Below are 57,671 nucleotides of genomic sequence, written 5' to 3' on the forward strand. Positions count from 1 at the left end.
ATCGGCGTCGTCTCCGCGGACGAGGACAAGTTCCGCTGGCCCGGACCGGCCCTGCTGCTGGTGACGCTCGCCACCATCCTGCTCGTCTCGTGCGTGCAGTGGGGCTTCCGCGCACGCCCTTACCTTTACTCGATGGCCGATGTCGAGCAGCAGCACGGCGGCGCCCTAACGGTCGAGCAGCACGAGCGCTATGTGCACCAGCACGCGCTCGACATCGCCCGCTGGCAGCGCACCACCGCCCTGGCCGATGCGAGCTACACCGCAGGCCTCATCGCGCTCGGCCTGGGCGTCGCGCTGGTCCTCGCCCCGCCCACCGGCGGCACGCACGTCGGGTGGCGCTGGACGGCCTTCGCCGCCGTGCTCCTCGCCGTCGCGATGGAGGCTGCCTGGACACTCCTGGAGCGCGGCGACCTCGCCCTGAGGGCCTGGCAGCGGCGTCGACGCCTGCGCCAGGCCCGTGCAGCCAATACGTCCAACGGATAGAAGCGAACTGCTGATGAGTGATCCCCGTGACCAGGAGGAGCCGGACACTCCCCCCAACCCGACTCCTGATGTGGGGCATGGAGTGCCGGAACTCGTCCTGGAATGGAACGGACGGACCTGGACGCTGGATTCGTCCAGGTCGTACACGCTCGGACGTGATCCGCAGGGAGACATCGTGTTCGATGACGCCAGGGTGTCCTGGCGTCACGCCACGATCAGCTGGGGCGGTCGCAGTTGGGTCATCGAGGACCTCGGCAGCACGAACGGCACCTTCGTGCAGGGCCGACGGATTCACCAGAGGGAGATAGGCCCCGGCTCCGCCGTCCATCTGGGCAACGCAACGGAAGGCCCGCTGCTGAACATCCAGGGCTGGGACCAGGCAGAGGCCGCGGCCGGGTTTGGGCCGGCTGGACCTCCTGAGTGGGCTGAGCAGGCCGTTCCCCAGGGTCCCCCACCCAAGCTCGAAGCCACGTCCAGCGGCCACTACTGCGTGCCTGCGAGCGCGCCAGCACCCACTCCACCGCCACAGCGCCTGAGCCCGCCGCCGGCACATGCACAGCCCCTGAGCCCGCCACCGGCACTGAGCCCGGGCCCCGTCTACGGCGCGCCACCGCCACCGCTGGGAACTCGTTCGCGTGTGGGAGGTGCCGGAGAGGCAGATGCCTGCCCCGGGTGCGGCGTGGTCTACCCGCGGATGTGGCAGCGGCTGCGCGGGGCACGTGGCCGCCACGAGGCCGGCTGCCGGCTCGTATCCGTCCCCCTGCGCCATGTTGCCGGCCTGGACATCGCTGATGCCCTGCTACTCCTGGGTGACGGGGAGTCACAGGCCGGCCGGGACGAAACACACTGACCTCGGCGCCAAACTCACCACAGCGAGTCCTGAGGTTTCCGGCCCCCCGGGGGTGTTGCAGCCCGTCGACGCAGCAACCTCCCAGCGCCCCCAGCCCTGGGGTCCCACGCGTTGGCGGTGGCGAAGGGCGTGATGTCATCATCGGCAGGCAAGCCAAGCGGCGACGGAGTTCTTCCCGCATCTCAGCCCACGGACCACGTGCTGACGGCAGCCGGAGACCCTGCCGTGTACGCGCATCTCCTGTCTGCTGTGCCGGTGATCTGAGTGGATGAGCGGGAGCGTGCCCGGCCCGCTGGCCGAGGCTCTACTTCACTCTCTTGGTGCCAGTGATCAGTTTGGTGACGTATTTCTCGCCATCGGCGTACGCGAGGTCGTGGGTGTAGTTCTCGGAGACGTACTGGCGCCGCCCGGTTTCCCTGTCGGTGACCACCACGCGGAACCCCAGGGCGCTGCAGCCACGCCTGAACGGGACCCCGACGCCCATCAGGCCCTCTGCAATGTCGATGGCGAATCGTTCGCGGCTGACCGAGCCGTCCATCGGGGGCTCCGGACGGCGACCGGATCCGATATGGAATGGTCCGATTCGCATGGTGTGGCGCATGATGCCTCCCCGCGGGTACACGTGGAGTTTACGCCTGATCAGGCGTGGGGCTGCTTGCTGACATGTGTCGTCATGCAACACAGCCGCGGTTCGACCGGGGACCATGCATGCCATGCCGGGCCGCCTGAACCTCGTCGGTGATCACCCGCACGCCGTCCCGGGCGGCATCATCCGGTGCCGCCTGCTCCAGGCGCTGCAGCATCGCCTCAACGTCCGGGCAGTCGGGCACCGCGAGCACAATGAGTTCCATGATCTTCCTCTGGGCCGCTACGGCTTCGCCTTGGTACTGGCCACGGTAGATTTCCTCGCCGGACGGAGAACCGCGAGCACGGTCACCGAACCGTGGAGCTGTCGTGCATAGCGTGGCAACACGAGGAAGGTCTCAACCGAGGCACGACGAGGAGCATGGCCATGCTGCGGGCTGTAGGGAACGGCACGGTAATCGCGGAAACCCCGCGCTCCGTGATGGTCGAGGGCAATCACTCTTTCCCGGCCGAGGCGGCGCACCGCCAGTACTTCACCGAGAGTCGCACTCGGTCGTTGTGCTTCTGGAAGGGCCCGGTACTGCACCGTCACCGTCGACGGGCGGACCAACCCGAACGCGGCCTCGTACCACCCGCACCCGAGCCCCTCGCGCGCCGGATCACGAACCGTGTCGCGTTCTGGCAGGGCGTGAGGGTCGAGAGCGAGCCGGAGAACACGCCGTGACCGGCCGTCGTCCGGCCCGGGCGGGGGCCTGGGCGGTGGGGGCCGCAGCCGTTGCCGCCGGTGGCTATGCCGGGCTGGTTTCCGGCGCGCTGCCCGTCGACCTGGGCGTGGGCCGGCGTATCAGGCGGCTCGGGCCGCAGACCGTGGATATCGCGGCTCCCCAGGAGGTCGTGTTCGAGGTGATCGCCCAGCCGTATCTGGGGCGGGCCACCCGTGCCATGCAGGAGAAGGTCCAGGTGCTGGAGCGCGGCAGCGACATGGTGCTCGCTGCCCACTACACGCCCCTGGGCGGCCGGTGGACGGCCGTCACGGTCGAGACGGTCCGCTTCACCCGGCCCGAGCGCATCGACTTCCGTCTGGTGCGGGGGCCGGTACCGCATGTTGTCGAAGCGTTCGTCCTCACCATGCGCGCGTCGGGTACGCGCCTGGTGTACGAGGGGGAGCTGGGCACCGACCTGTGGGCGGTCGGGCAACGCTGGGGGCAGCTGGTGGCCAGGCGCTGGGAGGACACGGTCGCGGCCTCGCTGACGTCGGTCAAGGAGGAGGCCGAACGGCGCGCGGCCCGCCGGTGAGACCACGGCCGACCTCGCGTCCCGAGGGGGCATACCGTCGAGGGAGGAGGTCCGCGCCGAGCAGCAGGTTGAGCGCCCACGGTGGCGTCGACGATCTCGTGCCATACCAGCACCGGCTGCGGGTACGTCCTCACCTCGCCGCGGTGCTCCAGGCCGAAGACCGGGTCGTCGTCGGCGAGGACGTCCGCGTCGCGAGCCAGGACGAACCGGGGCCGGTCGAGGGAGGGGATTCCGTCCTTGCCCGGCCCCGCCGGGGACCGCTGCACCGGCCAGCGCCTCCAGCGACGGATCCTGTGCGGGCTGGACAGTGGGGACCGATTCGGGCGGGCGGTCCGAGACGGCCTGCCAGCCGATGACGCCCCCGCCCACGAGCAGGACGACGACTGCCCGGTCACGCCGGCGCCCTTGATGACCTGCCGCCGGTCCCGCCGGGGCTGCCACTGACCGTCCACCCTGCATCACCTGTAACACGGTTCCCACACTCCCGATGGTCCAGCGCAGCGGATGCCCGTTCGGTGAGCGCGCTTACCGTTCTCGGCTCCCACCCCGGCCTACCGTTCAGAGCATGGTGCTGCGGGTCGTGCTGGGTGCGGTGTACACGGCGATGGCGGTCGGCCAGCTCGCCTCCTTCGGGCACATGTCCGGGATTCTGGCCGCATACAGGCTGGTGACCGGCGGTGCCGCGACCGCGCTGGCCGTGGCACTCATAGCGGGCGAGCTGGTGTGCGGGGGCTGGTTCCTGGCCCGCCCGCGGTCGCGGGCGATCGTGCCGGTGTGGGTGTTCACGGCCGTCGCGGTGGTGTGGGCATTGCTGGCCGTGCAGGCGTACGCGCGCGGGCTCGCGGTGGCCAACTGCGGCTGCTTCGGGATCTACCTGCCCCAGCGGCTGAGCTGGTTCGTACTCGTCCAGGACGCACTCCTGCTGCTCTACTCGGGGCTGCTTCTGCGCGGGGCCCGCACTGCCCTGCCGCAACTGCCGAGTGCCCGGACGTGAGGGAGGAGGCCGATGCCTGATGCCCGGATCCCGCAAACCCTTCGGCTGCGCGGCATGCCGGCCGCAATCGGCAGACCGCTGCTGATAGTGCTGTCCTGCGCGGGCCCACTGCTCGTCGCCGGCGGCACGGCCGTCGCCGTCGGCGCTGAGCGGCGCAATCCCGTTGATCGCCGTCGGTGCGGTGATGGGACTCGCCGCTGTCGCCCGCACCCCGCGCTACCGGTCCCGCCGTGGAGCCGGGCCGGAGGCCTGCTGCCCGTCCGTCACCCCACCATCCGACGCGGCCGGCCGAGGCAGACGCCGCAGCAGGACGCAGCACCGCCCGGGACGGGCGTGTGACCCAGACCGCTATGCGAGTGGAGGAGCCCCGGATGACCCAAGCACCCGCGCCCCGGCGCAAAGTGGACCGCGACGAGGTGTTCGTGGAGTTCACCAAGTCGATCTGCCCGATGTGCAAGACGCCCGTCGACGCACAGGTCAACATCCGTGGGAACAAGGTGTTCCTGCGGAAACGCTGTCGCGAGCACGGTGAGTTCGAGGCTCTTGTCTACGGGGACGCGGAGGAGTACCTGTCGTCCTCTCGGTTCAACAAGCCCGGCACCATCCCGCTGGTCTTCCAGACCGAGGTCAAGGACGGCTGCCCGAGCGACTGCGGGCTGTGCCCCGAGCACAAGCAGCACGCCTGCCTCGGCATCATCGAGGTCAACACCGGCTGCAATCTCGACTGCCCGATCTGCTTCGCCGACTCCGGCCACCAACCCGACGGCTACTCCGTCACCCACGCCCAGTGCGAGCGGATGCTCGACGCCTTCGTGGCCTCCGAGGGCGAGGCGGAGGTGGTGATGTTCTCCGGCGGAGAGCCCACCATCCACAAGCACATCCTCGACTTCATCGATCTCGCCCAGCAGCGCCCCATCAAGAACGTCAATCTCAACACCAACGGCATCCGCCTCGCCTCTGACAAGCGGTTCGTCGCCGAGCTCCGCAAACGCAACCAGATCCCCGGCAGGTCGGTGAACATCTATCTCCAGTTCGACGGCTTCGACGAGCGCACCCACCGCGAGATCCGGGGCCGCGACCTGCGCACTTTCAAGCAGCGGGCGCTGGACAACTGCGCCGAGGCCGGGCTGACCGTCACCCTCGTCGCCGCCGTCGAGCGCGGCCTGAACGAGCACGAACTCGGCGACATCATCGAGTACGGCATCGACCACCCCGCCGTGCGCTCCGTGGCCTTCCAACCCGTCACCCACTCCGGCCGCCACGTGGAGTTCGATCCGCTGAACCGGCTCACCAACCCCGACGTCATCCGGCTCATCAACGCCCAGCGCCCGCAATGGTTCCAGAAGGGCGACTTCTTCCCCGTCCCCTGCTGCTTCCCCACCTGCCGCTCCATCACCTACCTCCTGGTCGACGGTGAGGCAGGCAACCGAACCGTTGTGCCCATCCCACGTCTGCTGCAGGTCGAGGACTACCTCGACTACGTCACCAACCGCGTCATGCCCGATACGGGCATCCGCGAGGCACTGGAGAAACTCTGGTCCGCCTCCGCATTCATGGGCACGGAGACGACCGAAGAGAAACTGCGCGCCACCGCCGAGGCCCTGGACTGCGCTGGGGGCACCTCCCGTGCCGGAGGCTACGGGGGAGCCTGCGGCATCGACCTCCCGCAGGCGGTGAAGGACCTCAACGACAAGGCGTTCATGATCGTGGTCCAGGACTTCCAAGACCCCTACACCCTCAACGTCAAACAGCTGATGAAGTGCTGCGTCGAGGAGATCACCCCCGACGGACGCCTCATCCCCTTCTGCGCCTACAACTCCGTCGGCTACCGCGAACAGGTCCGCGCCCGGATGTCAGGCGTACCCGTCGCCCAGGTCGTACCCAACGCCCTGCCCCTCGCCGGCCGCCTCGCCACGACTCCGTACGGATCCAAGACCGCACACGCCGCGACCGGACAGGAGCCCACCCCATGACACAGCCGCCCGCCGGTGAGGAGATGAAGGCGTGCTGTGCCGCCGCGTACTCCTCCGACGTCGTCACTCTGCTGCTGGGCGACTCCTACCACCCCGGCGGCACCGCCCTCACCCGCCGCCTCGCGGACGCCCTCACCCTCGGCCCGGGTGAGCGTGTGCTCGATGTCGCCTCCGGCCGGGGCACCACCGCCCTGCTCCTCGCCGACACCTACGACGCCCACGTGGACGGGGTGGACTACTCCGCCGCCAACGCCGCCCTCGCACAAGGCGCAGCCCAAGCGGCCGGGCTGGCCGGAAAGGCCCGCTTCACCACCGGAGACGCCGAACAACTCCCATACCCGGACGGTGTCTTCGGCGCGGTGGTGTGCGAGTGCGCGCTGTGTACCTTCCCCGACAAAGCGCAGGCCGCAGCCGAATTCGCTCGCGTCCTGCGACCTGGCGGCCGACTCGGCATCACCGACGTCACCGCCGCCCCCGGCCGGCTTCCGCCCGAACTCACCACCCTGGGCGCCCGGATCGCCTGTATCGCCGACGCCCAGCCGCTTCAGGAGTACGCGCGCATCCTGTCCGGTGCCGGCCTGCGCACCGTCACGACGGAACGCCACGACCAGGCGATGCTGCGCATGATCGACCAGATCGAGGCCCGCCTGAACCTGCTGCGCATGACAGCCCGGGACAAGCTCACCACCGCCGGCGTCGACCTCGACGCCGCCCCGGGGGTCCTCGGCGCAGCCCGTTCAGCAGTCGCCGACGGTGCTCTCGGCTACGCCCTGCTCATCGCAGCAAGGGACCAGTGACAGCCGATCGGGACTACCGCCCGGTAGGTAAGCGCGCTGCCTGCCCTGTGCGGCGTCATCAGTCGCGGGTGCGATTGCCTACGCCGCAGCCGCGATCTCTCTGGCACCGGGCCTGGCAGGCGGGCCGGTGCTCGCGGTCCTCGATGGCCCGCTCGACGCCGAGTGCCATGGCCGATCACCGCACGCAACGGCCGTCATGCAGCCATCATCAGCAGCATGGTCGCCATGGAACCGCCCATGCCGACGTGCCCTGCGAGGGCGGCGTTGGGCGCGGACAGTCCCACGCGGCTCCTGCGGGGCCGACCGTGCCGGGCGCGCTTCCCGCCTGCCGTTGGCACCGGGCGGCTGCCGCCTCGCAAACGGGCCCGCACAGCCGACACCGCGGACACCAGGAAGTACAGAGCGAGCAGGCCGAAGACCGACCGCCATGCCATGACGGCACCTGACGACTCGGCGACTCCCGCTATGGCGTGAGCGCCCATCCCTTCCATCCCCGGCATGTGGTGAAGGGATCCGGTATGGGATCCATGCATGGACCCCATACCGTGCATGCCGTGCGCGGAGGAGGCGGCCAAGGCGAGCGCCGGGCCGGAGGTGGCTCCCGACATGGCTCCGGGCATGGCCAGGGTCATCAGCACCATGGCAGCGCTACCGATGACGTGATGGGCCCCGTGGTGGAGTTGCTTCCAACCGCCCTGGACCGCGCGGTACACGGACAGAGCAACTCCGCCCAGTCCGAATGCCGCGAACACCGCGGCCCACCACACGCCCTGCTCCCCGTACACGCCGGCGGTCGGGGGTGCGGACATGACGGCCATTCCTGCGGCCATGGTTCCCTCGGCGGCCGCCTCGTAGCGCTCCAGGCCGCCCACCGACACCAGCCGGACCAGACTTCCAGCAGCCACTGCGGCGGCTACGACCGCCAACGTCCAGCCCAGCACCAGACCCATCGCCTTGCCACCTCTCGAAAGAACCTCGGCTTTCTCGATCTCGGCGACTCCGCGGCGTCACCGCACGCCGATACCGCTCCGGACGGCGTGGGCGGCGCGGCGGGCTGCGTCACGAGACCCCGGCCTTGCCGACTTCCGCTGTGCCGCTCAGTACGTACGAGATGCGGGGTTGACTCATGCGGATCCCGTTCCGCGGAGGCGACCGCTTGGTGGACCGCCGCGGACCCTGGTGCTCGCTCCCGGAGGGCAGCGTCCGCCACCCGTGGCGGCGGCCTGCTGGCGGGACCCGGTGGGTGGGGTTAACGTACTGGCGTGACGCGTACATATTAAGGATATTTCCGGCAGCTTCGCCCGACAGAGAGGCCCCTTCCATGCGCGCCGTCACCTATGACGCCTACGCCGCCGACGACTCCCGTCTGGCGGTCGGCGAGGTCCCCGACCCCAAGGTCGGACCCGGGACTGTGCTCATCGAGGTGCGCGCGGCCGGGGTCAATCCGGTGGACTGGAAGGTGATGGCCGGAGCGCTCGACGGGCTGATGGACACGGTGTTCCCGGTCATCCCCGGCTGGGACGTCGCCGGGGTCGTCACGGCACTCGGCCCGGACACACCGGAGTTCGCGGTCGGTGACGAGGTCATGGCCTACGCCCGCAAGGACGTGGTGCAGGCGGGCACCTTCGCCCAGTACGTCACCGTGTCGGCCCAGGCCACCGCCCACAAGCCCGCCATCCTGGACTGGCCGCAGGCCGGTGGGCTTCCGCTGGCGGGGATGACCGCGCTGCGCAGCCTCGACCGGCTCGAAGTGGGAGCGGGCGACGTCCTGCTGGTCCACGGTGCGGCCGGTGGGGTGGGCTCCTTCGGGGTGCAGATCGGCGTCGCCCGTGGAGCCCGGGTCATCGGCACCGCCTCCGAGCGCAACCACGACTTCGTACGCGGCCTGGGCGCCGAACCCGTCGCATACGGGGACGGGCTGGCCGACCGGGTGAAGGAGCTGGCGCCCGCGGGGGTGGTTGCGGTGGCGGACTTCGTCGGCGGGCAGGTGGAGACGACCCTGGCGGTGCTGGGCCCCAAGGGACGCCACATCTCGATCGCCGACCCCGCCGTCGAGGAGCACGGCGGCCACTGGATCTGGGTCCGGCCCGACGGCGCCGAGCTCGCCGAACTGGCCGCCCTCGCCGAACGCGGCGCGCTCACGGTCGAGATCGCCGGCACCTACCCGCTGGATCAGGTCGGCACCGCCTTCGACGCCAGCCGCGCCGGCCACACCCGCGGCAAGCTCGTGATCACGCCCTGACCCACGCCGTCAGCCGCGGGCAGGCTGAGGGTGACAACGCGGTGAACGACAACTGGAGGACTGGGCCGCCCGAATGGTGATGTCGCGAAATCGGGCAGGGTTGCCGGAGGTGGCCGCGTCGAACGCCGAGTCAACAGCGACGCCACTGGGCGGGTAGGGGAGCAGGTGCCGGCACGGGAGTTGATGCCCGGACTGCTGGCCGACCTGCCGCGCAGGAGTCCACTCGTGGCCGCCTTCCCGCCTGACTGCCCTTGGCTCGAAAATCACGCCTACTGCGGTCGCTGTTGCACTAATTTTTATGCCGCAGCACCGACTGTCACGAGACGGCCAAGCGCCCCACACCATCCACGACAGGAGGAAGATGCGTCCAACAGCACGCTGGGGGAACCATGAACACCCGCACGACCACAGCGATCGTAAGCCTCGCCGCCGCCCTCCTGCTCACCGCCTGCAGCGGCCTGACCCATCCCGCCACACCCGACGCCGAGGCCGCGCCTGAGGAGACCGTCGCCGCCACAGCGAGCTCGTCTCCGTCTCCCAGTCCGGCGGCAGGGTTCAAGGTCGGCGAGGAAGCCCGCAACGGCGGCGCAGTCGTCAAGATCAGCAGAATCCATGAGGTCGACGGGATCACCATGGACGGAGGCACGAAGAGGGCAGGTGCCGAAGAGAAGTATGTGGGCCTGGAGGTCGTCGTCTTCAACGACACGAAGGCCAGTATGGACCTCACGTGCTCGCTGCCCATCGCCAACAGCCTGATCGACGACCAGGGCCGCCGTTACGACGCCATCGGCGACCTGTACGAGATTCCGGGGAACCCGGAGTGCAACGAGCAGCTTCGGCCCGGCTCCAAGGACGAGATGGTGTTCGCCTACCGCGTGCCGAAGGGCGCGACAATCACGGCTTGGGAGTTTTCCGAGTCCGGCCTCGAGTCCGACCGGGAACCGACCACCATCCACCTCAGCGGACCCTCCCCGACGTAGCCCGATCCAGGCGCATGCTCGACCTGGCCTCCACGTTGTCGACATCCCGGCGGTACGGGCCGGGCGCCCCGGCCCCGTCATGAGTCCTGCCGAACTGTCCTGACGTGCGGTTCCTGCAGAGGGGACCCAGGTCGAGCGACCCGTTCGTCCGAGACCTTCCGGTGGAAGTCCGGTGCTCGCCCGGAGTGTCGGCCTCGCGGCAGGATCACCGCGGCGCGAGCCGAGCGGGAGCGGGCAGCAGAGGGCGGTCATCAGGCGTCACGAGGGCTGTCATCAGGCGCCAGGCCGGGAGACACCCATCCCGAGCCGTCTCACTCCACCGGCACGGCCGTCCGTTCCATTCTCCGCTCGGCTGCCCTCGCGACCGGGGGGACCAGTAGGCCCGCCGCCCCGAAGAGCACCGCCAGGGCGATCCAGCCCGAGGCGCCGTGCTCGATGACGCCGATGGTGAGCAGGGCCGGGCCGACCAGATACTGCGCGCTCACGCCCAGCCCGAAGATCGCCAGGTACTCCCCCTGCCGTTCGGCCGGTGCGAGTTGGTAGGAGAGGCCCCAGCCGGCCGCCGACTGGAACAGCTCGCCGGAGGTCAGCAGAACCACCCCGAGGACGAGGACGGCGGCGGCCCAGACAGCGGGCAGCTCTCCCGCGGTCGCAAGGACCAGGCTGCAGGCGGCCAGTGAGACAGCGGCCCACCGCATGGCGCGGATCGCACCGTCCAGTGAGTCGGCGCCACGGCTCACCCGCACCTGGAGCAGCACCGCCATGACCGTGTTGATCACGAGCAGCGGGCCCACGATGGCCCGGGGCGCCTCGGTGTGGAGGGTCGCCCACAGAGGGAGGGCCACGCTCAGCAGTGACATATGGAGCACCATCACCGCGTTCAGTCCGGCGACGGCCAGATAGCTTCCCTCGCGCAGCGAGCGCGGCCACAGGGTACGGGCCGGCCTGCTCGTGGTCGCGTCGTTCGCGAGCAGGGGCACCCGGAGCAGCAACAGCCCGGCGAGCAGGAAGCTGACCGCGTCGCCGAGGATGATGGACAGATAGGCCGCCCGGGTGTCGAAGGTGAGGGCCACCGTGGTCAGCAGCGCGCCGAGGGTGAACCCGACGTTGTAGACCGAGCGGAACACCGCGATCAGCCGCATCCGCAGGTCCTTGCCCGCATGGCGCTCGATGAACATCTGAGCGATGGGCTGGACGGCCTGGGCCGGTATTCCCACGGTGCAGGCGACCAGGAGGAACATCGGAAAGCTGTGCACCAGTGCGTACGCCGCGAATCCCGCCGCCTGCCACAGATGCAGCAGGACCGAGACCGCTCGCGGCCCGATCCGGTCCGCGAGCATGCCCAGCGGCGGCAGGGCGAGGAAGCCGCAGAGCCCGGCCACCGTCAGTCCGATACCGACCTGGGAGGTGCTCAGCCCCGCGCTGCGGGTGAAGAAGACGGCCGACCCGGACAGGAACAGCCCCGTCCCGGTCGAGTCCACCAGGCTCGAGACGATCAGCGGACGGCTGTGCCCGGGCAGGCCCAGGCGCTTCATCAGCACGGTCGGTCCTCCGTCGGTCCGGCCGTGCCGAGGGCACGGTGCCCGCCGCGGATCTGCCAGGCCCCGCGGTAGGAGTCGCCGTCGTAGACCACTTCGGCGGGTGCGGGGCGGCTGAGGAACGCCGTCAGGCTGGCGGTGGGCCCGTAGGCGCCGACATTCGGTACGACCAGCTGGTCGCCGACGGCGGGCATCTCCATCTCGGTGCCGACGGTGAGCCGGTCCAGGGGCGTGCACGAGGGGCCCACCACGTCCACCGGGGTCGCCGCGACGCCGTCGTGCCCCGGTCCCGTCAGCGGTCTGAAGGCCGCCCGCGGACGCAGCGTACGGCCGAGGCCCGACATCCCGCCGAGGGCGTTGATGCCGGCGTCCGTGACCACGACACAGCGGCCGTCCGCGCGCGGTTTGACATCGACCACGGTGGTCACGAGTGCCCCGGCGGAGGCGCACAGCCGGCGGCCGGACTCGAACCACAGCTCCGCCGTCCCGGACAGACCGCCGCCGGACAGGGCGGAGGAGAGCGGGGACACGAGATCCGCCAGGGGGACTCCCTCCCCTTCGGCCGCGTACGGCCAGGGAAAGCCCCCACCGAGGTCCGCGACCTCGACATCGACCCCCGCCTCGGTGGCGACGCGGGCGATCACGGCCGAGGCGAAGGTGAAGCCCTCCAGCAGCGCCGTGACATCGGGGACCTGCGAGCCGAGGTAGACATGGAAGCCCCGCAGCCGCAGATGTGCACTGCCGCGGGCCGTCTTGCAGGCCTGTACGGCCTCGGTCTCCTCGAAGCCGAACTGCCGTCCGTCCGCCATGGACAGGCCGGCCGGCGGACGCATCGTCGGCTGGAGCCGCAGCAGCAGCTCGACCGTCCGGCCGGCGGACTCCGCGAGCCGGTCCAGACGCGCCATCTCGACGGAGGATTCGCAGGAGAAGCGGACGATACCGCGGGTGAGCGCGTGCCGTATTTCCGCCTCGGTCTTCCCGGGGCCGGTGCACAGGACCCGCTCCGGCGGAACCCCGGATTCCAGGGCGACATCGATTTCCCCGACGGAGGAGACCTCCGCCCAGCACCCCTCAGCCGCGATCGTCCGCACCAACTCCGGAAGCGGATTGGCCTTCAGGGAGTACAGCAGCCTCGATTTTTCCGGAATGGCATTTCTCAACTCCTTCACACGTTCCCGCACTTCCTGCAGGTCGTAGACGTACAGCGGGGTGCCGTGCCGCAGCACGGCGTCCTCGAGCTGGTCGGATGTCAACATTGAGGGTGCGAAGCTCCCGTCGTGCCATGGCGAACCGGTTCATGACGGACCGATATTCAGCGCGCTTGATGCACCGTGCTACCATAACTCGCCCTGTACGAGGGGCCGTTGGACAATCCCTTTGGATGTGGTGAACCGGTCGTGCCCACCGCCCTATCCCTCCTGCTGGCAGAGTTGAAATGTCCCGAGGGCAGCGATTCCCGTTTCTCACTGTCCGCCGCGGAGCGCCGACTTCATGAGGCGATTGCCCGGTTCGCCCGGACGACGGTGGCGCCGGGCGCGACGGAACGAATCCGGAACCGCGTCTTCGACCCCGGGGTCTGGACCGCGGCCGCCGAGTTCGGTCTGACCGGAATGGGAGTGGAGAGCGATTCGGAAAGGGGATTCCGCCCTTCCGCGGCCTTCCCTCTCGTTCTCGCCCTGGAGGCATTGCAGTTCGCCGGCGAGGACAGCGGCTTCACTCTCGCCCTGGCGGCCCATACCGCCCTGTGCGAGATGCCGATCGCCGCCTTCGGTACCGTGGAGCAGCGGCGGCGCCATCTGCCGGGCCTGGTCTCGGGCGACCGCATCGGGGCGCTGGCCGTATCCGAGCCGGGGCACGGCTCCGACGCGACCCGGGTCACGACCGAGGCCTCGGCGACGGACGACGGCGGTTATCTCCTCAGCGGAGTCAAGTCGTATGTCTCGAACGGTTCGCTGGCCGATGTCGTCATCGTGCTGGCCCGCACCGCTCCCGGGGATCTCGGGTTCGGGCTGACCGCCCTGCTGGTGGAGCCGCGGACCATGGCCGGGGTGACCAGCAGGGACCTCCCGCTGTCCGGCTACCGCTCCTGCCCCGTCTCCCAGCTGGAGTTCGACACGGTACGCGTGCCCGCCTCCCATGTGCTCGGCCGCCCCGGCGCCGGCTTCCACACCGTCGCCCGCCGCGTGTTCGCCTGGGAGCAGTCGGTGATGCTGGGTCCGGAGATCGGCGAGATGCAGCGCTGTCTGGACGCCTGTGTGGAGTTCGCGGCGCAGCGGGGAACCCCGGACGGGCCGCTGGCCGGGCTGGGGCAGACCCAGCGCCGGCTGGCCTCCATGAAGACCCGGCTCGAGACGGCGCGGATGGCTGTGCACCGGTCCGCCTGGGAACAGGACGCGGGCGTACGGGGGTCGGCCTGGGGGCCGTTGACCAAGAAAATTGTGGCGGAGAATGCCCTGGACAACGCAACCGACGCCATGCAGATCTTCGGCGCCGCAGGGGGGCTGGAGGACGGGCCCATCGCCCGGACCCTCCATGACGCCCGGCTGGCGGGCATCGCAGGTGGGAGCATCGAGCTGCAGGAACAGGCGCTCACGGCCGCCCTCGTCAAGGAACACGCCCGGAGCACATCTGCGCCACGGCCGCAAGGCGCGTGATCCCGCCTTTGTTGGAAATAGGCGGGAAATCGTCGATCTGCTTCGCTAGGCTCTCTTCTCAGGAACACTCAAACTGGTGTTCCAAGGGGGACCTGACGGGGGGTCACCATCACCCGTTCGGCCATGCCCTCACTGTTCTCACACTTCGACGGAGCTCCGAGCGAGCGCATCCGAGAGAATACCGGAGGCAGCAAGGTGGCATTCAAGACCATCGAAACCAACGGGACAGGGACCGGTCACCTCAAGGCAGTCGAAATTGGTGTCACGGCCCGATGTAACTTCCGTTGTTCCTACTGCGGGGCCTACGACCTGACGGAGAAGAAGCTCCTCTCGCCCACCGACGTCTTCGGCGTCCTGGACAACCTGCCGGACCTGGAGCGTGTGAAGCTCTCCGGCGGTGAGGTCCTGCTCCAGTTCGACTCATGCGTCGAGATCATCCGTTACGCCACCGCGCGCGGCCTGGAGACCCAGGTCAACACCAATGGAACGCTCCTCGACGAGGACCGTTTCGCTCAGCTCGAGGACGCGGGCCTCGGCGTCATGCACTTCTCGCTCAACCACACGGACGCGGCCCGCCACTCGGCGTTCTACGGGGTCAAGGAACGGTTCTTCGACAAGATCGTCGAGGCCATCGAGCGGGCCGTCGCCTCCCCGTCGATCGAGGCGGTCGTCGAGACGATCCTCTTCGACGAGACACGCGACGCCATGACCGACATCCACAGGTTCGTCGCGGACCGCGGCGTGACGCTGCACGAGATCCAGATGGAGATCCCGAGCATGCACGAGGGGTACTCGAGTACCCTGCCGCGCGAGGAGATCCTCCAGGTCATCGGCGACGTGGTGCGTAACCGGGACCCCAGGACCACGCTGTACTTCAGCTGCCTGTCCGCGTACTTCGGCGCGTCCGGCGAGGCGTGGAAGACACTGCGTCCGCTCTTCTCCGACCCCGGCGTCATCAACTCCACCTGCATCGAGGGCAAGGCTCAGCTCCACGTCCACTCCAACGGTGACGTGATGATCTGCGAGCTCGGCTGCCCCGAGGTGATCGGCAACGTCTTCCAGGACAATCTGCTCACGCTCTTCAACGAGAACACCCGGCTGCAGGAGTTCATTCACAAGAAGCACGACGAGCAGACCTTCTCCTGCTTCCGTATGCAGGAGGACGCGTCGAAGAAGAAGGAACCCGTTCTGCTCCCGATGCCGAGGTTCTGAGCGACCGCGACCACACAGCGCAATGTCTTCTCTCATACCTTTCGGAGCCGACACCTTCCGTATGGGTGATGACGCCGATCCCGCCGCGAGGCAGGCCCCCTCCCACGATGTGGAACTGGGGGGCTTCGGCATCGCGGCGGGGTGCGTCACGGCTGCCGAGTACTTCGAATTCATCAAAGGCGCGGGGGACGGCTTCGACGAGTCCTGGTGCGACTACATCGACCCGTGTTTCATCATCCGGGTGGGGACCGGGTTCGAACTGCGCCCGGGGACGGACGACTTCCCCATGGTCCAGCTGGACTTCTGGGGATGCGCGGCGTACTGCAACTGGCTCTCGGTCACGGAGGGGCTCACCCCTGTCTACGACCTGGCCGCGGGCACGGGTGACATCGGCCGGGACGGCTACCGGCTGCCCACCGAGGCGGAGTGGGAGTACGCCTGTGTCACGGGTCTGGCCGAGGACGGTCCCGTGCCGGGCACGGTCAACCACCTCGGCGCCGAGCTGGCCGAGGGGCTGCGGCGGGCGGGCGAGGACCGCAAGGGCGGCTTCTGCGTCCCCGAGTGGACGCCCGGCCCGGTGGAGGTGACGGCCGTCCCGCCGGACCGTAACGGCCTGCACGCGATGCTGGGCAATGTCCGCGAGTGGTGCCACGACATCTACTCCCACTACGACGCCGCCCCGAAGCGCCATCCCACGGGGGGCGGGCGCGGGCACTACCGCGTGGTCCGCGGCGGCTCCTTCCTGGACGGGCACGAGATGTGCGGTCCGCGGGTCCGCGCGGCGTCGCACGAAAGGAACAAGTGCATGCAGTACGGCTTCCGTGTGGCAAGGAGCCTGATATGACGGTGGACGGCCGGACCGCCACCCGGCCGGTGATCCCGCGGTTCGTCACCATCCCCGCGGGCCCCGGCCTGCAGGGGGATCCCTTCGGGGAGGGCGATCCGGACGAACACCCCGTGGCCGAGCGGGAGCTGGCGGCGTTCTCCATCGCGGCCACGCCCACGACCACCTCCGAGTACCTCGCCTATCTGACCGACACCGGCCTCGACCGTGAGCCGAGGCCGGATCTGCACGCCTTTCCCGAGCGTTCCGCCACCGGTCTGCGGACCGGGCCGGACGGTCGTGTCGTCTGCCCGTCGGGCGCCGGGAACCACCCCGTCGTCTTTGTCACCTGGCACGGCGCGCGGGCGTACTGCGCCTGGCTGACGGAGCGGCTGGGCGCACCGGTCAGACTCCCCCGGGAGGCCGAGTGGCAGCGCGCCGCCGCTGGTCCCGACGGCCACCGCTTCGCGCTGGGTGAGGAGTTCGACCGGTCGCAGTATGTGAACGACAGGGCCGTACCCGCGCCGACGGGCGAGCGCCGGGCCTCACCGTTCGGCCTCCATGACATCACCGGCAATGTGTTCGAGTGGTGCGAGGACCGGTACCACGTGCCGCCGGGAGCGGCCGACCCGGAGTACGTGCTGGAGACCTCCCGGCTGATCAAGGGCGGGGCCTTCATTCTCCGGGGGCCCCGCAATTTCCGCGCCGCCAAACGCTTCTCGGCCGACGAGAAGAGCTGTCTTGACTGCGTGGGATTCCGCGTACTGTCCGACGACCCGGCCGTCGGGGCGGCCGTATGAGAGGGAATCAGGTGCAGAGCATCCGTACCGACATCATCGACATCCTGGTCCGCCACCTCCCCTATGCCAAGGACGTGGACGACTGGGCCGACGCCGAGCTCGCGGCGCTGGGGCTCGACTCGATGACGGCGATCGATCTGGTCCTGGACATCGAGCAGGCCATGGATGTGGTCTTCACGGACGAGACGCTGGTGGCCGAAACCTTCGCCACCGCCACCTCGCTCCAGGACGTGGTGGCTCAGCTCGAGGCCGCCCGATGACCGACGGCGACGACCGGCTCGTGGCGCGCGCCCGGGACGTCGCGTCCCGGCAGCTGGCTCCCCGGGCCGACGAGGTGGACACCGCCGGCGCCTTCCCGTCGGCCAACATCCGGGCCCTGCACGAGGCCGGGCTGATGGGGGCGCTGCTGCCGGCCTGGGCCGGCGGGCAGGACGCCTCGCTCACCACCTTCGCCCGTGTCGCGGCCGCCCTGGGCGGAGCGTGCACCTCGACCGCCATGCTCTGGGCGATGCACGGCCAGCAGGTGGCCAGCCTGGTCGACCACGCGGCCGACGCCCATGGGGACTGGCTCAAGCTGGCCGGGGACACGGGGTGTCCGATCGGATCGGTGACCACCGACCGGCAGTGCGGCGCCGACCTGCTGTCGACCGGTCCGGCCCTGGAAGCGGAGGGCGACCGGTTCCGGCTGGTCCGTGAGGCGCCCGTGGTCACCGGGGGGCGGCATGCCGGCTTCTACCTGGTGACCATGCGTGCCGATCCCGACAGCCCGCCGAACCGCACCCGGCTGGTCCTGGTGGCCCATGACGACGGGGTGATCGAGGAGACGGGGACCTGGGACGCGCTGGGTATGCGGGGCACCCACAGCGTTCCCATGCGCTTCGACGTGACGGTCGGCGCCTCCCGCGTCCTCGCGACCGACTTCGGCGTCATCACCCGCGTCAGCATGGTTCCGGTCGGTCACATCGGCTGGGCCTCGGTCTGGTACGGGGCCGCCGAGGGGGCGTTCGACCGCGTACGGCGCGCGATCCGGGAGGGGCGCATCGCCAAGGGCGGCCGACGCTCCGAGCTGCTCTTCGCGCGGCTCGCCGAGGTCCGTCTCCGCCTCGACCTGCTGGAGTCCGTGATCCTGCGGGCCGCCGAGGAGGCGGACCGTGCGCGTGCCCGGTTCCGGGCGGACGGGCAACCGGTCGGTCCCGATCCGGTCCTGGTGAACAATGTGAAACTGGCCGGGTCCCAGCTGGCGTTCGAGGCGGTGGACTCTCTCGTCGACATCGCCGGGATGGCAGAGGGGTACCGGCGCGGTGGGGCTCTCGGGCTGGAGCGGACCCTCCGCGATCTGCGCTCGGCCCGGCTGATGTTCCACGACGACCGGCTCAAGACCGTCAACGGGCGGCTCGTCCTCGCGCCGTCGCTCCATCTCACGGGGTCCCGTGACCCCGCCCCGGACCGTACGGCCGGCGAGGTGGCGCCCGAGTGAAGAGATCCGTCACCGGGCTGCTGCAGCACGCCCGGGAGAAGTACGCCGACAAGACCGCCCTCCGGTCGGGCACCAGCACGCTGACCTTCGCCGAACTCCACCGGGCCGCCCACCGCGGCGCGGCCGCCCTCGCTGCCAGGGGCGTCGCACCCGGCGACCGTGTCGCCGTCTGTCTGCGCCCCGGCCTGGACCAGGCGGTCGCGCTCCTGGCGGCCTGCTGCGCGGAGGCCGTCGCGATGCCGGTGCTGTCCAGACTGCGGCCCGCCGCTATCGCGTACACACTGGCCGACGCCGAGGCGGCGGTGCTCGTCACCGAGGAGGCACGGGTGGCCGAGCTCGCCCAGGCCCGCACGGGGACCGTGGTGATCAGCCCGGAGCAGCTGCGCGCGGCGGCGCCCCGGCAGGTCCGCCCCGGCCCGTCCGTCCAGGAGGGCGACGAGCTTGCCCTGCTGCTGTACACCTCGGGATCCACCGGCCGGCCCAAGGGCATCATGGTCACGCACGAGAACGTGGTCGCCGGGGCGGAGATCGTCTCCGGCTATCTGGGGACGACGAGCGAGGACCGTATCGGCGGACTGCTCACGCTCAACTTCGACTACGGCCTGAACCAGTTGTGGCAGTGCCTGCTGACCGGTGCCGAACTCCATCTGCACGAGTTCGTCATGCCCCGCACCGCGTTCTCGATGCTCGCAAGCGGCGGCATCACCGCGCTTCCGCTGATGCCCGCGCTGGTCGACCGGCTGTTCTCGGCCCGTGGCGGGGGCGTTCCGCCGGGCGTGGACCTGTCGGCCGTACGGTACGTCACCACGAGCGGCGGAGCCGTCTCCCACTGGGCGCTGGACCGCCTCCGCGAGGCCTTCCCCCGGGCGGAGCTGTTCCTGATGTACGGGCTCACCGAGGCGTTCCGGTCCAGCTTCCTCCACCCCTCCGAGCGGACACGGCAGCCGGCCTCGGTCGGCCGCGCGATGCCCGGCGTGGAGCTGTACGTCCTGGACGCCGAGGGTCGGCGGGAGTGCGCCCCGGGTGAAACCGGCGTGGTGGTGCACCGCGGCGCCTGTGTGACCAAGGGCTACTGGCGGTCCCCCGAGCGCACGGAGCGGGTGTTCCGCCGGCTCGACATGTTCCCGGGCGAGACCGTCGTCTGGTCGGGCGACCTGGCCACCAAGGACGAGGAGGGCTGTCTGTACATCGTCGGGCGGGAGGACTTCCAGCTGAAGCGGGACGGATTCCGCATCAGCCCGGAGGACGTCGAGGCCACGCTCAACGACCACCCGGCGGTGGCCCAGTCCCTGGTCATGGGGCTGCCCGACGGCGACCGGGGGGACCGTCTCGTCGCGGCCTGGACCTCCCGCGAGGGGTACGGCCCCGGGGACGGGCCGGAGCGTGCCTGGATGGCGCGGCGGCTGCCCGAGCACATGATGCCGACCGAGCTGCGTCACTGGGACGCACTGCCGGCGACGGACAGCGGGGGGAAGTTCGACCGCCTCGCGGCGCTCTCCCGCTTCACCTCGGGTGACGGTGCACTCGACGGCACTGCTCCGGCCGGCGGCGAAGGAGCTGCCGGTGAAGGAGCAGTCGACGGCGCCCTTCCGGCTGCCGCCGAAAGAGCTGTCGGCGAAGGACCTGTCGGCGAAGGAGCAGTCGCGGCCCCCGGCGGCGACGCGGACGCGGGACTCATCGGCCCCGTCTTCTCCAGGGCCCGGTCCGAGCCCCACCGGCCGGCGCTGCGCCACGGTTCCACGGTCACCACGTACGGTGAACTCGCCCGTCTGGCGCTGACGATCGCGGGCGCCGTGGAGGCGAGCGCGGGGCCGGGGGCCCGGGTCGCGATCGAGGCGCGGCGCACCCCCGGGACCGTGGCCGCGATCCTCGGCGTGCTGGCCGCAGGCGCCGCGTACGTACCGCTGAATCCCCAGGAGCCCCGGGTCCGCCGGGAGGTGATCCTCGATCAGGCCGGGGTCCGGTATCTGATCGAGAACGGGACCGTCGTACCGCGCGGCACCGACGCGGACGCACCGGCCTCCCCGGAGGTGCCGACGCCCGGTCCGCTGCCCGCGCCCCGGGCTGTCCGGGACGACGCCGTGGCCTATGTCCTGTCCACCTCGGGTTCCACGGGCGTGCCCAAGAGCGTCCCTCTCACGCAGGCCAACGCCCGCGCGTTCGTGGAGTGGGCCGAGGGCGCCTTCGCCCTGGGTCCCGGCCGCCGTATCGGGGTCTACTCCCCGCTCTTCTTCGACCTGTCCGTCTTCGATCTCTTCGCCGGACTGCGCACCGGGGCGGAGCTGATCCTCGTACCGGACGAGGCCGTCCGCTTCCCCCGGACAGCGCTCCAGTGCCTGCGGGAGTCCGGGGCCGAGGTGCTGTACACCGTGCCGTCCGCCCTGCGGTCACTGCTCGCCGCGGCGCGGGGCGAGGAGCTGGCGGGCCTGCGGCAGCTCCTGCTGGCCGGGGAGCCGTTCCCCGCCTCGGACCTGGACCGGATCCGGGCGGTCGCGCCCGACGCCGTCCTGCACAATCTGTACGGCCCCATCGAAACCAACGTCGTCAGCTGCTTCACCGTCCCCTCCGACTGGAAGCCGGGCGAGCCCGTCCCGATCGGGCGGCCCGTCCCGGGCGCCGTCCTGGCGCTCCTCGACGACGCCGGGCGGATCCGCACCGACCCCGGCGCCGAGGGGGAGCTCCTCATCAGCGGACGCCCGGTCTTCCCGGGCTATCTGCCGTCCCGGCCGGCCCCGCCCGACCCGTTCCTGCACCGCGACGGCCGCCGCTGGTACCGGACCGACGACCTGGCCGGCATCGGCCCCGACGGCGTCTTCCGCTTCACCGGCCGCCGGGGCAGCCGGGTCAAGAACCATGGCTTCCTCGTCGACCTGACCGAGGTGGAGACCGTGCTGACCGGCCATGAGGAGGTCGGGGGGGCGGCGGTCGTCACAGCGGGGACGGACGGCGACGGACCGGTCTCGATGCATGCGTTCGTCGAACCGGCGGCGGGGTCCGCCCTGGACGAACGCGCGCTGCGGGCGTGGTGCGGGGAGAGACTGCCCCGCTACATGTGGCCGCACCGGTTCCATCTGCTGCCCCGCCTGCCGCTCGGCCCCACCGGCAAGACCGACCGCGTCCGTCTGACCGGACTGCTGAAAGAGGAGAACACCTGATGGACCCTCTGCTCGCTGAGGTGATCGGCTGTGTGGAGCGGGTGCTGCAGGCCTACGGGGAGATCGGTCCGGAGACATCTCTGCTGGACCGGGAGGACTTCGACTCGATCGCCATCGCCGACCTGATCAGCGAGGTGGAGACGGCCCTCGGCACGGAGCTGGCCCCGGAGCTGATCGTGCCGGAGACCTTCGCCACGCCGGAGTCGCTCCGTACGGCCATGGCCGGCTGCGGCGCGGCCGCCACCCGGGCCGTGCTCGGTGCGTCCTCCGGGACGGAGAGGACGGAACGCCCGTGACCAGCGTGAACCTCGAGTCGGCACCCGGGGCCTACCGGGCTTCGCTGTCCTGTGTCGACGCCAACCTCGAAGTGCTGCTCGGCCACCACGGGGTACCGGACGTCCTCACCGTCCTCGGCGGCCTCTGCGTTCTGGACACCGAGCCCGGCGGCACCGTCACCACCCGGCCCACCCCCGTCGACCGCTGGGTGCGCCACTGCACGGGTCTGGAGCTGCGGCAGTCGGAGGCTCCGGATGTGGAGACGGTGTTCCGGCTCGCCCGGTCGGCGGTCGACGAGCGGGCGCCGGTCCTGGTGACGGTGGACGCCCACTCGGTGCCGTGGAGCCCGTACCAGGGCCGGGAGCACCATGAGCACGCCTTCGTCATCGACGGGTACGAGGCCCCGGACGACGGCGGTGACGGCATCCCCCGGCGCGTCCATGTCGTCGACGCCTACACCAATGCCACCCGCCACGGCGCCGCCGACCCGCAGGAACTGTGGATGGACACCGAGCGGCTGCGCACCACTCTGACGGCACACGGCGACGCGTTCGGGGTGGCACGCCTCGAGGGCGAACGGCAGTGCGTGGCGGACTCCGCCATCCGCGCGCTGGAAACCGTGTGGCTGAACACCCGGGCCCATGAGCGCACCGTGGAAGCCGGCCGGGACAGCAGGGGGCTGGCCTGCCACGACTGGGAGCAGGAGACCGCGGAAGGGCTGCAGTGGCTCTCCCTGGCGACCTGGCTGGCGACCCGGAACCGGGGTCTGCACGCGCAGTGGTGGGACCGTATGCACGCTTCCCGGGCACCGGGGAAGCCCGGCCCCGTCGCGGAGGCCGGTCATGAGGCGGCGCACAGCTGGCAACAGGCCCAGAAAGCCGTGTACCTGGCATGGCGGAGAGTGGAGGCGGGAAGGGCCTGCCCGCCGACACTGAAGACGTCACTCACGGTCGCCGCCGACGCGGAGGAACGCTGGTTCGCGGCAATGTACACATGGCTCCGAACCTTGGGAGAGACTCCAGCGTGAATTCCGAAGCGCACGGCATCACCGCCGCAAACACGGACGAACTCGGTACGGCGGGGCTACGGCTCGCCGATACCTTCGTGGTCGCCAACCCCTACCCGTACTACGAGGCGCTGCGTGCGCGGGGGCGCGTGCACTGGAATGACGAACTGTTCGGCGGCGCCTGGCTCTTCCTCGGCTTCGACGACGTCAAGGAACTCCTGCGGGACTCGGACAGCATGTCCAACGCCCGCTACCGGGCCATCGTCGACCAGTTGGAGGACGAGGAGGCCAAGGGGGTGCAGCGGCTGCTGGAGCTGCACTCCCGCTGGATGATCTTCTTCGATCCGCCCAAGCACACCCGGCTGCGCAAGATCATGGCGCGGGGTTTCTCGCGGGGTGTCCTGGAGTCGATGCGCCGCTCCCTGACCGTCGGCATCCAGGCGCATGTCGACGAGCTGCGCCAGCAGCGGCAGCTGGACTTCATCGGCGGCTTCGCCCAGCGCATCCCCCTGCTCGCCATCGCCTCCCTGCTGGGGGTGGACTCCTCCGACCAGGCCGACTTCATCCGCTGGACCCATGACATCGCGGTCTACATGGGCAGCGAGGTGCCGGACGCGGAGCTGATCGCCAACGCACAGAACAGCATGGTCGAGTTCCAGTCGTATTTCGACGCGATCGTGCGGGACCGTCAGCGCCGCCCGCTCGAGGACGACCTGCTGAGCCTGCTCGTCGTGGCCGGACCGGACGAGGAACTCCTTTCGCCGGAGGACCTGTTCGCCCAGTCGACGCTCCTGCTGTTCGCGGCCTTCGAAACCACCAAGAACCTCATCAGCAGCGGCATTCTGAGCCTGCTCCGGAACCCGCGGACCGCCCGGATGGTCGCCGACGTGCCGGACCGGGTACCGGACGTGGTCTCCGAAGTGCTCCGGTGCGAGAGCCCGGTGCAGTTCGCGCGCAGGATCGTGGCGCGGGACTTCGAGTTCGGGGGTCACCAGCTGCGCAAGGGCGAGGTCGCGGCGATGCTCATCGGAGCGGCCAACCGGGACCCGCTGATGTTCGACGCTCCCGACGAATTCCGCATCGACCGCAGTCCCCAGGCGTATCTCTCCTTCGGCGCGGGGCGCCATCTGTGCCTGGGGCAGCATCTCGCCCGTATGGAGGCGGAGTTGGCACTGGGCAGGCTCTTCGGGCAGCTTCCCGGACTGCTCGGCGAGCCGGGGCTAACCTACTCCTGGAACATCAACCCGGGGTTCCGGGGCCTGGCGGAACTGAGCGTCTCTCTCTGACCGTGCAGCCACCGTGCAGCCGGACGTACCGTGCCCCGCCCTCCCCCTCGCGCACAGGAAGATCGATGACTCCAGACCCCACCCGTCAGCGCAGGTTGACTGTCTCCATGTCGCCGGAGATCGCCGAACGGTACCCCGAATGCCGTACGGTGCTGATCCTGGTCCAAGGGCTCAAGAACTCCGAGCCGTGGCAGGAGACGGACGAGGCTCTGGAAGCGCTGGAGTCGGAGGTGCGCGAGGGCACTCGGCACATCCCCGGCCAGGACGAGCCGCCCATCGCGGTCTGGCGCGATCTGCTGCGCAGCTTCGGGACCAACCCGCGCAAGGCCAGGCCCAGCGTGGACGCCCTCAGCCGCCGTCTCGTCAAGTCGGGCCGGGTGCCGCGGGTCTCGCCCCTGGTGGACACCTGCAATCTCGTCTCGCTGACGTATCTGCTGCCCACCGGTGGCTTCGATCTGCGGGCTGTCGAACAGGACATCACCCTGCGGTCCAGCCGCCCCGGTGATGTCCACATCCCGCTGGGGCAGCCCGAGGAGCGGGAGCAGCCCGTGGAGGGCGAGGTGGTGTACGCCGACGGGAACCGCGTCCTGACGCGTCACTGGAACCATCGCGACGCGGACAGCACCAAGATCACTTCCGCCACGCGCGACGCCGTGCTCCTCCTGGAGGGCATCTCTCCCGTGGTCACTCCTGAGATCCTCGGCCGGGCACAGCGGGAACTCGCGGAGCGCGTGACGCCCCATGCCGACTCGGTGACCCTGCATACCGTCGAGCCGCCCGCGGAGACCGTCCTCAGCTGGACGGAGACGGGCTGACCGGGGGGCGTAGCACCACCGCGCGGCGGAGGTGCGGTGCCGTCGGCGTACGCGATGCCGCCACGGGTGCGGCGGCCGGAGCGGACGCGGCTGCTCCGCGGATCCGGGGTGACCGCCGCGGATCCGGGTACCGGCCGCGGATCCCGTTCACCGCCCGCGGATCCCCGGTTACCGCCCGCGGAGGTGCGACGTCCGACCGGGTCATCCCGGTCGGGCATCACCGTGGCCCGGCTTCCGCCCCGGTGACGACGACGCCACCGCCGCGGCCGGGGCCGCTCAGTCCGCTGTCAGCTCGATGCCGACCGTCGCCCGGATCTCGTCATAGAACGGCACCAGCCGTTCGCGGTCGAGGCCGGCGGTGAGGACGTTGAGCGCGAAGAACTCCTTGTCCTCGACATCCACACGGTCACCGACCGCGCAGAACGGCAGGATGTCCACCACCGCGGGGTGCGAACGCAGGGCGTCCAGCCCCACCAGCGCCGCCACCGTGCCGCTTCCGGACGGGAAGACGGTGTACGTGGCCAACTGCCCCTCGATGACGGGCTCCGCGCGGTCCGGTACCGGCAGTCGCGTCTGGAGCGCCACCATTTCGGCGAGGAGGTCGACTCCCACCAGGTCCTGCACCGCGCGCACCAGGATCTGACCGCCCGGCCGTCCCGCGTTGACCTCGATGAGGAGGGGCCCCTCAGCCGTGAACAGCACCTCCACATGCGCGAGCGTATTGTCCACGCCCAGCGCTCGCAGGCACTCCTCCGTGTAGTTCCACAGCCGCTCCTCGCGAGCGGCGTCACCACGGAGGAAGGGTGTGGCGAACGCACACTCCAGAAAGCCTTCCGGCTCCACGATGAACTTGTCGAAGGCGGCGATCCTGCGGACACGCCCGTCGCGCACCACCACGTCGAGGGAGTACTCGTCCCCCTCGACGTACTGTTCGAGCAGATAGCGCGGCCGCCCGGCCCCGCCCTCGGTCTCCCGGCGATGCAGCGCGGGCCAGCTGTCCACGAGCCGGGCCTCCGCGTCGCGGAACGCACCCTCGAGCTCGGCCACATTCCGCACCTTGCGTACGAAGTGGCTGGCGGTGCCGTCCACCGGCTTGAAGACGGCGGGGAATCCGACGGTCCGCGCCGCCTCGGCCACCTCCGGCGCACCGGCGATCGGTGCCGAGCGGATCGACGGCACGCCATGGTCGGCCAGTGCCCTCCGGGTCGCGGCCTTGTCGCGGGCCCGGGCGAGGCCTTCGAGATCGGGATGGGGCAGGCCGAGCCGCGCGGCGGCCCGTGCGGCAGGCAGACACAGCCCGTCGAAACAGGAGAAGAGTCCGGCCGGCCGCCCGCCGCCGGCGGCCTTCACGGCGGCCTGCGCGAGGCTCTCCACGCTGCCGATGTCGGGCAGCACCACGATCTCGTCGTACAGCTCGCGCCAGGCCGTCTCCCGCTCATCCGTCGCCGAGCCGGTGATCAGCACGGGGCGTCCCCGGCGGGCGCGGATCTGCCGGGCGAGCGGGACGATCGCGCCGAGCACTCCGTCGCTGACGACGGCAACGGTCCGCCCCCCGAGGCCGGTCGCGTCCTCGCGCGGATCCGGTATGGCTGCGGTCACTGCCTCACTCCTCCACCTGGAAGACGGTCCGTGCGATGTCGGCGGCGATCTCGCAGTGCAGACCGGCCGCGAGGGTGTGCGGCTCCGCCGCCGGCCAGTGCAGCACCACATATCCCTCGCGCTGCTCGTAGCACTCGGGATCTCCCGAGCGGTCTCCGGGAGCGGCGAAGATGTCGTAGGCGACCACGGGGGCATCGGTCGCGGGGAAGGGTGCCACCTCGCGGATGCGCCCGGCCCGGGCCTTCAGCACGGCCAGCGCGGCGGTCCCGGCCGGGGGCTGCGGGGCGGGGATGGTGTCGAGGTCGTCGAGGTACGAGCGGATGTGCAGTTCGTACGGCGCGACGCCGTGGACGCGCTCCACCAGATCGAGGATGCCGTCGCCACCGGTCCGGGCCGCGATCTCGATCACTTCCATGCGCCCCGCACCGTCGAGCCGGATCTCGACATGGGCGATGCCCCGGTCGATGCCCACGGCCGCGCAGGCGCGGAGCGCCAGTTTCCGGATCTCCTGGTCGCCGGCGTGCACACTCGGGACCCGGTGTCCCATCTCGGCGAAATAAGGAGCGGGCCCGAGGGATTTGTCGGTGACCGCGAGGACACGGCGCTCCTGCCCGTGATTCATCACCTCCACGGAGACCTCATAGGGGAGATCGCAGTATTCCTCCGCCTGAAGAGAGTGGTTGGTGATGGAGAAGTCCGCATAGTTCTCGGCGAACGTCCGCATCACATACGCGCACCGGTCCTCGATCCGGCTCTCATCGGTGATCAGAGTGACACCCATGCTGCCGCCGAAACCGGAAGGCTTGATCACACAGGGAAGGCCCACCTGGGCGATGGCCGCGCGGAGACCCTCCGCGTCATGGAAGGGGACATGACGCGGCGTGGGAATTCCATGCTCCTGCAGGCGCGATTTCATCAGGTCCTTGTTGACCGATGAATGCCGCACCGCGTCGGCGGAGAGGAACGGCAGACCGTAGTACTCGGCCACGGCGAGCCCCGCGCCCAGCGAGGGATCGACAAAGGGGACCACCGCGGCGGGCGTCAGCCCGGTGCGTTTCTCGAACTCCACGACGGCCGCGAGCGCTGATGCGGGATCGAATGGATCGCCGTGCAGCACATGGTCGAAGTAGCGGCGCCCCCGCGGCGGCCGGCTCGTCGACAATGTGGCCACCGGACCGGGATGGACCCGTAGCGCGGCTGCGACGGCCCGCTCCCGGAGGGCCATGTCCGCACCGAGGAGGATTACGTATCGTTTATCGGGGTGTGAGGGCACAGCCATCAAGTCTCCCTGTATACATCAGCCGAGAGCAGGCAACCACACTAGCCGAATGGTTCACCAGGGGTAGTTCGCAAGGGGCGACTGATGAAGGAGAACGGATCCGCCCAGGTCAGGACCTGGGAATTGCGGATAGCCGGGCGGGAAACCGTGGTGGCGCTGGCCGGGCGGAACGGCCCGGTGGACGAGCGGCTTCTGGATGAGCGTGAGTGGGTACGGGCGCGGTCGATGCCACCGGCACGACGAAAGGAATTCTCCGCCGGGCGGGGACTGTTGCGCCGCATCCTGTCCGGGGTGCTCGGGGCGCCTCCGCGGTCGTTCGAGATCGCCGTCGCCCGGGGCGGCTCACTGCAACTCACCGGAGTTCACAGCGCAGTTGGCATCAGTGTCTCACACACCCGCGGTGCGGTCGCCGCAGCTGTCTGCCTGGACGGAAGAGTGGGCGTGGATGTGCAGCGCACCCTGGTGACCGACGCGAGAAAACTCCGCGGCTGGTCGCGCTTCCCCGCCTATCAAGGCGCCCTGGAAGCACCGGAAACGGAACGCGACATCTGGTTCTCCCGCACATGGGCAGCCCAGGAAGCATGCGTTAAGTGCATAGGAAGCGGAATCTCATCCCGGCCCTGGCTGATTCCCTTGGACCCGGCCGAGGGAACGGGGGTGTGGGGGAACGTCACATGGCGTCTCCTCCATACGGGTCGGCTGGCCCTCGCCGTGGCCGTTTGCGAGCCGCAGGCCACCCCGGCCCCGGAGTTCGATTCGATGGACACTTGAGCGCTCCACCAGCTACGGTCTTGGCATCTGCGATGCGTCCAACAGGTCCCGGCTCATGTCTGTGCGGCGGGCCCACGGGGAGGGAAGACGCGTGAAGAAGCTCGCCATCGGCCTCGTCCAGCAGAGCGCATGGGATCTACCCGTCGATTCGATGCCTCTCGCCGCGGGCTATTTGAAGGCGATCCTCGACAGCGACGCCGATCTGGCCACCGAGGTCGATGTCACCATCCACAATCTGCGCGGCGGATGGTCGCTCTCCCATATGGCCAAGACCATTTTTGCGGACGGCACCCCGGATATTCTGGCCTTCTCGGTACTGGGCTGGAACTACCGGAACTTCTCCTGTCTGGCCGACCTTTACAAGCAGCTCAACCCCAACGGGCTCGTGGTGTTCGGCGGCAACCACGTGAGCCACCAGGCGGACAAGGTGTTCCATGAATGCCCGGCCCCCGATGTGGTGGTGAACGGGGAGGGCGAGATCACCTTCCGGGAACTGGTCGCCGCCACGCTCAGGAACCCCGGGGAGCCGGATTTCTCCGATGTACTCGGTGTGTCGTACCGCCTGCCCGGCGGATCCCATCGTACGACCGGCGACCGTGACCGTCTCGACAGCCTCGACGTCCTGCCGTCACCTTTTCTCTCCGGTGCCATACCGATGCAGGACCATACGGGCACCTTTCCCTACGAGTTCGCCCTCATGGAGACCAACCGGGGCTGCCCCTACAAATGTTCCTTCTGTTACTGGGGTGGCGCCGTCGGCCAGCGTGTCCGGTCGTTCTCCCGGGAGCGGCTGGCCGAGGAGCTGGATTTCCTGGCCTTCCACAAGGCCTCGACCATATTTCTCTGCGATGCGAACTTCGGCATGCTGGAAGCGGACGAGGAGTTCGTGGAGGACCTCCTCGACTGCCACGCCAAGCACGGCTTCCCCTCCTCCCTGGAAGCCAACTGGGCCAAGAACAAGTCCGAGCGGTTCCATCGCATCGTCAAGCTGCTCAGGGACCATGGGTTCAAGAGTTCGTTCACCCTTGCCCTCCAGACCCTGACCGACGAGGCCCTGACCATCATGGGCCGCCGCAATATGAAGCTGAACCAGTGGGAGGATCTGGCCGACTGGCTCGCCGCCGAGGACATGGAGTGCTTCGTCGAACTGATCTGGGGAGCCCCCGGCGAGACCCCGGACACCTTCCTCACCGGTTACGACAAGATCGCCGAGCGGGTTCCCCGGATCGCCGTCTATCCCCTGTTACTTCTGCCGAACACCTCGTACACGGAGAACCGGGAAGTACACGGCTTTGTGACCTTGAAGGGCCAGTCGGACGACTTCGACTACGTGCTGGCGAACCGCACATCGACGCTGCCCGAGAACCTGGCCATGCAGCGGTTCATGTATCTGGCCAGACTGCTCGGCGAGAACCAGTACTTCAAGACACTGTGGCGCCCGGCCCGGATCCTGGCCGGGGTGAGCCAGTCCGCGCTGATCAAAAGCCTGTTGGAGTGGATCGAGGCAGGCGAACACCCGTCGGTGGTCGCGTTCCGCGACAGCATTCCCGTGATCGCGGAGTCTCCCGCCGTCGCCCGTGGGCACCGGCTGCTCTACAGCGACAGGGAGCTCGACTCCGAGATCGAGCGCTGGTGGGTGGAGACCGTGGTGCCGCGCTTCCCGGAGCCCTGGCGTGCCTTCGGCGCCCAGTTGTACCGCTTCGCCCGCTGGATGCGCCCCGTCTACCAGCCGCCCGAGGTCTCCGCCCCGCCGGCGGGTCTCCGTATCGAGCGGGACGACTATGTGAGCGAACCGGTCCCCTTCGACTGGCCGGTCGCCACGCTGATAGACGAGCTGAAGGACGATGTGTCGCCGGCCCCGCGTCCCGCCCCGGTGGCGTATGTCTTCCGTGGGAAGCGCGGTTTCTACCAGCATCTGGACAACCACGAGGTGGGCGCTCACTACTTCATGCGCCCCGAGGCGGTCCCGCCGGCGTGACGGGCGGACCGACGATCGACGATACGGATTCACGGGCCGGCGCGAGGCGGACGGGACGGACCGGTTCCGACCGGTCCGCTGCGCAGGCTGGTAACGGTACGCGTGCCGTGATGTTTCGCACGTGACGGGGCCGGGCCGGAACCCTTTGATCCAGGCGATGCGGAGGTCTCAGTATTCGAGAACCTTTCCGAATTGGTTGATCATGATCTCCCGGCCCGCGACAGTGGAGACATGTGCTCGCGGTCAGCGAGCGAGTCGGGCACGCACCAGCCCGGAAAAAAGCAGACGCCAATCAACGGGGGATTCATGGCGTTGTCGCATCGTGCTGAGCTGACACCTCAGATGATCCAGTACTCGGAGAAGTTCGACGACCGCGGGGACATCCGCTGGATGCCCTACCTGATGTATTTCCACCCGGCCGGGCACCGCTCCGACGTCGTGAACACGGACCGGCTCGGCTTCCGGATCTCGCACGGGGCGGACGATCACGCCTCCGCCGGCGGTCGGCTGCCGCAGGGTCCGGTACGGCTGCTCGTCGGCAGTTCCACCGCCTTCGGCATCGGCGCCACGAACGACGCCGCCACGCTCCCGTCCCGTCTGTGGTCCCGGCACGCGCCGTCGCTGCCCTGGCTCAACTTCGCCGGACGCAGCCACAATTCGACCCAGGAACTGCTGCTGTTCCTGCTCTATCGGCACCTCCTGCCGCAGGTCGAGGAGATCGTCATCTTCTCCGGCTTCAACGACCTGGGACTCGCCAGACTCCCCGCGTCGCAGCAGGGCGACCACGGAGCCTTCTTCAACTGCGGCCAGTTCTTTGCCCAGATGGACGAGGACCGGGAGCGGCAGCGCAAGGAGAAGTCACGCTTCGGGGGGCTCGGCAGGCGCCGCCCGGAGCCCTCCGCCGCCGTCTCCGTGCCCGAGGACTCCGTCCCGCGCTCGCTCGACGAACAGATCGCCCATGCCGTTGATCTGACGACACGTCACCTGGACAGCTGGCGCCCGCTGGCCGAGGCGAGCGGGGCGCGCCTGTCGTACGTGCTGCAGCCACTCGCCACCTGGGTACGGGAGGAACACGCCCCCCAGGAGGAGCTCCTCTTCCGCGAGCTGGACGCGATCTCCAATTTCGGGGAGGTCTACGGCGACATCGCCACCATGGAATCCGGCCGGAGGTACTCCGACGGGCTCCGCCGGGGATGCGAGAAACTCGGAGTGCCTTTCCATGACATGAATCCGGTGCTGGCCGACGCGGTGGGCCGGCAGGACTGGCTGTTCGTCGACCGGATTCACTTCACCGACCCCGGCCACGATCTCGTCGCCGCACTGCTGGCCGACATGCTCGGCCTCTCCTGATCCCTTCGATTTCTCCTCGTCGTAGCCCGGATTCATTTTTCCTTCCGAACAAGGGGAAAGGCGACCCCATGTCGTTCCTGCGCAAGATTGTCAACAAACTGTTCCGGCGCAAGCCCAAGCCCCGGAATGACGCGTCCATCTACCCGATGTTCTGAGCGCCACCACCGACATGCGAGATATTGCGAACGTGCCGGAAGGTTCCGGCTCCCGGTCCGTTTTTGTGCGAGCCAGTGATCCCGAGGCGTCCTTCCCGGGGGCGCGGTTCCTGGAGGAAGTCCGTACGGAGCTGCGCCGCTTGGCGGGAGATGCCCCGCCACCGGTCGAGGAGCTGCGGGAGCAGGCCTCGGCATGGGCGGACGAAGAGCGCCGGCGCCACCGGGAGCTGTTCGCCCGGGCCGGTTCCGACGCGGCCCGGGCGGTGCTGGTGCGGCGGGCCGTACTCGGCTGCGCGCCGCTGGCCGTGGTGTCGGGCGCCTGGCTGCAGTGGCTGAGCGGCCCGGCGAACGCCGACGACCCCGCCGCACTCCGGATCCTCTCCCTCTACGCCTCCGACCTCGGCGTGGGCCACCCACGGGCCTCCCGTGGCAGCGCCTACCTGTCCCTGCTCCGCCATCTCCAGCTGGCCGCCAACGCCGCACCCCCGGCGCGCCTGGGGAGTGAACCGCGGATCGGCGACGGAGCCTTTTACATCCCGGGGCTGTTGCTGGCCATGAGCCGTCGCCCCGATGACTTCACCCCCGAGATTCTCGGCGCCGACCTGTGTCTGCGCACCGTCGGACTGCTGCCGGCCCTCGCCGCCGTCAGAGAGACCCTTCCGGCGGCCACGGACTGGACCGCGGTCGATCCGGGGTCCGCACGCCAGGAGGGCGAGCCGTCCGGTGCCGAACTGTGCCGTGCCGCGGTGCGGGAGCTGCCGGCCGCGGCACACGACGGGACCCCGGACCGGCTGCTGCTGGGCTTCGCCTGGGCCCTTGCCGCCCTGCGGCGCTGGAGCGTCGTGCTGTACGACGAACTCGGCGCCTCGCGCGACCCCGCCTACGAAATGGGCGAGTTGATGCGGCTGCGGGCCCGGGAAGGCGCGGTCTACCACCATGGCTTCGAGCTCGGGGGCCGTCCCCTGTCCGCATGGCTGCAGGAGTGCCGGACCGACCCCGCTCCCCTGCTGAAGGCGCTGGCGGGGAGCCGTCTGGTCAAGCCGGGGCGCTCGCAGACCAGTGCCCTGGTGGGCAGCCTCGTCGGTGAGGACGGTCCGATGTTCCGGGTGTTCGCGCCGGAGGATCTGGCCGTCATCCGCCGCTGGATCGACTCCCTCCCGGCCGCCCCGTCGCCGCGGTCGTCCGCGGAGGACGCGAGCGTGCCGCCCCCGGCCTCGGCGGCCGGCGACGGCGCCGCGTCCCCGGCCCGGCCCGTGATGCCCTCCCTGACCCTCCCCGGGCTCGCCGCCGCTCCCGTGTCCGAAGGGCACGCACCGGCGGACCTGCGGGAGGCCTACCACCGGCTCCAGACCCGTACGGACACACCGGCGCTGCGCCGCTGGGCACGCGACTATGTGCACGGCTGGCTGGCGCGGTCCGGTCACGGTGCCGACCGCAGCGAACTCCCCCTGCCCGAGCGGTGGGGGCCGGAGGGCCTGCGGCCCTGGCTGGTGGAGCAGCACGACCGCCACAGCCATGAGTTCGAGGAGAGTTCCGGCGCCCCGGTGCCCTCGCGGGAGGCGCTGATCGACTCCACCGTGCAGCTGGCGCCGCTGACCCTGATCGACGGGAGCTGGCTGCAGGGCTTCACGGACTACGAGCACGCCTCGTCCGAGATCGGCTTCTCCCTCTTCGAGACGTACTGGGACGAGCTCGGCAACGGCGAGGCGCGGCTGAACCATCCGCTGATCTACCGCGAAGTGCTCGCCGAGATGGATGTGGAGCTGCCGCCCACGGGGTCCCGGGAGTTCGCCTCCTGGCCGGGCTTCAGGGACAGCTCGTTCGAGCTGCCGGTGTACTGGCTGTGCATCGGCCGGTTCCCCCAGACCTTCCTGCCGGAGGTGCTGGGGCTCAACCTCGCGATGGAGCTGTCCGGGGTAGGGGGCACGTACCGGCGGGCCCATATCGCCCTCAAGACCCATGGCTTCAGCACCCGCTTCGTGGACATCCACAACACCATCGACAACGTCTCCACCGGGCATTCCGCCTGGGCGGCCGACGCCGTCGACACCTATCTGACGACGGTGCCCACGGCGCAGGGGGCGTCCGCCCGCGACGAGGCATGGAAGCGTGTGCGGACCGGCTACCGGTCACTCAACCCGCCCGCCGGATTCCGTGCGCGGCGGGCCGGACGCCGCGCCCGCCTCGCGGGAAGCGCCCGAAGATCGGAAGGCGCCCGATGACCGGAAGGCGTCCGATGAGCGGGAGGCGCCCGGTGACCGGAAGGCCGCGCAGAATCGGGAGGGCCCCCGTCGGCGGGCCGTACCCGCTGAGCGGGAGGCGCCCGTCGAGCGTGCCCGCGTACACCGTCCACGACCGCTTCCGCCCGGGAGCCGTCCTGCCCTACGTGACCACGACGGGGGAGCACGCCCGTGTCTGACCTGGTACTCGGTATATCGGCCTACTACCACGACAGCGCCGCCGCGCTCGTCTCCGACGGACTCCCCGCCGCGGCGGCCCAGGAGGAGAGATTCTCCCGGGTCCGTCACGACCCGGCGTTCCCCGCGGAGGCGGTCCGCTCCTGCCTGCGGGAGGCCGGGGCGGAACTGGGAGATGTGTCCGCGGTCGCCTACTACGAGGACCCGGCGCTGAAGTTCCGCCGGGTGCTGTCCAGTTATCTGGGCGCGGCACCGCGGGGCTTCGCCTCCTTCCGCCAGACCCTTCCCGGCTGGCTCTCCTGGAAGCTGCGCACCGCCGACACGGTGCGGCGGGAGCTCGCGGGCCTCGGCCTCGGCCCCGTCCCGCCGCTGGTCACACGCCGCCACCACGAATCCCACGCGGCCTCGGCCTTCTTCCCGAGCCCGTACGAATCGGCCGCCGTGCTGTGCATCGACGGGGTGGGCGAGTGGGCGACCACGACCCTGTGGCACGGCCGGGGCACAGGGCTGCGGCAGATCGCCGAGCTGCGCTTTCCGCACTCCCTCGGCCTGCTCTACTCCGCGTTCACCTACTTCTGCGGCTTCAAGGTGGACTCGGGCGAGTACAAGCTCATGGGGCTCGCCCCGTACGGCACACCGCGGTACGCCCAGGTCATCCGGGAGAGGCTGATCGACATCAAGCCGGACGGCTCGTTCCGGCTGAACATGCGGTACTTCGAGTATCTGCGGGGCCAGCGGATGACCGGGGAGGCCTTCGAGCGGCTGTTCGGGGGTCCGCGCCGGTCGCCGGAAGGCCCCCTCACCGAGCGGGAGTTCGACCTTGCGGCCTCGGTGCAGCAGGTCACCGAGGAGGTCGTCCTGCTCCTGGCCGGTACCGCCCGGAAACTCACCGGCGAGTCGAAGCTGTGCCTCGCCGGAGGCGTCGCGCTCAACTGCGTGGCCAACGGCAAGGTGATCGAGCAGGGCATCTTCGACGAGGTGTGGATCCAGCCGGCCGCCGGCGACGCGGGAGGTTCACTGGGCGCGGCCCTCGCCGTGGCCATGGAGCGGGGCGCCGGACGCGATCACCCGGCGAGCGGCCGGGACACGATGTCCGGTTCGCTCCTCGGCCCCGCGTACGGGGACGACGCCATCGCCGCCTATCTGGACGGGAAGGGCGTCCCGTACACCCGGCTCGACGAGGACGAGCTGGCGCGCCGGGTGGCGGACGGGCTCGCCGACGGAAAGATCGTGGGCTGGTTCCAGGGCCGTATGGAGTTCGGGCCGCGGGCCCTGGGCGCACGGTCCATCCTGGGCGATCCCCGCGACCCCGCCATGCAGTCCGCGATGAACCTCAAGATCAAGTTCCGGGAGTCCTTCCGGCCGTTCGCGCCCTCGGTGCTGGCTCCGGACGCCAAGGACTACTTCGACCTGGACCAGGAGAGCCCGTACATGCTGGTGGTCAGCGACGTGGCGGCCGCCCAGCGGGTGGAGGCCTCCGACTCCGCGGGCGCGACGGGCCTGGATCTGCTGCGGATCCAGCGGTCCACGATTCCGGCGGTCACCCACGTCGACTCCTCCGCCCGGGTGCAGACCGTCACCGAGCACGGCAACGCCCCTTACCACCGGCTCCTCGAGGCCTTCAAGGAGCGGACCGGCTGCCCGGTCCTGGTGAACACCTCCTTCAACGTGCGGGGCGAGCCGATCGTGAACTCTCCGCATGACGCGTACACCTGCTTCATGCGGACCGATATCGATCTGCTGGCGCTCGGGAACTTCCTGCTCCACAAGGAGGAGCAGCCCGAATGGCGCGAGGACGGAGACTGGCGTGACGCCATCCCTCTGGACTAGGGCGTGTTTCGAAAGTGCGGTGCCACAAGGCCCCGCCCGCCCCGGCTCCTCCCCCACCCGGTGACGAAAACGGAACTGTGATGCAAAGACTGCTCCTCGCCCTCGCCTACTACCTCGTCGTCACCCCCGCCGGCCTGCTGAGCAGGCTGGTACGGGACCCGCTGCGCCGCCGGCCGGACGGGAAGGCGACGACGTACTGGGTGTTCACCGGCGCCCCGGACACAGCGGCCGGCGCCGCCGCGGGGCCGGCCGCACCTCCGGTCACGACGGGATGACGATGGCTGCGACCGAAGCCGCGGCCACCTCCTACCGGTCGCTCCTGGGCGGACCGGTGTTCCGCCTGCTGTGGACCGGGGAGTCGGCGGGCCGGCTGGGCTTCCAGCTCGCGAACTTCCTCCTCCCGCTCATCGCGGTGACCGTCCTGCACGAGTCGGGGACGCGCGTGGGCGCCATATCCACTGCGCAGTTCGTGCCCGTCGTGCTCTTCGCGCTGGTCGCGGGGGCGGTGGCCGGGCGATGGTCGCTGCGCGGGCTGCTCGTGGTCTGCAACGCGCTGCGCGCGGCGGCGCTGGGTTTCGTCGGTGCCATGCACGCTGCCCTGGGACTGCACTTCGTCCACCTGGTCGTCGCGGCGGTCGTCATCGGTGTCGCGACCGTCTTCTACGACGTGGCCTATCAGGCTTCGATCCCGCAGGTGGTGCCGGTGGAGTCGCTCTCCCAGGCCAACGGGCTGATGCAGGCGACGTACTCGGTGACCCAGCTCGCGGGCCCGGCCCTGGCCGGGTTCCTCACCCAGAGCATCGGACTGCCGGTCGCGGTCGGTACGGCCTGCGCGCTGTTCCTGGGCGCACTGCTCAGCTTTGTGGCGATTCCGCCGTTCCGGCACGCGAGCCCGGCCGAGGCACGGTCGATGACGAAGTCCATCTCCCGCGGCCTGCGGTACGTCTGGCGCTGCCGCCCGCTGCGCGACCTGTGTCTCCAGGCGGGCGTCTCCAACCTCCTGGAGCAAGCGTTTCTCACGGCCTTCATGGTGTACTCCGTACGGGAGCTCGGCATGTCCGGCGGTACGGTCGGCCTCGTCGTCGGAGCCGGCGGTGTGGGCGCTCTGGCCGGATCGCTGACGGCACCGCGCGTACGGCGCTTCGGGGTGGGTGTGCTGGTGTCCACCGCTCTCCCGGCCGCCGGTGCGGCGTTCGTGCTGATACCCGCGTCCATCGCGCTCTTCGGCGACGCCGCCCCGCCCCTGATGCTCGCCTTCGCCCTCAACGGAGCGGCGGTGTCGTTCTTCAACGTCTTCGCCGTGAGCCTGCGCCAGAGCATTCCGCCGGAGGAGCTCCTCGGCTCGGCGACGGCGAGTTACCGGCTGGTCTCCTTCGGGACCTTCCCCCTCGGCGCCTTGCTGGGAGGCGCCCTCATCGACGTCGTCGGCGGCCTCGTGACCCTCTGGCTGATCGCGCTGCTGCTGACCGTGTCGCTCTCGGCGTTCCTCGCCTCGCCGCTGCGGCGGGTGCCGAGCATCGACCGGGCCCGCGCCTTCAGCAGCCGGTGGACCACACCCTCACGATCGGAGCAGTGACATGAACGGATCCGGCTCGACGGGGACCGAGGGCACCGCGCCCGGAGTCCTGGCCTTCGTCGAGAGCAATCTGACGGGCACCGGGGTACAGGCCATCCATCTGGCACGCGGCATGGGGCTGCGGACCGCGTTCCTCTCCGGTGACCTCCAGCGCTACAACGCGGACCCCCAGGCGGCCGAGGCGATCCGCACCCGGGTGGACACGGTGCTGGAGTGCGACACACAGGACCCGGTGGCGATGGAGAAGTGCCTCCTGGACCACGGGGTGCAACCCACCGGCGTGATGACGGTCATGGAGTACTACGTGCCCTCGGCCGCGGCGCTGGCGCGGCGGCTCGGACTGCCGGGCCTCTCTCCCGAGGCCGCGCTGGCCGCCCGGGACAAGCTCAGGACACGGACCGTCTGCGCGGAGAAGTCGGTTCCGGTGCCCGCGTTCCGGTTCGTCCGGTCGGTCGAGGAGGTGGACGCGGCTCTGGAGCAGGTGGGTCTGCCCTGCGTGGTCAAACCGGTCGACGAGTCGGCCAGCATCGGTGTGACGCTCTGCCGCACCCGGGAGCAGGTGGCCGGGCGGATCGCCGATCTGGCGTCCCGCACGGTGAACTCCAAGGGCCAGCGGCATGAGCCGGGCGGGCTGGTCGAGGAGTGTCTGTTCGGCCACGAGGTCAGCGTGGAGACGTTCACCCACGGGGGCCGGACGACCGTTCTCGGTGTCACGGACAAGCTGCTGGGGCCGACTCCGTACTTCCTGGAGCTGGGGCACACCTTCCCCTCGGTTCTGCCCGAGGCCGTGACGCGGGCCGCCGCCGGCACCGCACTCGCCGCTCTGGACGCGGTCGGGTTCGACTTCGGCCCCGCCCATGTGGAGGTCAAGCTGACCGAACGAGGCCCCGTACTCATCGAGATCAACGCCAGGACCGGCGGTGATTTCATTCCCGACCTGGTGCGGCACGCGACCGGCGTCCCGCTGCTGGAACAGTCGATCATCGCGCACAGCGGCGGGGTCCCCGACCTCGCGCCGCGGCGGCAGGGCGGCTCGGCCATCCGATTCGTCACCGGCCGCGCCGGCACGGTGGAGTCGGTGACCGGTCAGGACCTGGACGAGCGCTTCCCGTCGGTCGTGGCCTTCCGGATGAAGGCGGCCCCGGGCAGGGTCACGCCCTGGCCCACCAACAGCCACGACCGTCTCGGCCATGTCATGACCGCGGGACCCACCCCGGCCGAGGCGGCGCTCCAGGCGGAGGCGGCGCTGACCCACCTCACGGTGAACTACCCGCCCGCATAACGGATTCCGGAGTCCGCAAAAGTAAGATCGCCGACGGCGGCTCGTCGCGAGCCCCGCGAAGGGCCGCCGGACACGCCTACGGCGTGTTTCGAAAGTCCCTCCCCCCGCTCCGTCCAGGAGGTTCCCAGGTCCGCGGGCGTCTGGCACGCACTCCCCCAGCTACCGCTGGGTGGGGGTCCCCCGGCCGAAGGCTGGGGGAGTGCCCCCCACGCTGCGTTGCCGGGCTCGTCCGAGTACTCCCCTGGCCTTCGGCATGGGGGACCCCAGTACGAGGACGCCCCCCCAGCCTCCGGCCAGGGGTACCCCACCGCCTTGCGATCGCACGCACCTGGGGACACCGCCCAGCGGTGCCTGGGGGAGCCGCGGACCCCGCCCTTCGGGAGGACGGCGCTACTTTTGCAACACGCCCTAGTCCGGCGGGGGGGCCGTCGGCGGGAGCGGTCGGATCACCTCGGCCTCGTGGTGCTGGTAGATCACCGAGGTGCGGAAGCCCACGACTTCACGGCGGCTGCTGAGGCGGTCGATGAGAAAGCTGTGCAGATGATCCACGTCGCGTACGGCGACGTGGATCAGGAAGTCGTCCCCGCCCGCGAGCACGAAGACGGCCAGCACCTCGGGGTACGCCATGACCGACTTGCGGATCCCGTCGACGACTTCGCGGCTGAGCGGCCGTACCTGCAGCGCGATCAGGGCTTGCACCCTGCGGTTCAGGGCGGTCAGGTCCAGCTCCGCCCGGTACCCGCGGATCACGCCCCGCTTACGCAGCAGCCGTACGCGTTCCAGACAGGTCGACGGCGCGACGCCCAGCGATCGAGCGAGCTCCCGGTTGGTCTGCCGTCCATCCGCCTGCAGACGGGCAATGATCGCCGAATCTAGTTCGTCCACGCCGCCCCGACCCCCTCCCGGACCGAATGTTCTTCGGCCAAACAGCATACAAGCACTTCGACTTCCTAACCTTTGGCTTATTCAGCTGCAAGACGACCAGAAACAAGCTGAGTTGATCTCCATTCGTTCGGAAGCGAGCTTTCGCTCATACAGGGAGGGAACGACATGCAAGGCGGAAAACTCGGCCTCGGGGAGGGGACGGCGCTGTACATCGGCGCCGTGCTCGGGCCGGGAGTACTGGCTCTGCCGGCACTGGCCGCCGCCGCGGCGGGGCCGGCGTCGGTGGTTGCCTGGGCCGGACTGCTCGCACTGAGCATTCCGGTCGCGGTGGCCTTCGCCGCGCTGGGGGCGCGGTTCCCGGACGGGGGTGGTGTGTCCACCTTCGTGTCACGCGCGTTCGGCGCCCGGGCCGCCGCGTGCGTGGGGTGGTGGTTCTACGCGGGCGTCCCGGTGGGGGTGCTGGCCGGGGCGATGGTCGGAGGGAGTTATGTCGCCGAGGCGCTGGGCCTGGGCGGGGGCGCCGGACTGGTCGGAGCCGCGGTCATCCTCGCGGCGGCCTTCGCTGCGAACTCCGTCGGGCTGCAGCTGTCGGGCCGGATACAGCTGGCCCTGATGGCGCTGCTCGTGCTGCTGCTCGTCGTGGCCACGGCGACCGCCGCACCACATGCGGCTGCGGCCCACTTCACGCCCTTCATGCCCGGCGGCTGGACGTCCGTCGGATCGGCCGCGGTCGTGCTGTTCTACGCCTTCAGCGGCTGGGAGGCGGCCAGCCATCTGTCGGCGGAGTTCCATCGGCCGAAGCGGAATCTGCCCCTCGCGACCGGGATGACTCTGGCCGTGGTCAGTGCCCTCTACATCGCCCTGTCGACCGTCACCATCGCGGTCCTGGGGCCCGCCGCCGGCCGTTCCGACGTGCCGCTGATGCTGTTGATGGAGCGCGGCTTCGGCTCCGGCGCACGGCTGCTGACCGCGGTGGCCGCCGTATGCCTCTCCTTCGGCGCGGTGAACACCTACATCGCCGGAGCGGCCCGGCTGGGGGCGGCGCTGGGGCGTGACGGCGCGCTCCCCCGGTGGCTGGCCAAGGGGGGCAGCGCCGGACAGGTGCCCCGGCGCAGCCTGAGTCTGCAGGCGCTGCTCACCGCGGCGTTGACGGGGGTCGTGGCGGTGGCGGGGATCGAGCTCGACCCGCTCATGCGCGCCACCTCCGCCTTCCTCGCGGCGGTCACGGCGGCGGGCATGGCGGCGGCCGTCGTGCTGCTGCCCCGGCGGCGACCGCTGTGGTGGGCGGCGGTCGTCGCGGTCGGCTTCACGGTGGTGGTCCTGCTCTTCAGCGGCCGGCTGCTCGCGCTGCCCCTGGTCGTGGCGGGAGGAGCGGTCCTCTACGCCCGTCAGCGGCCGGCCTCTGCGGGCCGGGCGGCCGAGGAGACGCCCTCGACCACCTCGACGAGGGCTCCGGTGGGTTCCGGCCGCTCGTAGAGGTAGAAGTGGCCTCCGCCGAAGCCCCGGTGGACCGGGGGCCGGGCGCAGCCGGCGTCCCAGCTCGTGCGGTCGCGCTCGGGCAGGGAGTCGTCCTCCGTCCCGTACCAGACCTGGTAGGGGACGCCCTGGGCCGGCTGCCGGGGCTCGACGTAGGTGTCGGCGAGGTGGAGGTCGTACCCGAGCAGGGTCACCGCGACCTCGCGGAAGTCGGGGTCCTCCAGGAGTTCGTCGGAGACTCCGCCGAAGAGCCGGAGATCTTCCAGCAGGGTCTCGTGGGTGCGGACGGTGAACGGGGCCTGGGGCATCCGGGCGGCCGCGGCGGTGGCCGCCGGGGAGCGCGAGGCGGACACGATCACCGTCCGTACCCAGGACCGCTGCTCCTCGGGCAGGGCACACGCGAGGTTGTGGGCGAACAGCGCGCCCAGGCTGTGTCCGATGAAGACCGTGGGGCGGTCGACGAGTTCACGGACATCGGGCAGAAAGCGCTCGCAGGCCTCGGTGAAATCAGCCGCGTGATACGCGTTTCCGGAACCTTGTCGTCCGCTGAGTTCGAACAGACAGGGTTCGCAGTCGGCGGGCAGAGAACGGGCCAGCGGGAGGAACGAGAGGGCCGATCCGCCGGCGTGGTGGAACGCCAGGAGACGGGTGGTGGCGTCCGGCTTCTCGAGCCGCAGGTAACTGCCGTGATTCTGCATGGTTCTCCTCAGCCGGAGACGCGGAAAGGCATGGGGGGACAGCGAAGACAGGGCGGATGGGAAATCGGCCGGGCGACGCGGCGCCGGCTCGTTGCTCCTGTGGCGTCCAACAGGGAATCGGCTGCGACGCTAGCAATGAAGACCCGGCGGACACAAGGCTGTTCCGCCAGGGTCCGTGTGCGGGACACCCACCGGAATACCGGCGGCATTCCCCCGCGAGAGAGTGCTCATCATGCGAGAATCCGTGCCGGAATGCCGGGATGTATCTGCATATGCCGCATGCAGTTGTCTCGCATGTTGAGAAGGATCTCCCTTCTCGCAGAATCCGTGGACGCCCGACGGCACGCTGAGGTAGCGTCCAAAACATAGACCGATGAGGCGAGTTCAGTCGCCCGGGGGCATCGGTAGCGGCGTCGCTTCCGACGATCTGCCCTCTGGGGAATTCGCCCTACTCTACGACTGATCCACGTTCCATCCGAACCTGTTCGCCACCACCCCACGAGGGTGATTGAGGCATGTGGGGGATCAATGGAAGACCGGTCCGTGCCGCGTCGGATTACCGTTTTCGATACGACGCTTCGCGACGGGGAACAAGCTCCCGCCAACGCGATGCTTCCCCAGCAGAAGTTAGATATAGCCCTCCGCATCGAAGCTCTCGGTGTGGACTACATCGAGACCGGCTTTCCGGCTTCGTCGCCCAGCGAGTTCGAGGCCACCCGGCTCATTTCCGAGAACCTGACGACGGCACGGTTCGTGACCTTCTGCCGCGCCGTACGCCAGGACGTGGAGACCGCGGTCACGGCGGGCGGCGCCGCGAACCACGAGGTTCAGGTCATGGCCACCGGCAGCGACATGCACCTGAAGTACAAGCGGGGCATCACCCGCAAGGAAGCCGTCGACGAGGTCGCCACCACCGTGGCGTTCGCCCGCTCCCTGGGGGTGGAGTCCGTCTCCGTGCCCATCGAGGACGCCAGCCGGGGCGAACACGACCTGCTGCGCGCCATCATGGAGAGCGCGATCGAGGCCGGTGCGACCTGCTTCGTCCCCGGGGACACCTCCGGCTGCATGACGCCGGACCAGTACGGCGACCTCATCGCCGCCATGCGCGAATGGGCCCCCTCCCCGATCCGGATCTCCACCCACTGCCATGACGACTTCGGCCTGTCCCTGGCCAATGCCATCGCGGGTCTGCAGGCGGGAGCGGACGAGGTCCAGGCCACCCTGGGAGGCATCGGCGAGCGCGCCGGCAACACCCCTCTGGAGGAACTGGCCGCCCTGCTCGCCTACAAGCGGGACCACCTCGGTCTCTACACAGACATCAAGACCGAGTCGCTGTACGAGGCCTACACCGCCCTGCGCGAGGTCATCCGGCTCGAGGAGCCGCGGAACAAGGCGATCTTCGGTACGTACGCCTTCGGTACGGCAGCCGGTGTCCACCAGCAGGGCGTCCTGCGCAACCCGGCGACGTACGAGTACGTCGAGCCCGCCCAGTTCGGCCGCCGGCGCTCGATCCTCATCGGACGCCACTCCGGGCGCTCCGTACTGCGGTATCTGCTGGACCGGATCGGCGTCGAGGTCGACGACGACCAGCTCTCCGAGCTGTACCGCATCCATATCGCCGAGCGTGAGGGCGGCGACTGCGAGGACCTCGAGGTCCTCGAGGCCCGGCTGGCCGCGGAGCTGAAGAACCCTGCCCCCGCGCTGGCGGACAGCTGATGCGGCCCGGTGAGCCGACACTCGCCGAAAAGCTCTGGGACAGCCATGTGGTGCAGGGCGGCGCGGACGAGGCCGAGCTGCTGTACATCGATCTGCATCTGATGCACGAGGTCACTTCTCCCCAGGCGTTCGACGGCCTGCGGCTGGCCGGACGCCCGGTCCGCCGCCCGGATCTGACCCTGGCCCTGGAGGACCACAATGTGCCCACCGACAGTCTCGAGGTACGGGACCCCATCGGACGGCAGCAGTTGGAGGCGCTGCGCAAGAACTGCGCGGAGCACGGCATCGAGCTGTACCGGCTGGGACACGACCGCCAGGGCATCGTCCATGTGGTCGCACCGCAACTCGGTCTGATCCAGCCGGGCATGACCGCGGTGTGCGGCGACAGCCACACCTCGACGCTCGGTGCGTTCGGTGCCCTCGCCTTCGGCATCGGCACCAGCGATGTCGAACACGTCCTGGCCACCCAGACGCTGTCCATGCCACGCCCGCGCACCATGGCGGCGGAGTTCACGGGCACGCTGCCCGCCGGTGTGGGACCCAAGGACCTGATCCTCGCGCTCATCGCACGGATCGGTGTCGGCGGTGCTGCGGGCCACATCATCGAGTACCGGGGGGAGGCAGTGGCCGGGCTCTCCATGGAGGGCCGGATGACCATGTGCAACATGAGCATCGAGGCCGGCGCGCGGGCCGGGATGTTCGCCCCGGACGAGGTCACCTTCCGCTACCTCGAGGGCCGGCCGTACACCCCGAAGGGCAAGGCCTGGGAGGACGCCCTGGCGTACTGGCGGACGCTGCCCTCGGGCCCGTCGGCGGCCTTCGACCGCACCGTCACCATTGATGTCTCCACCCTCGCACCCCAGGTGACCTGGGGTACCAACCCCGGCCACACCATCGGCCTGGACGGCGAGGTGCCGCGCCCGGACGGCTTCACCGACCCCGCCGAGCGGGCCGGTGCGGCGCGCGCCCTGGAGTACATGGGGCTCGCCCCCGGAACCCCGATGCGCGACATCGAGATCGACACGGTCTTCATCGGTTCCTGTACGAACGGCCGCATCGAGGACCTGAGGAGCGCCGCCGACGTGCTGCGCGGCCGGCGCCTCTCCGCCGGGGTGCGGATGCTCGTCGTACCGGGCTCCGCCGAGGTCAGGCAGCAGGCCGAGCGCGAGCGGCTGCATGAGGTGTTCGAGTCCGCCGGTGCGGAATGGCGGCTTCCGGGGTGTTCGATGTGCCCCGGGCTGAACACGGACCGGATCGACGGGGACAACCGGGTGGCCTCGACCTCCAACCGGAATTTCGAGGGCCGGCTCGGCGGGCGGTCCCGCACCCATCTCGTGTCACCGGCAGTGGCCGCGGCCACCGCTGTCGCGGGCCGCCTCGCGGCACCCGGCGACCTGTTCTGAGGAACCAGCAACCGCGTATGGAACCACTTCTGTCACATACGGGCCGTACCGTACCGCTGCGCCGCAGCGATGTGGACACCGACCAGATCACCCCTGCCGAGTTCTGCAAACGCATCACCAAGACCGGCTTCGACGACGCCCTGTTCGCCCGCTGGCGCAAGGAGCCCGGCTTCGTGCTCGACCGGCCGGAGCGGGCGGAAGCCAGCATCCTGCTCGCCGGTCCCGACTTCGGCACCGGCAGCTCACGCGAGCACGCGGTGTGGGCGCTGCGCGACTGGGGCTTCACCGCCGTGGTGTCGCCCAGGTTCGGCGACATCTTCCGCCGCAACGCGCTCAAGAACGGACTGCTGCCCGTCGTCCTGGAGGAGCCCGCGGTGGAGCGGCTGATGAGCCGCTCCGAGGCCGACAGCTCCTTCGAGATGACGATCGACGTCGAGCGGTGCACGGTCACCGCCGGCGAGGACCGGTGGTCCTTCCCACTCGACGAACGCAGCCAGTGGCTGCTGACCAACGGTTACGACGACATCGAGGTCACGCTCGGGTACCGGGAGCGGATCGCGGCGCACGAACAGCGCCGCCCGTACTGGCTGCCCAGCGTCACCGGTGGAGCGTAGAGCACCACGCACGAGCGGTTGAAAGAAGGAGTAACTGCCCATGACGACCGCCCCCGGCTCCCCCTCCCTTCCTCTCCCCGACCGGACCTTCCGCGCCGCGCGTCTCGGCGGCCTGCCCACAGGGGCCCTCGCCGAGGTGCTGCATCTGGGGAAGTCCCTCGGCGCCCTCGACCTCGCCGGTGGCGTACCGGGAACCCCCCGGCCGCCCCAGGACGTCCTCACGGCGGCCTCCGAGGCGCTGCTGCGCGGCGACAACCAGTACGAGGACACCAGCGGCAATCCCGAGCTGCGCCGGCAGATCGCCGCGCGGTGCGCCACCCCCACCGACCCGGCCACCGAACTGACCATCACCACGGGCGCGTCGGAAGCCCTGTGCGTGGCGATGCTCGCGACCGTCGACCCCGGCGACGAGGTCATCCTCTTCGAGCCGTTCTACGAGAACTTCCTCGCCGCGCTCGCCATGGCCGGCGGCCGCCCGCGCTTCGTCAAGCTGAAGAGCCCCGACTGGCGCTGGGACCCGGACGAGCTCGCCGCGGCGTTCGGGCCCCGTACCCGCGCCGTCGTCATCAACTCCCCGGCCAACCCCACCGGACGCACCCTGGAGCGCGCCGAACTCGAGCAGCTCGCCGAGCTGTGCGAGCGCTGGGGCGCGCTCCTCATCTCCGACGAGGTGTACGCCGACTTCGTCTACGACGGCCGGCAGCACGTCTCCGCGGCCGACGTCCCCGCGCTGCGCGAGCGCAGCATCGTGATCGGCAGCCTGTCCAAGAGCCATGCCATCAGCGGCTGGCGGCTGGGCCATCTGCGGGCGTGCCCGCAGCTCAGCCGGGCCCTGCGCGAGGTGCATCTCGCGACGAGCTTCGGCGCCAACGGCCCGCTCCAGCGGGCGGTGGCGGCATCGGGGGTGCTGACCGGCGGCTGGGACCCACGGGCGGATCTGGAGAAGCTCCGGAACCGTACCGTCGACCTCTTCAGCGGGCTGGGCCTGACCTGTCGTCCCCCGGAGGGCGGCTGTTACGTGATGGCGGACATCTCCTCGGTGACGGACGAGGACTGCAAGACCTTTGTGCACCGTCTGGCCACCGAGCGGAAGGTGCTCCTGGTGCCGGGACGCTGTTTCTTCCGCGACCACGACGGCGACTCCGGCCATGTCCGCATCGCGTTCAACAAGCCCGCGGAGACGCTGGACGAAGCCGAGCGCAGGCTCGTCGGCGGCGTGTGAGCCACGCCCCGCTGCACCCGGCTCCCCTCAGCACGACCCTTTCCTGCATGCAAAGGCGCGGCAGGCCCCACACACGTCAGGAGATCGCGCATGACCGATGGGCGGAAAAGCGAGACGTACGACCTTGTGGTGAACGACAGCGGGGATCTGAGCGTATGGCCGGCCGGCCGGCCGGTTCCCCACGGCTGGCGGGAGACGGGCTTCCGCGGTGAGCGCGCCGCCTGCCTCGAGGAGGCCGACCGCCGGGGCAACGCCCGGCCGTCGGCGCCGTCGTCGGCCCCACCCTCCGGCAGCCCGGGCACGCTGCTGGAGCTGTTCGGCCGCACGGCCGCACGCCACCCCGACCGGACCGCGGTGCGCCATGACGAACGCGCGCTGAGCTACGCCGAGCTGGACCGGCGCAGCGACGCTTTAGCACAGGCGCTGCGGGCCCAGGGCATCACCGCCGAGGACCGGGTGGCGTACTACCTCGGGCGCGGAGCCCAGGTCTTCATCGCCCTGCTGGGCATCCTCAAGGCCGGGGCGTCGTACGTCCCGGTGGACCCGCGCTATCCGGACACGCGCCGGGACCTGATGATCACCTCCAGCGGTGCCGCGCTGCTGCTGACCGAGCCCGGCTGGAGCGCCAGGGTGAGCGGTCTGGGTGTCGAGGTGCTGGAGTTCGACACCGAGGCCCACACCAAGCCGCTGTCCGACCCGCTGCCGGGGGTCGCACCGGACCAGGCGGCGTGTGTCCTGTTCACCTCCGGTTCCTCGGGGCGGCCCAAGGCCGTGGTGCTCGAACACCGTAATCTCGTCCACTTCTCGACCAACCCCTCCCTGCCCGCGCTCACGCCCGAGGACCGGGTGGGCCATGTGTCGAGCCTGTCCTTCGACGCCTTCCACTTCGAGACCTGGTGCGGCTTCGCCGGGGGCGCCGAGATCGTGGTGCTGCCGACCATGCCGGACCTGGTCACCGGGGACATCCGGCGCGAGCTGCGCAGGCGGCAGATCACGGCCATGCTCGTGCCCACCATGGCGGTCAACCATGTGGTGCAGGAGGACCGGGACGCCTTCGCCTCGTTGCGGGTGCTCCACACCGGGGGCGACGTCGTCCTGCCCGACGCCTGCCGGGCCCTGCTCTCCGGTTCCTTCTCCGGTGTGCTCCACAACCTGTACGGCCCGACGGAGGGCACCACCGCCTGCACCGCGTACCCGGTCACCGAGGTGGGGGCGGATGTCGACAGCGTCCCCATCGGCCGGGAGCTCGAGGGCACCCCGCTGTATCTGCTCGACGGTGATCTGCGGGAGGTGCCCGCCGGGGAGGCCGGTGAGCTGTACATCGGCGGGCCGGGCGTCGCCCGCGGCTACTTCGGGCAGCCCGCGCTGACAGCGGACCGCTTTCTGCCGGACCCCTTCGCGGCCGACGGCAGCCGGATGTACGCCACGGGCGACCTGGTGGTCCGGGGCGAGGACGGTCTGCTGCGCTACAGGGGCCGCGCGGACGACCAGGTGAAGATCCGCGGCTACCGGGTCGAGCCCCGTGAGGTCGAGGCGACACTCGGCCGGCACGAGCAGATCCAGGACGTCGCCGTGCTGGTCGCGGGCGAGGCCCACGACCGCCGGCTGATCGCGCTGGTGGTGCCGTACGACGAGCTCTCGCTGAAGGGCGTGCGCGAGTACGCCTCCGAGGCGATGCCCGACTACATGGTGCCCAGCTCCTTTGTGAAGGCCGAGTCGATCCCCGCCAACGACCACGGCAAGCGGGACCTGGACGCACTGCGCGCCCTGGTGGCGGAGCATCTGCGCCGCGACGAGGGCCGCACGGCTCCCCGCGATGCGGTCGAGCGTTATCTCGCCGGTCTGTGGGGCGAGTTGCTCACCCTGGAGCAGGTCGGCGTGGGAGACGACTTCTTCGAACTCGGCGGCAACTCACTGCTGGCGTTCCGGATGCAGCGCCGGGTCGTCCGTGAGATGCAGGTCGAGGTGAGCGCGCGGGAGATTCTCGCCACCAGCGAGCTGGGCGCCCTGGCCGGACTGATACGGGAACGGAAAGAGGACCTGTCCGCATGAGCGTGCTGACGATCGACCTGACCGATCCGGATGTCTTTGTCGAGCAGCGCCACTACGGGATGTTCGCATGGCTGCGGGCGAACGATCCGGTGCACTGGCACACGACCGCCGACGGCGGCGGGTTCTGGGCGCTGTCCGCGTACGACGACATCGCGGCCGTCTACAACGACCACACCGCGTACAGCTCCGAGGGCGGCCCCATGCTCGGCGGGTCCTTCCGCAGCCAGGCGGACCCGTCGGCCGGGCGGATGCTCGTCGCCTCCGACCCGCCACGGCAGCGGATGATCCGGCAGGCCGTGCACCGGGCGTTCGCCCCGGCCGTGGTCAAGCGCATCGCCCGTCAGGTGACGGAGCTGGTGGACGCCGCGATCACGAAGGCCGTCGACGACGGAGGCTGCGACTTCGCGACCGACATCGCGACCGAGCTGCCGGCCGGTGCGGTGATGGCGATGATGGGTGTCTCGCACCGCCAGGCCCATGAACTGATCGACCTCACCCGCCGGATGATCGGCTTCCGGGATCCTGTCTTCGGTGACACCTCGGACGACGAGCGTCTCAGGCTCGCGGTGATCCAGGCCGAGATCTTCGAGTTCTTCTCGGACATCATCCGGGACCGGCGGAAGAACCCCGGCGAGGATCTCGTCAGCTATCTGCTCCAGGCGGAGACGAACGGTCGTCCGTGGCCCGAGGAACTCGTCCTCTACAACTGCATGAATGTGGCGGTCGGGGGCAACGAGACCTCCTCGTACACCGCGTGCGCGGGCGTGCTCGCCCTGCACGAGCACCCGCGGGAGCTGGAGCTGCTGCGGGCCTCCCCGGACCTGACGGAGAGCGCGGTCAACGAGATCCTGCGGTGGAGCTCCACCAACGCCTATGTGATGCGCGTCGCCACCCAGGACACGGAGATCGGCGGCAAGCAGATCCGGGCGGGCGACTCGGTGACGCTGTGGAACGTCTCCGCCAACCGGGACGAGAGCCAGTTCCCGGACGCGGACACGTTCGACATCACGCGCTCGCCCAACCGGCACCTCTCCTACGGCGTGGGCATCCACCGCTGCATCGGGGCCATCGTGGCGCAGACGGAACTGGGCATCCTCTTCCGCAAGCTGACCGACAGCGGTCTGCGGTTCTCCCTCGACGGGGAGGTGCGGCGGCTGCGGTCGAACTTCATCCAGGGGATCACCCAGATGCCGCTGCGGATGCAGCGCTGAGCGGCCCTTCACTCCGGCCGCCGCCGGACGGGTGCCCGGGGTGACGTGGGCGTCACGCGGATCGCGTGACCGCCACGTCACCCCGGCCCCCTGAAAGGTTCCGCGGTGCGGAACGGCCGGGCCGCACGCTCCGCGCGTGTCCGCGGACCGGGCCCCGCCCACGGTCGCGGCCCCGGTCCTCGGACGTCACAGGTTGGCCCCACGGTGAGCATGCCCTTTGGGCGCAGCGCGCGTCGTGGGGTGGTGGCCCGGTCCGTGGTCCCCCGGCGCGGCGTGCGCCGCGGGGCGTCAGGGGCCGGGCCTCGGTTCAGGCGCAGGTGCGCAGGCGCACCGTCGTGCCGTTCGACCCGGTGCGGACCTGCACCGTGTCGCACAGCATGCCGACTCCCCACAGGCCGAATCCGGACTCCCGCGCCGACTCCGGTGGCCTCCAACTGATGAACTCCTCCGGCTGCCAGTGGCCGGAGTCGGTGATCTCGCAGATCAGGCCGTTGTCGGGCCAGGTCCGCAGGGTCGCGGGGGCGTTGCCGTGGCGGACGGCGTTGGTGGCCACCTCGGTGACGGCGACGAGCAGGTTGTGCAGAGCCTCCGCCGTCACTCCGCACCGCTTCGCCTGCTCGGCGACGAAGGTCCGTACGGCGTGCAGGTCGGTAGGGAGGATCTGCATCGAGGCGGGCGGCTCTGCGGGCGGTGGGAGGGGCCGCCGGTCGATGTCGGCGACGACGGACTCGGGGTCCGCGAAGAAGGGGTTGTCCCGCAGCGCGCCGCCCTCATGGATCTTCACATGGGTCCGGCGCAGCAGGTCCAGGACGTCGGGCGCCAGGGTCGCCCTGTCGTAGCAGCAGAATCCGTGGATATCGACATGGGCGAAAGCCAGGTTGACGATGGAGTCGTAGCGCAGCCACTCCATCACGTCCGGGTGGGTCGACCAGTCCTCCGCCATCACCACCCAGGCCGGGCGCGGGCCCAGCGTCTTGGCCACGGCGGTGAAGGCCGCCAGGGCACGGACGGGGTTCTTGTAGATCTCCGCCGGGTCCAGGAACTGGACGGCGGCGGCGTCCTGTCCGAGCGAGTCGCGCAGCAGCTCCGTGTGCCTTCCGGCCGTGACCGCGAACGTCGGGTCGTCGGCCTCGATCCCCGCGCGCAGGAGGGGGAGGGCACCGTCGAGGAACTCCTGTTCGCCGCGGTACAGAAGCGCATGGTGCTGGAAGGCGCGGTACGGGTTCGTCCGGTCGTCCTCCGCGGACTTCCGCCCGGAAACCTCGGTCGTCATGACGTCCCCTTCCGTCCCTGGACGAGGCCGGGCAGACGTTCCCAGCCCACGGTCCCGATGAGGTTCTCCACGTCGGGCGAGAGGTGGTCCAGTACGAGCCGGACCCCGCCGCCGTGGCGCTCGACGAAGCTGGTGAGCAGGCTGAGCGAGCCGAGGTCGATGAAGGTCAACTCTCCGAGGTCCAGCCGTATTTCGGCGCGCCCGTCCCCGTCCGGGACCGGCCCGGCGCTCTCCTCCAGCAGGGAGGACAGCACCCCGGTCACATCGCCGTGGCGCGTCGCGTCGAGTTCCCCCGCCAGGCGGAGGCCGGGTGGATCGACGGTCCGGGTGATCCACAGGATTCGATCGTCGGATGGTGCCATGACTTCCATGAGGCCCTGCCAAGTCCTGGTGTGGTGAACTCTTGAAGGAGTCGCGCGCCGCCTCGTGAAGGGTGCCGCGCCCCGACCGTGGAGGAAGCCGGGCCCCTCCGGGGGACCCGGGCCGGAACGCGCGGTGGGTGGCACCTCCCCGGACGGTACGCGGTCGGCAACAGTCGGTGAACGCGTCCCCAACCCTGCGCGCGACCGGTATAGCGGCGGTAGAGGCTCCAATATATGAGGCATATATGAGGCTCCATCAGACCGGTGGCGCCCCGGGGGCTTCCGGGCCGATGCGAAGGCTCAGACAGGAGGGAAAATAGGCGCTCCACGCGTGCCCGCGCCAGCTCACATACACACTGGGGTTCACCCCGCCCAGGGCGGTGACGCCTCGCAGATGCTCCTGTGCCTCCCGGAGCCGTCCCTGGTCCATGCAGACGAGGCTCATCTCGTAGAGGGTGAGGCCCTCCAGGTTGCTGTCGGCCAGCTCCCGCGCGTACCGGAGGCTCTCCTCGTAGCACGCGAGGGCCTCCCCGTTACGGCCCAGGCCCCGGTACGCGCGGCCGAGGTTGGACAGTCCGGTCACCTGGGCCCGCAGGTCGCCGCCCTCGCGCGCGAGGGCGAGCTGCCGCGTCTGTACGGGGAGGGCGTCCTCGTAGAGGTCCAGTTCCGCCAGTGCGTCCCCCAGGTTGCACAGGGAGCGCTGCTCGCCCGCGCGGTCGCCGGTCTCGCGCCAGATGGCGAGCGCCGCCTCCAGACAGGTGCGCATCGCGTCGTACTGGCTGTGCAGCCAGTACACCGACGACAGATGGTCCAGGCCCCACGCCTCGCCCTCCCGGTCGCCGAGACGCCGGGCGGTACGGACGGCCAGCTCGCCCAGGCTCCATAAGTCGCGGGCCCGGGCATGGGGGTAGAGGTACCACTGCAGTGGCCGGGTCAGCCGTACCGCGAGGCGTGCGGTGGAGTCGGAGCGCGTGGCGGCGTGCAGGACGGTGGCCATCAGGTTGGCGCGTTCGGTGTCCAGCCATGTCCGGGCGGCCCGGGGGCCGTTGATCGGTACGGAGGGGCGGGCCGCTGCGGAGGTGTCGTCGGCGTGGGTGTGCTCGTACCCGCCCCGGGCCGGCAGCGGCGGTACGTCGAGGAACGTCACCGCCCGCTCGGCCGTGGCGAGGTAGAAGCGCAGGACGCGGTCGAGCGCCCGCTCCCGCTCGTCCTCCGGCTCCTCCGTGCGCACCTGCTCGCGGGCGAACAGCCGCAGCAGGTCGTGCATCTGGTAGCGCGCCGGGCCGGGGCTGTTCAGCAGATGCGCGTCCACCAGCCGTTCCAGCGCCTCCTCGGCCTGTGCTCCGGACTCACCGAGCAGCGCGGCCGCGGCCGGCAGGCTCATGTTCGGCCCCGGCACCACCCCGATGAGCCGGAAGGCCCGCGCGGCCGCCTGGTCGACGGGGTTCTCGCTGCGGCAGATGACGTCGTAGCTCGCGTGGAAGCTGGCGCGTACCGATACGTCGCCGACCCGGATCTCGTCCAGCCGGCTCTGGGCATCGGTCAGCCGCTCGACGAAGGCGCTCAGGGGCCAGCTGGGGCGGGCCGCCAGCCGGGCGCCGACGATCCGCAGCGCCAGGGGAAGTCCGCCGCACATCCGGATGATGGCGTCCGCCGAGTCCGGCTCGGCCGCGATCCGCTCCGGGCCGACGAACCGTTCGAGCAGCGCCGTCGCCTGGTCGTGGAACATGACGCCGAGGTGCAGATGGGTGGCTCCCTCCAGGGTGGTGAGCATCTCCCGGCTGGTGATCACGACGGCGCACCCCGGACCGGCCGGCAGCAGCGGGCGGACCTGGTCCACACCGGCGGCGTTGTCGAGCACCACGAGCAGACGGCGGTCGGCCACCAGGGAGCGGAATTTGGTCGCCGCCTCCTCGGTGCCGGCGGGGATGGCGACATCCCCCACGCCGAGCGTGCTGAGGAACCGGGCGAGCACCTCAGAGGGTTCCAGGGGCGTCAGCCCGGCGGTGGCTCCGTGCAGGTCGACATAGATCTGACCGTCCGGGAACCGGTCGGCGAGCTGGTGTGCGGTGTGGATCGCCAGGGCGGACTTGCCGACTCCGCTGGTCCCGTCGATCGCGGCGATCACCGTCTGACGCCCGCCACCGCCGTCCAGCAGTTTGTGGAGCACGGAGCTCTCGCCGGTGCGGCCGATGAAGGCGGTGCCGATGTGAGGGAGTTCCCGGGGTACGAGCGCGGGGGCCCGTACCGCGGTCTCCGTACGCTCGGGGGGAGGCTCCGGTGCGAGGAGTAAGGAGGGGTCGGCGGTGAGGATCCGCTGGTGGAGTTCCTGCAGGGACGGGCCCGGTTCGATGGCCAGTTCCTCGGACAGGTGCCGGCGCAGATCACGGTAGGCGGACAGCGCGTCGGCCTGCCGGCCGGACCGGTACAGCGCCAGCATCAGCTGGCCCCGCAGGCCCTCCCGGAGCGGATGGCCGGCCACCAGGGCCTGGAGTTCGTCCAGGACCGCCTCATGGCGGCCGAGCCTCAGCCGCGCTTCGATGCTCAGCTCCCGCGCCTGGGTGCGGCAGGCCGCCAGACGCGTGGCCTCGGCCTCCACGGCGGGCGTGGGCGGTACGTCGGCGAAGGGGGCGTCGTGCCACAGGTCCAGCGCCTCACCGAGCCGTGCGGCGGCGGTCCCGGCCGAGCCCCGGTCGAGTTCCTGACCGCCCTGCTTGATCAGTTCCATGAACCGGTGCGCATCGACCTCGTCCGGCCCCACGACCAGCCGGTAGCCATGGGCCCGGTAACCGTGGACATGGGTGACCAGCACATGGCCCGACTCATCGCCCAGCGCGCGCCGCACCCGCGAGACATAACCCTGGAGGAGCTTACTGACGCTCGACGGAGGCCGGGCGCCCCAGAGTTCCTCGACCAGCCGGTCCGTGGAGACCACCTGGTTGGCGTCGCACAGCAGCACCGCCAGGAGCATCCGCCACTTCGCCGGGGCGAGGGGGATCTGCCGGCCGTCGCGCCACAGTCCGAGCGGTCCAAGGATCCGATACCGCATGCCACGCTCCGCAGGTCGTCACCCGGACGGGGAAGGTCCGCCGACGATCAATGTGTGTTCCTCCCATGAGCGACGCGGGGCCGGAGTGGAGCCGGAGAATCGGATTCATCGTATCCACGGCGCCCGTGCCCGGCATGGAAGCCGTGGAACAAGTGCCATACGGTCAGGCCGACTTGAGCGCGGTGACGAAGGCCTGCCACTGGCGGTGACCGAAGCGGAGTGCCGGCCCGTCGGGGTCCTTGCTGTCCCGTACATGGATACGGCGCTCGCCGTCCGCGCTCCCGGCCGCCTCCGCCACCTCGACGCAGTTGCCGCCGTTCCCCATGCTGTAGCTGCTCTTGCGCCAGGGCAGTTCATTCGGATCCACGGTCCATGTCCTCTTTCAGGTCACGTATGAGGGCGCGCGAGTCGTCCCGGGAGAGCGCTTTGGACTGGATGAGGTTGAAGGCCAGCTTGTGCTGCTGGATCTGGCCGGCGTCGATGGTCGTCTGACCGCCGATGAACGTCTCCCCGTAGAGGACGTCCGGGCCCTCCCGGAATCCCATGAGACGGAAGGGGGTCATGCCACCGGGGTGTTCGCGGACGCTGAACGGGATCACCTGGAGGTGCACCTTGGGCAGACCGGACCGGTCCAGCAGATGCCCCAGCTGCTCACTCATCGCGGCGCTACCGCCGATGCAGCGGCGCAGCACGCCCTCATCAAGGGTGATCATGATCTGGGGTGGTTCACGCCGGGTCAGGATGCGTTGCCGGTCGATCCGGGCGGCGACGAACTGTTCGATCAGCAGTTCCGAGGCCACCGGGTGGGCGGCGGTGAAGATGGACCGCGCATAGGCTTCCGTCTGCAGCAGCCCGGGGATGGCGACGGTTTCGAACTCCTGGATGAAGCAAGCCTGTCGCTCCAGCTCGATGATCTGCCAGAACCAGTCCGGATACGCGGACCGGATGAGCGAGGGCCAGAGGTGCACCAGGGCGCCGTCGGTGCCCAGATGCTGGTCGGCGCGTTGGGCGAAGACGCGTGAGGGCATCTGCCGGCCGCTTTCGATACGCCCGACCTCCGCCGCGGTGCACAGCGTCCGCCCGGCCAGCTCCTGCCGGGTGAGTCCGGCTGCCAGCCGGTACCGGTGGACCGCGCCACCGAAGCGGGCCAGCAGCGAGGGGATGCTCTCTCCGGGCCTGGCCTTGCCCGGCGTGACCTCGCCGGTGGTGCTCGCGGCGGTGGCGGCCGGCAGTGCCCCGCCCACCTGTTCGGCGACGAGCGGGCGGCTGCCGTGGGGCAGCCAGGCGACCGTGCCGTCCGGCCCGGGCGCCGCCCAGGCGATGGGCGCAGGGGCCGCGGACGTACCGGCGACGGAGGAGGCCAGGGGCGAACGGGGCTCGGGGGACGCCGGTTCCGGCGGGTCCGCGGGTATACGGCTGAGCAGCCCCCAGGCGTACACGCCCGGACCGACGGCGGCCGACAGGGCCGCCTCGATGCAGGCCCGTGCGCCCTCCTCGGTCACACAGGTGCCGCAGGGCCCTTGTTGATGTCTGCTGTCGGAGACCTGATGGATGACCCACCGGTAGTGGTACGGGATGTCCTGCCATGTGGTGGCAGAACTCCCGTCCTGGTCGTTCGTCACACCGTTCACGGGTGCCCTCCCCTGGGATCGCCTACGGAGGTGGCGATGTGCCCCATCAGCCTGCATGCGGCGGGAAGAGCAGCGGTGTATCGGCGGTAAGAGCAGTGTGACAGGGCTTCGCCGGACAGGATCCGGGCGGTGGCGGTCAGCGGGACGGCGGCGGGGCGCTGTTCCCGTCGAGGGCCAGGGTGCACCATGTGGTCTTTCGCCGGTAGGAGTCCCGGCGTGCGCCCCAGGCCGACGCGATGACCTGCACCAGGCACATCCCGCGTCCCCGCTCGTCGTCGGGGTGCGCCTGCCGGACCGCGGGGCGCGCCGGGGACCCGTCGGTGACCTCAAGGAGCAGTCGGTTCCCGACGTGCAGCAGGTTCACCGTGATCAGTTCGTCGGGCCCGTGCGTGACCGCGTTGCCGACCAGTTCGCCGGTGAGCAGCACCGTGTCGTCGACGGCGGAGGGCGGGCAGCCCCAGGCGGCCAGGGCCGTACGTACCGCCCGGCGGATTCCGCCGACCTCTGCCGGGTCCGGGCGCAGATGGAGGTGCAGATGCCGGTCGAAGGCCAGGTCGCAGTCGGTACAGGGGGCGTTGCGGTGGTCGAACCTCACGCCGT

Annotated in this window: 49 protein-coding genes and 2 pseudogenes (2 of these 51 cut by a window edge); 35 read left to right on the forward strand and 16 right to left on the reverse strand. The window is 70.2% G+C overall.

Annotated features, from left to right (window positions below):
• Together ACTWQE_RS04440 and ACTWQE_RS04445 are read left to right on the forward strand one after the other, a co-directional pair.
• A protein-coding gene (locus ACTWQE_RS04440; protein ID WP_443327464.1) for a hypothetical protein crosses the window boundary here: on the forward strand, window positions 1–483 show its 3' portion. The gene continues 114 nt to the left of window position 1, outside the view; only the last 483 of its 597 coding nucleotides appear in the window; its start codon lies off the left edge, out of view; the stop codon is at window positions 481–483.
• Between the two features lie 70 nt (window positions 484–553).
• Window positions 554–845: pseudogene (locus ACTWQE_RS04445) on the forward strand (FHA domain-containing protein); the annotation flags it as partial.
• A gap of 792 nt (window positions 846–1,637) precedes the next feature.
• Here the strand turns inward: ACTWQE_RS04445 and ACTWQE_RS04450 are convergent.
• Window positions 1,638–1,934: a hypothetical protein gene (locus ACTWQE_RS04450; protein WP_443327465.1), complete on the reverse strand. Its 297-nt coding sequence runs from the start codon at window positions 1,932–1,934 to the stop codon at window positions 1,638–1,640.
• A gap of 70 nt (window positions 1,935–2,004) precedes the next feature.
• The gene (locus tag ACTWQE_RS04455) at window positions 2,005–2,184 is read right to left on the reverse strand and encodes a hypothetical protein (protein ID WP_443327466.1); all 180 of its coding nucleotides are present in this window, start codon (window positions 2,182–2,184) and stop codon (window positions 2,005–2,007) included.
• Window positions 2,185–2,345: 161 nt separating this feature from the next.
• Here ACTWQE_RS04455 and ACTWQE_RS04460 point away from each other — a divergent pair, with 161 nt between their 5' ends.
• Entirely contained in the window at window positions 2,346–2,642 is a 297-nt protein-coding gene (locus ACTWQE_RS04460) for a DUF427 domain-containing protein (RefSeq protein ID WP_443327467.1), read from the forward strand.
• A complete protein-coding gene (locus tag ACTWQE_RS04465) occupies window positions 2,639–3,214 on the forward strand; it encodes an SRPBCC family protein (protein ID WP_443327468.1) in 576 nt (191 codons plus the stop codon). The genes ACTWQE_RS04460 and ACTWQE_RS04465 overlap by 4 nt, the downstream gene beginning before the upstream one ends.
• Before the next feature lie 11 nt (window positions 3,215–3,225).
• Here the strand turns inward: ACTWQE_RS04465 and ACTWQE_RS04470 are convergent.
• Window positions 3,226–3,666: pseudogene (locus tag ACTWQE_RS04470) on the reverse strand (DUF3179 domain-containing (seleno)protein); the annotation flags it as partial.
• Between the two features lie 113 nt (window positions 3,667–3,779).
• Between ACTWQE_RS04470 and ACTWQE_RS04475 the strand changes: the two are divergent.
• From ACTWQE_RS04475 to ACTWQE_RS04485, 3 genes are all read left to right on the forward strand, one after another.
• Entirely contained in the window at window positions 3,780–4,208 is a 429-nt protein-coding gene (locus tag ACTWQE_RS04475) for a MauE/DoxX family redox-associated membrane protein (RefSeq protein WP_443327469.1), read from the forward strand.
• A 371-nt stretch (window positions 4,209–4,579) separates the two neighbouring features.
• Window positions 4,580–6,181: a radical SAM protein gene (locus ACTWQE_RS04480; RefSeq protein WP_443327470.1), complete on the forward strand. Its 1,602-nt coding sequence runs from the start codon at window positions 4,580–4,582 to the stop codon at window positions 6,179–6,181.
• Window positions 6,178–6,978 (forward strand): class I SAM-dependent methyltransferase, encoded by an 801-nt coding sequence (locus tag ACTWQE_RS04485; RefSeq protein WP_443327471.1) that lies wholly within the window; start codon window positions 6,178–6,180, stop codon window positions 6,976–6,978. Before ACTWQE_RS04480 ends, ACTWQE_RS04485 begins: the two co-directional genes overlap by 4 nt.
• 194 nt (window positions 6,979–7,172) lie before the next feature.
• On the opposite strand, the gene ACTWQE_RS04490 is transcribed toward ACTWQE_RS04485, so the two are convergent.
• Window positions 7,173–7,928, reverse strand: coding sequence for a DUF5134 domain-containing protein (locus ACTWQE_RS04490; RefSeq protein WP_443327472.1), 756 nt, complete (start codon window positions 7,926–7,928; stop codon window positions 7,173–7,175).
• A 371-nt stretch (window positions 7,929–8,299) separates the two neighbouring features.
• Here ACTWQE_RS04490 and ACTWQE_RS04495 point away from each other — a divergent pair, with 371 nt between their 5' ends.
• Window positions 8,300–9,220 (forward strand): NADP-dependent oxidoreductase, encoded by a 921-nt coding sequence (locus tag ACTWQE_RS04495; RefSeq protein WP_443327473.1) that lies wholly within the window; start codon window positions 8,300–8,302, stop codon window positions 9,218–9,220.
• 389 nt (window positions 9,221–9,609) lie between these two features.
• Complete coding sequence (locus tag ACTWQE_RS04500) at window positions 9,610–10,200, forward strand: hypothetical protein (protein WP_443327474.1); 591 nt, start codon at window positions 9,610–9,612, stop codon at window positions 10,198–10,200.
• A gap of 311 nt (window positions 10,201–10,511) precedes the next feature.
• Here the strand turns inward: ACTWQE_RS04500 and ACTWQE_RS04505 are convergent, their stop codons facing one another.
• Window positions 10,512–11,735 carry an MFS transporter gene (locus ACTWQE_RS04505; RefSeq protein WP_443327519.1) on the reverse strand — a complete coding sequence of 408 codons (1,224 nt, stop codon included), beginning with the start codon at window positions 11,733–11,735 and terminating at the stop codon, window positions 10,512–10,514.
• A complete protein-coding gene (locus ACTWQE_RS04510; RefSeq protein WP_443327475.1) occupies window positions 11,735–12,994 on the reverse strand; it encodes a type III PLP-dependent enzyme in 1,260 nt (419 codons plus the stop codon). The genes ACTWQE_RS04505 and ACTWQE_RS04510 overlap by 1 nt, the downstream gene beginning before the upstream one ends.
• A 141-nt stretch (window positions 12,995–13,135) precedes the next feature.
• Here ACTWQE_RS04510 and ACTWQE_RS04515 point away from each other — a divergent pair, with 141 nt between their 5' ends.
• From ACTWQE_RS04515 to ACTWQE_RS04565, 11 genes are all read left to right on the forward strand, one after another.
• The gene (locus tag ACTWQE_RS04515) at window positions 13,136–14,392 is read left to right on the forward strand and encodes an acyl-CoA dehydrogenase family protein (RefSeq protein WP_443327476.1); all 1,257 of its coding nucleotides are present in this window, start codon (window positions 13,136–13,138) and stop codon (window positions 14,390–14,392) included.
• Window positions 14,393–14,587: 195 nt separating this feature from the next.
• The gene (locus ACTWQE_RS04520) at window positions 14,588–15,604 is read left to right on the forward strand and encodes a radical SAM/SPASM domain-containing protein (protein WP_443327477.1); all 1,017 of its coding nucleotides are present in this window, start codon (window positions 14,588–14,590) and stop codon (window positions 15,602–15,604) included.
• A gap of 61 nt (window positions 15,605–15,665) precedes the next feature.
• Window positions 15,666–16,448 (forward strand): formylglycine-generating enzyme family protein, encoded by a 783-nt coding sequence (locus tag ACTWQE_RS04525; RefSeq protein WP_443327478.1) that lies wholly within the window; start codon window positions 15,666–15,668, stop codon window positions 16,446–16,448.
• A complete protein-coding gene (locus ACTWQE_RS04530; protein ID WP_443327479.1) occupies window positions 16,445–17,227 on the forward strand; it encodes a formylglycine-generating enzyme family protein in 783 nt (260 codons plus the stop codon). Before ACTWQE_RS04525 ends, ACTWQE_RS04530 begins: the two co-directional genes overlap by 4 nt.
• Before the next feature lie 11 nt (window positions 17,228–17,238).
• A complete protein-coding gene (locus ACTWQE_RS04535; RefSeq protein ID WP_443327480.1) occupies window positions 17,239–17,487 on the forward strand; it encodes a phosphopantetheine-binding protein in 249 nt (82 codons plus the stop codon).
• Window positions 17,484–18,704, forward strand: a complete 1,221-nt coding sequence (locus ACTWQE_RS04540) for an acyl-CoA dehydrogenase family protein (protein ID WP_443327481.1) — start codon at window positions 17,484–17,486, stop codon at window positions 18,702–18,704. Before ACTWQE_RS04535 ends, ACTWQE_RS04540 begins: the two co-directional genes overlap by 4 nt.
• Window positions 18,701–21,859: an AMP-binding protein gene (locus tag ACTWQE_RS04545; RefSeq protein WP_443327482.1), complete on the forward strand. Its 3,159-nt coding sequence runs from the start codon at window positions 18,701–18,703 to the stop codon at window positions 21,857–21,859. The genes ACTWQE_RS04540 and ACTWQE_RS04545 overlap by 4 nt, the downstream gene beginning before the upstream one ends.
• Window positions 21,859–22,155 carry an acyl carrier protein gene (locus ACTWQE_RS04550; protein ID WP_443327483.1) on the forward strand — a complete coding sequence of 99 codons (297 nt, stop codon included), beginning with the start codon at window positions 21,859–21,861 and terminating at the stop codon, window positions 22,153–22,155. Before ACTWQE_RS04545 ends, ACTWQE_RS04550 begins: the two co-directional genes overlap by 1 nt.
• Window positions 22,152–23,162, forward strand: a complete 1,011-nt coding sequence (locus ACTWQE_RS04555; protein ID WP_443327484.1) for a hypothetical protein — start codon at window positions 22,152–22,154, stop codon at window positions 23,160–23,162. Before ACTWQE_RS04550 ends, ACTWQE_RS04555 begins: the two co-directional genes overlap by 4 nt.
• Complete coding sequence (locus ACTWQE_RS04560; protein WP_443327485.1) at window positions 23,159–24,427, forward strand: cytochrome P450; 1,269 nt, start codon at window positions 23,159–23,161, stop codon at window positions 24,425–24,427. The genes ACTWQE_RS04555 and ACTWQE_RS04560 overlap by 4 nt, the downstream gene beginning before the upstream one ends.
• Window positions 24,428–24,492: 65 nt before the next feature.
• Window positions 24,493–25,242, forward strand: coding sequence for a B3/B4 domain-containing protein (locus ACTWQE_RS04565; protein WP_443327486.1), 750 nt, complete (start codon window positions 24,493–24,495; stop codon window positions 25,240–25,242).
• Between the two features lie 276 nt (window positions 25,243–25,518).
• Here ACTWQE_RS04565 and ACTWQE_RS04570 read toward each other — a convergent pair whose 3' ends face one another.
• Entirely contained in the window at window positions 25,519–26,841 is a 1,323-nt protein-coding gene (locus ACTWQE_RS04570; RefSeq protein WP_443327487.1) for an ATP-grasp domain-containing protein, read from the reverse strand.
• Between the two features lie 4 nt (window positions 26,842–26,845).
• Complete coding sequence (locus ACTWQE_RS04575) at window positions 26,846–28,066, reverse strand: ATP-grasp domain-containing protein (protein ID WP_443327488.1); 1,221 nt, start codon at window positions 28,064–28,066, stop codon at window positions 26,846–26,848.
• A 138-nt stretch (window positions 28,067–28,204) separates the two neighbouring features.
• On the opposite strand from ACTWQE_RS04575, the gene ACTWQE_RS04580 reads away from it, so the two are divergent.
• From ACTWQE_RS04580 to ACTWQE_RS04615, 8 genes are all read left to right on the forward strand, one after another.
• Entirely contained in the window at window positions 28,205–28,891 is a 687-nt protein-coding gene (locus ACTWQE_RS04580) for a 4'-phosphopantetheinyl transferase family protein (RefSeq protein ID WP_443327489.1), read from the forward strand.
• A 91-nt stretch (window positions 28,892–28,982) separates the two neighbouring features.
• Complete coding sequence (locus ACTWQE_RS04585; protein ID WP_443327490.1) at window positions 28,983–30,869, forward strand: KedN5 family methylcobalamin-dependent radical SAM C-methyltransferase; 1,887 nt, start codon at window positions 28,983–28,985, stop codon at window positions 30,867–30,869.
• 306 nt (window positions 30,870–31,175) lie between these two features.
• On the forward strand, window positions 31,176–32,219 hold the full coding sequence (locus ACTWQE_RS04590; RefSeq protein ID WP_443327491.1) for an SGNH/GDSL hydrolase family protein: 1,044 nt from the start codon (window positions 31,176–31,178) through the stop codon (window positions 32,217–32,219).
• A gap of 187 nt (window positions 32,220–32,406) precedes the next feature.
• Window positions 32,407–34,596, forward strand: coding sequence for an iron-containing redox enzyme family protein (locus ACTWQE_RS04595; protein ID WP_443327492.1), 2,190 nt, complete (start codon window positions 32,407–32,409; stop codon window positions 34,594–34,596).
• Window positions 34,597–34,785: 189 nt separating this feature from the next.
• Complete coding sequence (locus ACTWQE_RS04600; protein WP_443327493.1) at window positions 34,786–36,621, forward strand: carbamoyltransferase family protein; 1,836 nt, start codon at window positions 34,786–34,788, stop codon at window positions 36,619–36,621.
• 80 nt (window positions 36,622–36,701) lie between these two features.
• Window positions 36,702–36,896 carry a hypothetical protein gene (locus ACTWQE_RS04605; RefSeq protein WP_443327494.1) on the forward strand — a complete coding sequence of 65 codons (195 nt, stop codon included), beginning with the start codon at window positions 36,702–36,704 and terminating at the stop codon, window positions 36,894–36,896.
• Between the two features lie 2 nt (window positions 36,897–36,898).
• Entirely contained in the window at window positions 36,899–38,197 is a 1,299-nt protein-coding gene (locus ACTWQE_RS04610; RefSeq protein ID WP_443327495.1) for an MFS transporter, read from the forward strand.
• Window position 38,198: 1 nt separating this feature from the next.
• Entirely contained in the window at window positions 38,199–39,479 is a 1,281-nt protein-coding gene (locus tag ACTWQE_RS04615; protein ID WP_443327496.1) for an ATP-grasp domain-containing protein, read from the forward strand.
• Window positions 39,480–39,887: 408 nt separating this feature from the next.
• Here ACTWQE_RS04615 and ACTWQE_RS04620 read toward each other — a convergent pair whose 3' ends face one another.
• Complete coding sequence (locus ACTWQE_RS04620; protein WP_443327497.1) at window positions 39,888–40,364, reverse strand: Lrp/AsnC family transcriptional regulator; 477 nt, start codon at window positions 40,362–40,364, stop codon at window positions 39,888–39,890.
• 165 nt (window positions 40,365–40,529) lie between these two features.
• Between ACTWQE_RS04620 and ACTWQE_RS04625 the strand changes: the two genes are divergently transcribed.
• Complete coding sequence (locus tag ACTWQE_RS04625) at window positions 40,530–41,840, forward strand: APC family permease (protein ID WP_443327498.1); 1,311 nt, start codon at window positions 40,530–40,532, stop codon at window positions 41,838–41,840.
• Here the strand turns inward: ACTWQE_RS04625 and ACTWQE_RS04630 are convergent.
• Window positions 41,753–42,538, reverse strand: a complete 786-nt coding sequence (locus tag ACTWQE_RS04630) for a thioesterase II family protein (RefSeq protein WP_443327499.1) — start codon at window positions 42,536–42,538, stop codon at window positions 41,753–41,755. The two genes, ACTWQE_RS04625 and ACTWQE_RS04630, sit on opposite strands and share 88 nt — an antisense overlap.
• 543 nt (window positions 42,539–43,081) lie before the next feature.
• Between ACTWQE_RS04630 and ACTWQE_RS04635 the strand changes: the two genes are divergently transcribed.
• The 6 genes from ACTWQE_RS04635 (at window position 43,082) to ACTWQE_RS04660 (ending at window position 50,756) form a co-directional block, all read left to right on the forward strand.
• Window positions 43,082–44,254: a LeuA family protein gene (locus ACTWQE_RS04635; protein ID WP_443327500.1), complete on the forward strand. Its 1,173-nt coding sequence runs from the start codon at window positions 43,082–43,084 to the stop codon at window positions 44,252–44,254.
• A complete protein-coding gene (gene leuC / locus ACTWQE_RS04640) occupies window positions 44,254–45,657 on the forward strand; it encodes a 3-isopropylmalate dehydratase large subunit (RefSeq protein ID WP_443327501.1) in 1,404 nt (467 codons plus the stop codon). The genes ACTWQE_RS04635 and leuC overlap by 1 nt, the downstream gene beginning before the upstream one ends.
• Window positions 45,658–45,674: 17 nt before the next feature.
• Window positions 45,675–46,271, forward strand: coding sequence for a 3-isopropylmalate dehydratase small subunit (gene leuD, locus ACTWQE_RS04645; protein ID WP_443327502.1), 597 nt, complete (start codon window positions 45,675–45,677; stop codon window positions 46,269–46,271).
• A gap of 40 nt (window positions 46,272–46,311) precedes the next feature.
• Window positions 46,312–47,493 (forward strand): pyridoxal phosphate-dependent aminotransferase, encoded by a 1,182-nt coding sequence (locus tag ACTWQE_RS04650; RefSeq protein WP_443327503.1) that lies wholly within the window; start codon window positions 46,312–46,314, stop codon window positions 47,491–47,493.
• A gap of 90 nt (window positions 47,494–47,583) precedes the next feature.
• Window positions 47,584–49,545, forward strand: a complete 1,962-nt coding sequence (locus tag ACTWQE_RS04655; RefSeq protein WP_443327504.1) for an amino acid adenylation domain-containing protein — start codon at window positions 47,584–47,586, stop codon at window positions 49,543–49,545.
• Complete coding sequence (locus ACTWQE_RS04660; protein ID WP_443327505.1) at window positions 49,542–50,756, forward strand: cytochrome P450; 1,215 nt, start codon at window positions 49,542–49,544, stop codon at window positions 50,754–50,756. Before ACTWQE_RS04655 ends, ACTWQE_RS04660 begins: the two co-directional genes overlap by 4 nt.
• A gap of 307 nt (window positions 50,757–51,063) precedes the next feature.
• Here ACTWQE_RS04660 and ACTWQE_RS04665 read toward each other — a convergent pair whose 3' ends face one another.
• The 6 genes from ACTWQE_RS04665 to ACTWQE_RS04690 all read right to left on the reverse strand — a co-directional run.
• Window positions 51,064–52,029 carry an anti-sigma factor RsbA family regulatory protein gene (locus ACTWQE_RS04665; RefSeq protein ID WP_443327506.1) on the reverse strand — a complete coding sequence of 322 codons (966 nt, stop codon included), beginning with the start codon at window positions 52,027–52,029 and terminating at the stop codon, window positions 51,064–51,066.
• Window positions 52,026–52,391 carry an STAS domain-containing protein gene (locus ACTWQE_RS04670; RefSeq protein ID WP_443327507.1) on the reverse strand — a complete coding sequence of 122 codons (366 nt, stop codon included), beginning with the start codon at window positions 52,389–52,391 and terminating at the stop codon, window positions 52,026–52,028. The genes ACTWQE_RS04665 and ACTWQE_RS04670 overlap by 4 nt, the downstream gene beginning before the upstream one ends.
• Window positions 52,392–52,647: 256 nt before the next feature.
• Window positions 52,648–55,440, reverse strand: a complete 2,793-nt coding sequence (locus tag ACTWQE_RS04675) for a BTAD domain-containing putative transcriptional regulator (RefSeq protein ID WP_443327508.1) — start codon at window positions 55,438–55,440, stop codon at window positions 52,648–52,650.
• Window positions 55,441–55,603: 163 nt separating this feature from the next.
• Window positions 55,604–55,807, reverse strand: coding sequence for a DUF397 domain-containing protein (locus tag ACTWQE_RS04680; RefSeq protein ID WP_443327509.1), 204 nt, complete (start codon window positions 55,805–55,807; stop codon window positions 55,604–55,606).
• Window positions 55,794–57,071, reverse strand: a complete 1,278-nt coding sequence (locus tag ACTWQE_RS04685) for a helix-turn-helix domain-containing protein (RefSeq protein WP_443327510.1) — start codon at window positions 57,069–57,071, stop codon at window positions 55,794–55,796. Before ACTWQE_RS04685 ends, ACTWQE_RS04680 begins: the two co-directional genes overlap by 14 nt.
• 136 nt (window positions 57,072–57,207) lie before the next feature.
• Window positions 57,208–57,671, reverse strand: the 3' portion of a protein-coding gene (locus ACTWQE_RS04690) for an ATP-binding protein (RefSeq protein ID WP_443327511.1). It continues 142 nt past the right edge of the window; only the last 464 of its 606 coding nucleotides appear in the window; its start codon lies beyond the right edge, outside the window; its stop codon occupies window positions 57,208–57,210.

It is taken from the genome of Streptomyces sp. 8N706 (assembly GCF_052245415.1).
Lineage (GTDB): Bacteria > Actinomycetota > Actinomycetes > Streptomycetales > Streptomycetaceae > Streptomyces.

What these genes read in the sequence shown, in the direction of transcription:
- ACTWQE_RS04485 (WP_443327471.1), top strand. Translation starts at nt 6,178, where the DNA reads ATGACACAGCCGCCCGCCGGTGAGGAGATGAAGGCGTGCTGTGCCGCC.
- ACTWQE_RS04615 (WP_443327496.1), top strand. Translation starts at nt 38,199, where the DNA reads ATGAACGGATCCGGCTCGACGGGGACCGAGGGCACCGCGCCCGGAGTC.
- ACTWQE_RS04625 (WP_443327498.1), top strand. Translation starts at nt 40,530, where the DNA reads ATGCAAGGCGGAAAACTCGGCCTCGGGGAGGGGACGGCGCTGTACATC.
- ACTWQE_RS04525 (WP_443327478.1), top strand. Translation starts at nt 15,666, where the DNA reads ATGGGTGATGACGCCGATCCCGCCGCGAGGCAGGCCCCCTCCCACGAT.
- ACTWQE_RS04500 (WP_443327474.1), top strand. Translation starts at nt 9,610, where the DNA reads ATGAACACCCGCACGACCACAGCGATCGTAAGCCTCGCCGCCGCCCTC.
- ACTWQE_RS04530 (WP_443327479.1), top strand. Translation starts at nt 16,445, where the DNA reads ATGACGGTGGACGGCCGGACCGCCACCCGGCCGGTGATCCCGCGGTTC.
- ACTWQE_RS04495 (WP_443327473.1), top strand. Translation starts at nt 8,300, where the DNA reads ATGCGCGCCGTCACCTATGACGCCTACGCCGCCGACGACTCCCGTCTG.
- ACTWQE_RS04610 (WP_443327495.1), top strand. Translation starts at nt 36,899, where the DNA reads ATGGCTGCGACCGAAGCCGCGGCCACCTCCTACCGGTCGCTCCTGGGC.
- ACTWQE_RS04590 (WP_443327491.1), top strand. Translation starts at nt 31,176, where the DNA reads ATGGCGTTGTCGCATCGTGCTGAGCTGACACCTCAGATGATCCAGTAC.
- ACTWQE_RS04650 (WP_443327503.1), top strand. Translation starts at nt 46,312, where the DNA reads ATGACGACCGCCCCCGGCTCCCCCTCCCTTCCTCTCCCCGACCGGACC.
- ACTWQE_RS04575 (WP_443327488.1), bottom strand. Translation starts at nt 28,066, where the DNA reads ATGGCCCTCCGGGAGCGGGCCGTCGCAGCCGCGCTACGGGTCCATCCC.
- ACTWQE_RS04505 (WP_443327519.1), bottom strand. Translation starts at nt 11,735, where the DNA reads ATGAAGCGCCTGGGCCTGCCCGGGCACAGCCGTCCGCTGATCGTCTCG.
- ACTWQE_RS04565 (WP_443327486.1), top strand. Translation starts at nt 24,493, where the DNA reads ATGACTCCAGACCCCACCCGTCAGCGCAGGTTGACTGTCTCCATGTCG.
- ACTWQE_RS04475 (WP_443327469.1), top strand. Translation starts at nt 3,780, where the DNA reads ATGGTGCTGCGGGTCGTGCTGGGTGCGGTGTACACGGCGATGGCGGTC.
- ACTWQE_RS04450 (WP_443327465.1), bottom strand. Translation starts at nt 1,934, where the DNA reads ATGCGCCACACCATGCGAATCGGACCATTCCATATCGGATCCGGTCGC.
- ACTWQE_RS04675 (WP_443327508.1), bottom strand. Translation starts at nt 55,440, where the DNA reads ATGCGGTATCGGATCCTTGGACCGCTCGGACTGTGGCGCGACGGCCGG.
- ACTWQE_RS04550 (WP_443327483.1), top strand. Translation starts at nt 21,859, where the DNA reads ATGGACCCTCTGCTCGCTGAGGTGATCGGCTGTGTGGAGCGGGTGCTG.
- ACTWQE_RS04540 (WP_443327481.1), top strand. Translation starts at nt 17,484, where the DNA reads ATGACCGACGGCGACGACCGGCTCGTGGCGCGCGCCCGGGACGTCGCG.
- ACTWQE_RS04490 (WP_443327472.1), bottom strand. Translation starts at nt 7,928, where the DNA reads ATGGGTCTGGTGCTGGGCTGGACGTTGGCGGTCGTAGCCGCCGCAGTG.
- ACTWQE_RS04665 (WP_443327506.1), bottom strand. Translation starts at nt 52,029, where the DNA reads ATGACGACCGAGGTTTCCGGGCGGAAGTCCGCGGAGGACGACCGGACG.
- leuC (WP_443327501.1), top strand. Translation starts at nt 44,254, where the DNA reads ATGCGGCCCGGTGAGCCGACACTCGCCGAAAAGCTCTGGGACAGCCAT.
- ACTWQE_RS04510 (WP_443327475.1), bottom strand. Translation starts at nt 12,994, where the DNA reads ATGTTGACATCCGACCAGCTCGAGGACGCCGTGCTGCGGCACGGCACC.
- ACTWQE_RS04480 (WP_443327470.1), top strand. Translation starts at nt 4,580, where the DNA reads ATGACCCAAGCACCCGCGCCCCGGCGCAAAGTGGACCGCGACGAGGTG.
- leuD (WP_443327502.1), top strand. Translation starts at nt 45,675, where the DNA reads ATGGAACCACTTCTGTCACATACGGGCCGTACCGTACCGCTGCGCCGC.
- ACTWQE_RS04630 (WP_443327499.1), bottom strand. Translation starts at nt 42,538, where the DNA reads ATGCAGAATCACGGCAGTTACCTGCGGCTCGAGAAGCCGGACGCCACC.
- ACTWQE_RS04660 (WP_443327505.1), top strand. Translation starts at nt 49,542, where the DNA reads ATGAGCGTGCTGACGATCGACCTGACCGATCCGGATGTCTTTGTCGAG.
- ACTWQE_RS04580 (WP_443327489.1), top strand. Translation starts at nt 28,205, where the DNA reads ATGAAGGAGAACGGATCCGCCCAGGTCAGGACCTGGGAATTGCGGATA.
- ACTWQE_RS04455 (WP_443327466.1), bottom strand. Translation starts at nt 2,184, where the DNA reads ATGGAACTCATTGTGCTCGCGGTGCCCGACTGCCCGGACGTTGAGGCG.
- ACTWQE_RS04460 (WP_443327467.1), top strand. Translation starts at nt 2,346, where the DNA reads ATGCTGCGGGCTGTAGGGAACGGCACGGTAATCGCGGAAACCCCGCGC.
- ACTWQE_RS04605 (WP_443327494.1), top strand. Translation starts at nt 36,702, where the DNA reads ATGCAAAGACTGCTCCTCGCCCTCGCCTACTACCTCGTCGTCACCCCC.
- ACTWQE_RS04670 (WP_443327507.1), bottom strand. Translation starts at nt 52,391, where the DNA reads ATGGCACCATCCGACGATCGAATCCTGTGGATCACCCGGACCGTCGAT.
- ACTWQE_RS04655 (WP_443327504.1), top strand. Translation starts at nt 47,584, where the DNA reads ATGACCGATGGGCGGAAAAGCGAGACGTACGACCTTGTGGTGAACGAC.